Raw genomic sequence first — 54,796 nt, forward strand, 5'->3', positions numbered from 1 at the left:
CGAGCGGCCGCTCAACGTCTATGCCTGGTCGAAGAAGCTGTTCGACGACTATGTCCGCCGCAACGTGCTGGGTCGGGAAGCCTCGCAGGTCACCGGCCTGCGCTACTTCAACGTCTACGGCCCGCGCGAGGGCCACAAGGGAACCATGGCCTCCGTCGCCTTCCACCTGTTCAACCAGGTCTCGCGCGGCGAGAACCCGAAGCTGTTCGGCGCCTATGACGGCTTCGGTCCGGGCGAGCAGAGCCGCGATTTCATCCATGTCGGCGACGTGGCCGACGTCAATCTCTGGCTGTGGAAGACCGGCGCCAGCGGCATCTTCAATTGCGGCACCGGCCGCGCGCAGCCCTTCCGGGCGATTGCCGAGACCGTGATCGACCAGCTGCAAAAGGGCGAGATCGAGTTCATCGAGTTCCCGGATCACCTCAAGGGCAGCTATCAGAGCTACACCGAGGCTGATATGAGCCGCCTCAGGGCCGCCGGCTACAACGGCTCCTTCCGCAGCGTCGAAACGGGTGTCAAAGACTACATCGCATGGCTGAAAGCCCGTCCATCCTCGTGATCGGTCCCCGCTGGGTGGGCGACATGGTGATGGCGCAGTCCCTGTTTTCTGCGCTGCGCGAGCTTCATCCGGACGCCGCGATCGACGTGATCGCGCCCGCTTGGGCTGCCCCCCTGGTCGAGCGCATGCCGGAAATCCGCGCCCGCATCGACGCGCCCTTCTCGCGCAAAAGGCTGGAGCTCGGCGCCCGCTTCCGCCTCGGCCGCGCGCTGCGCGGCCGTTACGGTGAAGCCTATGTGATGCAGGGAAGCTGGAAGTCGGCGCTGGTGCCGTTCTTCGCCGGCATCCCCAAGCGCGTCGGCCATCGCCGCGAGATGCGCTACGGCCTGATCAACCGCATCATCCCCCTGCCTGCCGAGCTCAAGCGCAAGACGGCGCGCGCCTTCCACACGCTCGCCGGCGGCGGCGGCCAATTCCGCGCACCGAGGCTGACCGTCGACACAGCCAACCAGCGCGCGCTGCTCGAACGCCACGGCCTCCCCCGGGACGGCTTCGTCGCGCTGATGCCCGGCGCCGAGTTCGGCCCGGCCAAGCGCTGGCCGAGTGCCTCCTATGCCGGCCTCGCCCGTGCGCTGATGCAGCGCGGGCTCAAGGTGGTGCTGTTCGGCTCGAAGAACGACCAGCCGGTGACGGGCGAGATCGCAGCCCTCGCCCCTGGCGCGATCGACCTCGCCGGCCAGACGACGCTCACCGACGTCATCGACCTGATCGCCGCCGCGAAGGTCTCGGTCTCGAACGACAGCGGCCTGATGCACGTCGCCGCCGCCGTCGGCACGCCGATCGTCGGCGTCTACGGCTCGACCTCGCCGGAAAACACTCCGCCGCTGGCGGAGAACCGCGAACTCGTCTGGCTCGGCCTCGACTGCTCGCCCTGCCACCAGAAAGAATGCCCGCTCGGACACCTGAACTGCCTCAACACGCTGGACGTCGCCCGCGTTCTCGCCTCGGTCGAACGGCTCATCGCATGAGGGTGCTGATCGTCAAGACCTCGTCGATGGGCGACGTGATCCACACTTTCCCGGCGATGGAGGACGCGCTTGCCGCGCGGCCGGACATCGAGTTCGGCTGGTGCGTCGAGGAAGGTTTCGCCGGCATCGTCGCGCTCCACCCGAAGATCCGCGCAATCCACCGCATCGCGGCGCGGCGGTGGCGAAAAAGCCTCCTCTCGGCAGGCACTTGGCAAGAGATGCTCGCGTTCCGCGGGGAACTCCGGGCCGAGAGCTACGACCTCGTCCTGGATGCGCAAGGCCTGCTGAAATCGGCCATCGCGGCCCGCCAGGCCGCCGTACCCGTCTGGGGCCTCGACCGCGCCAGCGCCCGCGAACCGATCGCCGCCCGCTTCTATGCGAAGGGCTTCGCCGTCCCGAAAGGCCTGCACGCCATCGAGCGCACCCGGCGCCTGTTCGGCCAGGCCCTCGGCTACGCGCCGGACCTGTCCCGTCTCGGCTCGGGCATCGAGCCACCGCCGTCCGGCTATACGGCGCCAGCCGGCGCACGCACCGCCTTCCTGCTCCACGGCGCCAGCCGCGACGACAAGAAGTGGAGCATCGTCGAATGGCAGGCCGTCGCCCGCGCCTGCCTCGCGCGCGGGCTGACCCCGCTCGTCACCTGGTCGAACGAGGCGGAACGGCAGGTCGCCGAATCAATCGCGGCGGTTCCCGGCGTCGTCGTCATCCCGAAGTCGCCGCTGCCCGAGATCGCTGGCGCGCTCGGCCGCTCGCTTCTCGCCATCGGCGTCGACACCGGCCTCACCCACCTCGCCGCCGCCTTCGGCGTCCCGACGGTCGCGGTCTTCCTGTCGACGCATCCCGGCCTCACCGGCCCGCGCGGCGCCTGCGCGTCGTCGCTCGCCGCCGAACCGGGCAAGCCGGTTCGGTCGCGGGACGTGATGGATGAAGCGGAAAAGCTGATGGCCGCGCGCGAGCGCGGCCAGGAAAGCTGACGATCAGCCGAAACGCAGGTCGACGATCTCGTAGCCGCGCGCGCCGCCGGGCGCGTTGACCTCGATCGTGTCGCCGACTTCCTTGCCGATCAGCGCGCGCGCGATCGGCGAGGAGATGGAGATGCGGCCTGACTTCACGTCGGCTTCCATGTCGCCGACGATCTGGTAGGTCTTCTTCTCCTCGGTGTCCTCGTCGACCACGTCGACGGTGGCGCCGAACTTCACCTTGTCGCCCGACAGCTTCGACACGTCGATCACGTCGGCGCGCGCGATCAGGTCCTCGAGCTCGCTGATGCGGCCCTCGTTGAGGCTCTGCGATTCCTTCGCGGCGTGATACTCGGCATTCTCCGACAGGTCGCCATGCGAGCGCGCCTCGGCGATCGCCTCGATGATGCGCGGACGCTCCTCCTGTTGACGCCACCGCAGCTCTTCTTTGATCGCTGCGAAGCCGGAGCCGGTCATCGGGACCTTGATCATTTCCTGCCCTTCCTTTCACTCCCCGCACGGCGACGCTCAACGGCGCCCCGTCCCGCGCGGGCAAAAAGAAAACGGTCCGCGAGCCTTCGCCAACGGGACCGCCGAACCTGTCTGACGCTCAATATAGCTGCTTCGCGGCGATTTTCACGAAAAAAATACTGACGCAGCGGTGACTACCCTGCCCGAATCCGCGGAATTTCAGCGGATTCGGCCGGAATTTCGATGGAAGGCGCCGGCCTGCGCTGCTCCAGCCGGTCGAGGATCGCGGCGCGCGCCGCCTCCGCATCGGCGAGGTCGGAGACCGCAAACGGCGTCCCGCCCGCCAGGTCGACCACCAGCGTCGCGCTTTGCGCCAGCCTTCCGCCCAGCCCGCGCCGCACCCTTACCCCCCTGATCACCGAATAGGGGACGACATATTGCCCGGTGCGCGGAAAGCCCGGATGCAGGAGAAGCGTGTGCGGCATGACGTCGATCCGCGCCGTCGCGCGCCGCAGCACTGCATAGGCGATCAGGAAGGGCAGAGACAGGCTGAGTGCGAGGATGCAGAGCCGGGCCAGCGCGCCGTCGCCCCAGCCCGAGACCAGCAACGCCATCAGCGGCAGCCCATAGAGCGCAGTCACCACGAGGATCGGCAGGACGAGGCTGCGGGCAGACGCCGTGAACGGACCGCTGCCGGTATGCTCGGCATTGTCGTTGGCGCCCCTCATGATCCCCCGAATCACGATCACCCGCTTGTGACCGCAACTATAGGCGCTTTTTCGCATTGCCGAAGGGGAAGTGCTTGCGCGAACGCCGCAAGGCCCCATGTCAGGCCGACAAAGAACAGAAAAACGACAGGAGATGACCCGATGCGGCAGGTTTCCACGCTCTCCATCGCCCTTGCAGCCTCCACCACGCTCGCGGCATGGCCGGCACTCGCCCAGGAATATGCGACCGAGAAGGTCGGCGTCGTCGCCTCGGTGGTCGCCGACGGCCTCGATCATCCCTGGGGACTGGATTTCCTGCCCGACGACACGGTGATCGTCACCGAGCGTTCCGGCGCGATGCGGCTCGTGGGCGCCGACGGCCCGGTGTCCGACCCGATCGAGGGCGTTCCGGACGTGTCGGCAAACGGCCAGGGCGGGCTGCTCGACGTGGCAGCCGCCCGAGACTTCGCGCAGTCGAACCGGATCTTCTTCACCTTCTCAGAGCCCGGACGTGGCGGCGCAGGCACGGCGATCGCGAGCGCGACGCTTGTCCGCGACGGCGCTGCGGCGCGGCTGGAGGACGTGAAGGTGCTGTTCTCGATGGCGAAGAAGACCGGGCGCGGCCAGCATTTCGGCTCGCGCATCGTGCTGCATCCGGACGGCACGGTCTTCTTCACCACCGGCGACCGCGGCCAGGGCCCGCGCGCGCAGGACATGTCGGACGCGGCGGGCGCGGTGCTGCGCATCAATGCCGACGGCTCGGTGCCGGCCGACAATCCCTACGCCGACGGCAACGGCGCGCTGCCGCAGATCTGGTCCAAGGGCCATCGCAACCCGCAAGGTTTCACGATCGATCGCGACGGCCGGCTCTGGACCGTCGAGCACGGCGCGAAGGGCGGCGACGAGGTCAACACGCCGGAAGCCGGGAAGAACTATGGCTGGTCCGAGATCAGCTACGGCGTGAACTATGACGGCACGCCATTCCCGGCGTCGGAGGGCTCCGGCTTCGAGCAGCCAGCCCACTACTGGGACCCCTCGATCGCGCCATCGGGCCTCGTCGTCTATGACGGCGCAATGTTCCCGGAATGGCAGGGCGACCTGATCGCCGGCTCGCTGAAGTTCGGCCTCGTCTCCCGCCTCGACCGCGACGACAGCGGTGCCATCGCCGGCGAAGAGCGCCTGTTCGAAGGCGAATTCGGCCGCATCCGCGACATCAACCAGGCCCCCGACGGCTCGCTCTGGCTGCTGACGGACGAGGCGAACGGCAAGATCGTGCGGATCGGACGGGGCGAGTAGCGCGCGGTAGAGGGCTACCCCCACAACGCCGTCATCCTCGGGCTTGTCCCGAGGATCTACTGCCGTCACGAAGACCAATCTGCAACGACCAGACCACCAGCGTCGGCAGATCCTCGGGACAAGCCCGAGGATGACGGCGATAAAGGTGTACGCTGCCCGGCGCCCCGAAAGGCGGCGGCTATCGCCTTCAATTCAAACCTCACCCGCCAACAGCGGCGATCTGCTTCTCCAGCGCCGCATACTCCGCGCAGCCCTTGCCGCAGCGTTTCTCGATCTCGGAGAGCTGGTTCTTCGCCGAGGCGATGTCGCCCAGCGTCAGATAGGCCTCGCCCAGATATTCGCGCGCCAGGGTGAAGTCGGGATTGATGGTCAGCGCCTCCTGGTAGTAGCCGAGGCCGACATCGATGCGGCCGGACTTGCGGTGCGAGAAGCCGAGCATGTTGAGCACGCGCGGGTCGTTCTTGTCGGACACCAGCCCCAGCATCTGGATCGCCTCGCCATATTTCCCGGCATAAGCGAGCGCGCGGCCGGTCTCGAACAGGCTGTCGTCGTCGACCGCCCCCTGCTTGGCGGGCACGCACTTCTTCTCGGTCTTGTCGTAGACCTCGCCCGACTTGCAGGTCGGCGTCTGGTCGGAGGCGCCGCTGCCGCTGTCACCTCCGGCTGACAAGGCCGGCCAGGCGAGCGGCAGGGCGAGGGCGAGAACGGCTGCGGAAAGCTTCAGGCGGGTGGACATGGCTTCTCCTCCGGGAACGGGACATCGCATCCGAAACCATCAACGGCCGGCGGGCCGGGTTTCTTCCCGGCCAGAATAGCGCACCACCGATTTTCCGCCATCGCCGCCGCGATCAATTTCCGTTGCGTTACCTCACAGGTCGAGGATCATGCAGGTCTCGCTGCCATGCGCGATCAGGCGGCCCTTCTGGTCGAACAGCTTGCCCTCGCTGGTGGCAAGCCGCGCGCCCTGATGGGTGGTGGTCGCCTCGCATCGCACCTCGCCGGAGTCCGCCAGCAGCGGCCGGACATAGTTCACGGTCATCGACGTGGTGGTGTAGAGCTGGCCGGGCTTCAGCGACGAATGCACCGCACAGCCCATCGCGCTGTCGAGAATGGTCGCGATCCAGCCGCCATGCACCGTGCCCATCGGATTGAGGAAGGCGCGGTCCGGCGTGCCGGTGAAGACGATCCGGCCCGGCGCGACCTCCGCGAGGTCGATCTTCGTCGTCGGCGCGAATGGCGGCGCCGGCAGTTCGCCGGCCAGCATCTTCGCCAGCACCTCATGCCCTGCAAGCCCCGCCAGTCGCTCGCGCGGCAGCGGCTGCGGCATCTGAACGGCGGCCTGTGCGTTCATCGGATCATCCCTTTGTTGTATATACACATAAAAGATCGCGGACCGGCGTCACATTGCCCCGCTCTACGCCGCGGGCCTGACCGCGCGCGCCGCGCGGCGCAGGGAGCGGAAATCTTCGCGGATCATGTCGCTCTGTTCGCGCCGGAGTTCAGCCTGAAGCGCGTCCTGCGCCTGCTGCCACAGCGGAAGTGCTGCGGCAATCCGCTCCTCGCCCTCGGCCGTCAGGCTGTGGATCACGCGCCGCCCTTCCCCGGCCTCGGCGCGGACCAGGCCTGCGGCCGCGAGCCGGTCGATATTGCGCGCCAGCGTCGAGCGCTCGACGCCAACCATCTCGGCAAGCTCGGAGGCCGAGCCCGCCTGCGCGCTGGCGATGGTGCACAGGATGGAGAACTGGGTCACCTCTATACCCACCGGCGCCAGGAAGGCGTTGTAGGTGCGGGTCAAAAGGTTGGCGGTGCGGCGGACCGCGCGGCCGAAACACTGGCCGCCGATCTCCAGCAGCTTCTGACGGTCGACCCTTGCGCCTTCTCCGCTCATGAATGTGTATCTACAACATGAGCGCGGCCTTGCCAAGGCCGGCGGTGTATCAGGCCCGGAAGATGAACATCGCCCCCACCGCGATCAGCGCGAAGCCGATCGCATGGTTCCAGGTGATCGCCTCCTTCAGGTAGAGCACCGAGAAGCCGGCGAACACGATCAGCGTGATCACCTCCTGCATCGTCTTCAGCTCCGCCGCCGAATAGACCTGGTGGCCGATGCGGTTGGCCGGCACGGCGAGCCAGTATTCGAAGAAGGCGATGCCCCAGGACGCCATCACCGCCATCCATAGCGGCGAGCCGGTGAACTTGAGGTGCCCGTACCAGGCGAAGGTCATGAAGACGTTGGAGGCGACAAGCAGGAGAACGGGCAGGACGTAGGGCGAGACCAGCATCGACATTCGGGAGGACCTTGCGGGGAAGAAGGCGAGATGTCGTGCAGCGCGCTGCCTCTGTCAATCGCCGGGGTCTTGCATCCGCGCAAAATCGGCTATGGTCGCGCGAGGAGGCCTGCGATGCGGCGCATAAGCGACAAGGACTGGGACCTGACCCTCTCGCCGGAGACGATCCGCGAGCTGATCCTCAAGGCCCGCGCGGTCAGCGCCGGCATGAACGCCGACTACGAGGACGGCGCCGAGCACGAGGTCGAGCTCGACGACCGCGGCCACGACACCCACCACCACGACGGCCTCGCCGAGGAGGAGATCGAGGACCTGACCGCCCGCGAGCTGCGCGCCGCGATCCGCGAGCTGAACGAGGACGAGGCGGCCGAACTCGTCGCCCTGATGTGGATCGGCCGCGGCGACTTCGAGCCCGCCGAGTTCAGGCTGGCCGTCGAGGAAGCCAAGGGCCGCTCCGACATCAAACCCTGGCGCTACCTCCTCGACCGCCCGCTGCTCGGCGAATGGCTGGAGGACGGCTTGCAGGCGATCGGGGCGTAGGGCTCATTCGCCGGACCTCTTGTTCCTTCGCACCCCGTCGCTTTTCTCACACACCATGCCGGAACGCCCGCCTTCCCGGCGCGCCACCCGGCGCTAGTCTGCCTGGATTAAGGGGCGGCCATGCAGGTGTTCGACTTCATCATCGCCGGTTCGGGATCGGCAGGCTCGGTCGTCGCCGAGCGGCTGTCGGCGAGTGGCCGCTTCTCCGTACTGGTGCTGGAGGCCGGCGGCACCGACCGGCGATTCTACGTGCAGATGCCGCTCGGCTACGGCAAGACCTTCTTCGATCCCGCCGTGAACTGGAACTACAAAGCCGAGCCCGACCCGGGCCTCGCGGGCGCGGCCGACCACTGGCCGCGCGGAAAACTCCTCGGCGGGTCGAGTTCGATCAACGCCATGGTCTGGATCCGCGGTGCGCGGGAAGATTTCGACGACTGGCGCGACGCCGGCAATACCGGTTGGGGTTTTGATGACCTTCTGCCCGCCTTCAAGGCGATCGAGGACAATCAGGCCGGCGCCGACGCGTTTCGCGGAACGGGCGGCCCGGTGCACGTCACCGATATGTCCGCCGTCGTCCATCCCCTCACCCACCGCTACCTTGAAGCCGGGCGACAGGCCGGCCTGCCACTCAATCCCGACTTCAACGGTGCGGCCCAGGAAGGCGTCGGCATCTACCAGATCACCACCAGGGGTGGCCGGCGCATGTCCGCGGCCCGCGCCTTCCTGCGCCCGGCGATGAAGCGCAGCAATGTCCGCGTCGAAACCAACGCGCTCGCCACGCGCATCCTGTTCGAGGGCTCCCGCGCCGTCGACATCGAATACGAGCAGAACGGGCAAAAGCAGCAGGCACGCGCCAGCCGCGAAATCATCGTCTGCGCCGGCTCGGTCGCCTCGCCGCAGCTTCTCCAGCTCTCGGGCATCGGCCCCGGGCCTTTGCTCCAGTCGCTCGGCATCCCGGTAACGCAGACCAACGCCAATGTCGGCGCCAACCTGCAGGACCATGTCGGCATCAACTACACCTTCAGGGCCAAAGTGCCGACGCTGAACTCGGTCCTGCGCCCCTGGTGGGGCAAGGCTCTGGTCGGCGCGCGCTACCTGCTCTCCGGCACCGGCCCGCTGTCGCTGTCGATCAACAATGGCGGCGGCTTCTTCCGCACCGATCCGGCCCGCACGCGGCCGAACATGCAGCTCTACTTCCAGGCCTTCTCGACCGTCATCCCCCGCGCCGGCGAACGCCCCATCCTCGCCCCCGACCCATGGCCCGGCTTCTCCATCGGCCTCTCCAACGCGCGGCCCTCCTCGCGCGGCGAGATCATGATCCGCTCGGCCGACCCGCGCGACCATCCGAAGATCGTCGCCAACGCCTATTCGACCGAAGCCGACGTCGCCGAGATGCTGGCCGCCGTGAAGTTCGTGCGGAAAATCGCCGCGCAGCCGGCCATCGCCGAGGTGATCGCCGAGGAGGTCCTGCCCGGCCCCTCGGTGCAGTCCGACGCCGACCTCATCGACGATTTCCGCAAACGCTCCGGCACCGTCTACCACCCCTGCTCGACCTGCCGCATGGGGCCAGACCCGGCCACCTCGGTGGTCGACCCCCGCCTGCGCGTCCACGGCATTTCGGGCCTGCGCGTCATCGACGCGTCGATCTTCCCCGGCAACATCACCGGCAACACCAACGCGGCCTCGATCATGACGGGGTGGAAGGGGGCGGGGATGGTGCTGGAGGACCAGGGATAATTGTCGAGCAGCATGATGGAACCGCCCCCTCACCCGGCCTCCGCTCCGCTCGGCCACCCTCTCCCCAAGGGGAGAGGAGGTGATCCAACGCCTACCGCCAATCTCCACTCCAAATGGCGAAAAGGCCGGCGAACCTCCTCTCCCCTTGGGAAGAGGGTGGCCGAGCGGAGCGGAGGCCGGGTGAGGGGGAACGCCGCCAGAAGAGAGGAACAACCATGAAACTCACCGACGTCAAAACCTGGGTAGTCGGCAACCCTCCCCCCGGCATCGGCGGCAAGTATTTCATCTTCGTCCGCCTCACCACCGATTCCGGCGTCACCGGCTACGGCGAGGCCTACAACGCCACCTTTTCCGCCCATGTCACGGCCCGGATGATCGAGGACATGGCCGAACGCTATTTCATCGGCCAGGACCCGCACGACATCGAGCTATTCTTCCGCCGCTGCTATTCCTCCGGCTTCACCCAGCGGCCGGACGTCTCCGGCATGGGCTGCTTCTCCGCACTTGAAATGGCCTGCTGGGACATCATCGGCAAGGAGGCGGACAAGCCGGTCTACAAGCTGCTCGGCGGCCAGGTGCACGAGACGCTGCGCTCCTACACCTATCTCTACCCGCATTCCGGCAGCGTTCACTCCGAGGATGCCCCGGCTGGCAGGAACGTCTACAACGACCCCGACCTCGCCGCCGCCTGCGCAGCCGAATATGTCGAACAGGGCTTCAACGCGGTGAAATTCGATCCCGCCGGCCCCTACACCGCCTTCGACGGCCACCAGCCGCGCCTGGTCGACATCGACCTCTCCGCCCGCATGGTCAAGGCGGTGCGCGAGGCGGTCGGCACCCGCGCCGACATCCTGTTCGGCACCCACGGCCAGTTCACCGCCTCGGGCGCACTGCGCCTGGCGAAAGCGATCGAGCCCTACGACCCGCTCTGGTTCGAGGAACCGGTGCCGCCCGACATGCCGGAAGTGATGGCGCAGGTCGCCCGCGGCACATCGATCCCCATCGCCACCGGCGAGCGGCTGACCACGCGCTTCGAGTTCGCCCGCGTCATCGAGAACCGCGCCGCCACCATCCTCCAGCCCGACCTCGGCCGCTCCGGCGGCATCCTCGAGACCAAGAAGATCGCCGCCATGGCGGAGGCGTATCACATCCAGGTCGCGCCGCACTGCTATTGCGGCCCGATCGTCGGCGCGGCCAACATCCAGCTCGCCGTCACGCTGCCCAATTTCCTCATCCTCGAATCGCTGAAGCAGTGGGACGGCTTCCACGCGACGCTGCTCAAGAAGAAGATCGAATGGCAGGACGGCAACGTCATCCCCTCGAAGGAGGCGGGGCTGGGCGTCGAGCTGAACGAGGCCGTCTGCGAAGCGCACCCCTATGACGGCCCCCACCTCCACCTGCAGATGATGCAGACGCCGCTGATGCCGTGACGCGAGCAGCGCCCCCTACACCACGCTACGCGTGGTCCCCTTCCCCCGTGAACGGGGGAAGATCCGACGCAGCGGACGGCCGCGATCTCATATCCTCCCCCGTTCACGGGGGAGGGGGACCGCCGAAGGCGGTGGAGGGGGCTTAATGGCCGGAAAGACCATGATCCAGGTGAGCTCGATGAGATGAACCCCAACCATTCCTACGCCTTCGTCGGCCTCGGTCATCTCGGCGGCCACCTCGCCGCGAGCCTCCTGCGCAACGGCTTCGACGTAACGGTCTTCGACCGCGACCCGGAGGCGGTGGCGCGGCTCGTCGCCCTCGGCGCCAGGCCCGCCACAAGCCCCGCCGACGCGGCCCGCCAGGCCGGCAATGCCATCACCTGCCTGCCCTCGCCCAAGGTGAGCGAGGCGGTGCTTGCCGGGCGGAGCGGCCTGCTGGACGGCCTGCCCGAGGGCGGCACCTGGATCGAGATGTCGACCAACGGCCGCGACGAGATCCAGCGGCTGGCGACACTCGCCGCCGAAAGGGGCGTGCACACGCTGGAATGTCCGGTCACCGGCGGCGTCCACCTCGCCGCCGCCGGCAAGATCACTGCGCTGGTCGGAGGCGATGCCGGGCTCTACGAAGAGCACCGCGCGGCGATCGAGGCGATGTGCGCGAAATCCTTCCTGATGGGACCGGTCGGCTCCGCGGCCGTCATCAAGGTCATCACCAATATGCTGGCCTTCATCCATCTGGTCGCCGCCGGCGAGGCGCTGATGCTGGCAAAGCAGGGCGGGCTCGACCTCGCCCAGACCTATCATGCCATCTGCGCCTCCTCCGGCACCAGCTTCGTCCATGAAACCGAAAGCCAGTTGATCCTCAACGGCAGTTACGACATCGCCTTCACCATGGACCTCGCGCTCAAGGACCTCGGCTTCGCCACCGGCATGGGTCGCGAGTTCGGCGTCCCGCTGGAACTTGCCTCGAAGGTCGAGGATATTTTCCGCCACGGCAAAGCCGCCTACGGCGGCGACGCCTGGTCGACCAAGATCGTGAAGCTGCTTGAGGACGAGGTCGGCACGGACTTGCGCGCGCCGGGCTTTCCGGCGAAATTACTCTAGGTTTTCCAAACGATTAGCCCGTCCGGCTGAATCTCCTCATGGACCCGTTGAATCGTCACGCGAACCAACTTCCCGCCTCCGCTCTATCGCAGCGCACGAACCTCCGCAGGATAGGATGACCTTGCGCCCGCGGGCCCGGAATGGGATGGGCTGACCAGCGACGCCCTTTCCGGAGACAATCATGATCCATGACTTCTGCGTCATCGGCGGCGGGATCGTCGGCCTGGCGAGCGCCATGAAGCTGCTCGAGATGCGGCCGGGCGCAAGCCTCGTCCTCGTCGAGAAGGAGGACGGCCTCGGGCGGCACCAGACCGGCCACAACAGCGGTGTCATCCACTCCGGAATCTACTACCAGCCCGGCAGCCTCAAGGCAGATCTGTGCCGTCGCGGCGCGGCGGCGACCGTCGATTTCGCGCGAGAGCACGGCGTCAGATTCGAACTCTGCGGAAAGCACATCGTCGCGACCAGCGACCTCGAACTGACCCGCCTCGACGCCCTCATGGAGCGCGCCGCCCGCAACGGCATCGCCGCGGAGCGGATCGATGCGGCGGAACTGGTGAAACGCGAGCCGGCCATTACCGGCCTTGGCGCGATCTTCACGCCCTCCACCGGCATCATCGACTATCGGGGCATCTGCGAGGCGATGGCTGACGCCATCCGCAAGGCGGGCGGCGAGATCGTCACCGGGGCTGAGGTCGTCTCGATCTCGGAGGCCGCTGGCGTCGTCACGGTCTCCGCACGCGAGCGCTCGTGGTCAGCCCAGCGGCTGCTTGCCTGCGCGGGCCTGCAATCGGACCGCATCGCCCGGCTGGCCGGACTGCCGATCAACCATCGGATCGTTCCGTTTCGCGGCGAGTATTTCCAGCTCCCCTCGGGCCGCAACGACATTGTGTCGTCCTTGATCTACCCGGTGCCCGATCCGGACCTGCCATTCCTCGGCATCCACCTGACGCGCATGATCGACGGCAGCGTGACAGTCGGGCCCAATGCGGTGCTTGGGTTCGCGCGCGAGAAGTATCAGAGGTTCGGCTTCGATCCGCGCGACACCACCGACTGGGTCGCATTTCCGGGCCTTTGGCGAACCCTCGCCAGACATTGGCGCTCCGCGGCGGTCGAGATGCGCAATTCGCTCTGGCATGGCGGCTATCTGGCGGAGTGCCGCAAATACTGCCCCTCTTTGACAATTGCGGATCTCCAGCCCTATCCGGCCGGCATCCGCGCACAGGCTGTCATGGCCGACGGCGCGCTCGCCCACGATTTCCTCTTCGTCGAAAGCGATCGGCAACTGCATGTCTGCAATGCCCCCTCCCCCGCGGCGACCTCGGCGATACCGATCGGCGAAATGGTAGCGGAAAAGCTGTTGAAACGGCCCTAGAGAACCGAAGAATGCCCGGCTGTCGCAAACTCTTCGGCGTCGGCTTGGGACCCGCCTCAACGAGACCTTATCCGCTGATCTCGCCGGCAGGCGATAGTCCGCCAGCTGGGCAACAAGCCTTACGAAGCGATGGCGACGGCGCGCAGCATCGCTATTACGGCATGATCCAGTTTCTCGTTCACGGGAACCGGTTCGCACGACAGGCGGACAATGACCGTCTCCGTCGAGGGATCGATCCACAGCCACTGGCCGTGAATGCCAATGCCCGCGAGGCAGCCCCGGCCATCATGGTAGAAGCAGGAGCGATAGCTGCCGCCGTCGAAGAGCCATGCCTGGTCGCCCGCCGCCCAGATCGTGCTGTTGCCGCCACTCCATATATCGGCCATCTGCGCCTGTGCGATGATGCCGGCGCCGCGCAGCCGGATCATTTCGCCGACGCGGGCGAGGTCGCGCGCCGTGGTCGACATGCCACCGGCGGCGCGCGAGGCGCCTTCGCGATCGACCGTGATGAATGCGTCGGAATGCGCGCCGAGCGGCTTCCAGACAAGCTCGCTCATCAAATCGGCGAAACGTCGTCCAGTCGCGGCCTCCAGGAAAAGGCCGGCCATGTCGGTATTGATGGAGTGGTAGGCGTGCTGCGTGCCATGCGGGTGGGATGCCTTGGAGAGCGAGGCCAGGAACCCTCTCAGCGGCGGAGCATCCGCCCCGCCCTTTTCGGGATTCCATAGCATCGCGCGCCGATAGCGATCGAAGGCGCCTTGCGTGTCGAGATAATCGTCGACGAAATCGACGCTCACCTGCATGTCCAGCAGGTGTCGCAAGGTGGCGTCGGCGAAGGCCGAGCCCCGCATCTCCGGCAATACCTCGTCCGTCCGCGTTTCGTAGGCGACCATGCCTCGCTCGACGAGCGCCGCCGCGAGCAGTCCCGTCATCGACTTGGTGATCGAGAAGATCAGATGCGGCCGGGATGGATCGCAATGCGGAGAATACCACTCGGCAGCGAACTCTCCCCCTCGCATGACGACGAAGGCATCCGTCGAATGTCGCGCAAGGAACTGTTCAAGCGACGTGGCTCCAGACAGGTCATCGACCGGCAAGCTGGCGAGGCCGCCAAGCGCGCGGAGCGTCGTTTCAGGCTTCCGCCTGGAGGCGATGGTCGCAGACGGCACGATTTCGCCAGCATTCTGGAATGTCCATTGCGAATAGGGCTGAAGCCGCCAGTTCGCCAGATTGATCTGCTGGCGGCGGAAGGAATGGGTGGTCATCGATTATCCGTCGGAATGGATTGCGGGCGGCCGACAGGTGGCCGCCCCTGAAAGAAGGCTATTGCTTCGACACGCCCCAGCCGATCGAATTCTCCGCCGGCCAGGACACGTAACCGGACACATTCGCGCCGGTCACGGCGTTTACGGTGTTGTAGTAGAGGCTGATGATCGGGATATCCTTCTCCATCAGCTCATGCATCCTGGCGAAGATGTCGCCACGCTTGTTTGGGTCGGATTCCGCGAGCGAAGCCTGGTAGAGTTCATAGGCTTCCTTGTTGTCCCACTGGTTGGAAGGATCTTCCTTCTTGTCGCCGATGATCGAACCGTAGTTGAGCGACGGATCGAGGCGGGGTGACCAGATGAACGATTGGAGCTGGAATTTTCCGCTGCGGAACATGTCGAGCTGCGTGCCCCACTCAAGCGTTTCAAGCTGGGCATTGATGCCGATCTGCATGAGCATCGCCTGCACCATGATCGCGTTGTCGTACATGGCCTGATAGCGCGTGTTGGTCTGGATTTTCAGCAGTTCGCCCTTGTAACCCGCCTCCTTTAGCAAGGCGCGTGCCTTCTCCGGATCGTAGGCAGGCCACTGTTTCATGCTGTCGCGGAAATAGGGGCTTGCCTGCCCGACAGCGGACGGATTCGGCTCTGCCGTCCCTGCCGTCCTGATCGTTGCGATCTCGTCGTAGTCGATGGCGCGAGCCAGAGCCTCGCGCATCTTGGGGTTAGACAGGAGCGGATCGTTCGTCTGGAGGAGGATGGTCGTCCAACCGAGACCCGGAGAGGTCGAGCGCTTAAGGCCGAGCTCCTCCAGTTCTTGAGCTCGTTTCGGTCCGACGAAATTGACCACGTCGACGTCTCCGGCCTTGAGGGCGACTTCCTGCACGGTGGCGTCGGGTATGACGCGGAACGTGAGCTTGTCGATCAGAGCCGTGCGATCGCCGGAGTAGCCGCTCTTCGGCGCCGTGCTGGCGACATAGCCGTCAAATTTCGCGAGTGTCGTATGGTCGCCGGCGATGCGGCTCTCGAGCTTGAACGGTCCGGAGCCGATTGCCGAACCTTCCTTCCATGCGCCCTTGTCATCGACGTTCTTGGGGTTCGCGACCCAGAGATTGCACTGGATCTCCGCGAGACGAGTGAGAAAGAGCGGGCTCGGCTTCTCGATCTTGAACACGACTGTGTTGTCGTCCGGGGTGTCGAGCGACAGCACCTTGATCTGGCGCGAACCGTCGAAATTGGCCTTGCAGGAAATCTTGCGGTCCGGGTTCATGTGGAAGTCCCAGCTCCACTTGAAGTCCTGCGCCGTGACGGGATCGCCATTGTGGAACTTTGCGCCCTGGCGCAGATGGAACGTATAGACGGTCCCGTCCTGCGAAACGTCCCACGAGTCTGCCAAGGCCGGGCCGACCGTCATGTCGGCGCGAAATCCGACCAGCGTCTCATAGATGTGGTGAAGGACGGTGTCTGTGGCAGCGTCGCGGCCCGTCGCGTCGAGGCTGCGGATGTCGGTCGTTGTGGCGATGACGAGTTCGTCCTTAGAGGTCTTTGCCTCTCCCGGCGAGCTAAGCGCAATCAGCGCGAGGGCTGCGACCAGTCCCTTGCCGAGTTTCATGGCTGTTGGTTGGATCATTGCATATTCCCCTCATTGTTATCGTTGATTGAGACAGCGCGAGAAGAAAGCCTTCACGCGCCCGAGCATTGTCGAGTCTTCATGGGCCACGCCGGGGAACGTTTCGTATTCGACCTTCACACCGTGCGCTTCGAGACTGCGCCGCAGCGCTTGCTGCCGTTCGACGCGTGTCGCACCGGCATCGTTGGCGCCCTTCATCCAGAAGGCCTTGTCGGTCGGCTGGACGATCACCCATCGTGTCAGCAGGTCTTCCTCCCCGATCACCATCTGAACGGCGACCTTGCGTATCGCGGCGATGTCGATCGGCCGGCCAAAGAGCCTTTCGAAGCCGTTGGTGCCCACCCAGTAGTCCGAGGCATCATCGAGAAGCGTGACGGTGCCGGGAGCGCCGATGGAGACGCCGACAAGCCTGTCCGGATGGGCAAGGAGAAAGCGGTGGGCGAACTGGCCACCGCCAGAGAAACCGTAGAGCAGGAAGCGCTCGGCATCCACATTGTAGCGCTCGCCGAACTCGTCGATCATGTCGAGAAGGATTTCGTCGAAGTTCACGCCATGGCCGCGCAGCAGCTTGTAGCTGTGCAGGTCGCCCTGGTGCAGCGCGTTGACGGGAAAGAGCGGGCACAGAAGCATCACCTGCTCGGCCTCCGCATAGTCGGCGAATGCGTCGCGGTAGCGTTCCATGGAGCGCTCGGAACCGTGGACGATCACTGCCAGCGGGTATTTGCGGCCCTCCTCGTGCACGTAGGATTTCGGCACGTAGGTGCAGAACGAGAACCGGGCATCCTTGCGCGATGCAGTGACGGAGGAATTCCCCGTCTCGAACATCGATATCCGGCGCGGCTGTTCGACGCCGTGGTCGCCGCGTGGCAAATTCTCGAAAGCGTCCGACAGACCGCCCATTTCAATTGTCTCCACTCATCTTGGGGTCGACCAGATCCCGCACCGCATCGCCGAACTGGTTGATGCCGAGCAGCGTGATGGTGATGCAGAGGCCTGGCAGCAGGATCAGCAGCGGCGACTGCATGATGTAGGGCCGCGCGGTGGCGAGCATGTTGCCCCAGCTCGGATCCGGAGGCGGAACGCCGAGACCCAGGAAGCTCAGGGCCGCCTCGGAAAGGATGATGCTGCCGAACATCATCGATCCGAGCACCGTTATGGGTGGGATCGAGTTCGGCAGGACATGGCGGAACATCGTGGTGAAATGGGAATTGCCCATCACCACGGAGGCCTCGACGAATTCGAGCTGCCGGACCGAAAGGACGGTGCCGCGTACGACCCGCACGACGCCCGGCATGTAGGCGATGCCCAGCGCCACCACGATGCCGGAAGAGCTGGCGCCGAATATGGCCATGATGCCAAGCGCCAGCAGCAGGCCGGGAAAGGCGAGCAACGCGTCGTTGACCATCATGATGAAACGGTCGACGACGCCACCGAAATAGCCGGAGACCACGCCGACCGCCGTGCCCAGGGACAGCGCGAAAGCGAGCGTCGCAAAGGCGATCCAGGCGCTCGCCTGCGCGCCGTAGAGCAGCCGGCTCAGCGTGTCGCGGCCGAATTCGTCGGCGCCCAGCAGATGCTGCGCGCTCGGCCCCGTCAGCCGCGCGGGAAGGTCGAGGTCGAGCGGACCGTAAGGTGCGATGAACTGGCCGAACGCGGCGAGGACGAACAGCAAGCCGACAATCGTCGTCCCGAAGACCAGATTGAAGCGCGGACAGCGACCGGAGATACGAAGGGCCGTCATGCCGCCGCCCTCGGATCCAGCAACGGGTAGACGAGGTCGACGATCAGATTCACCATGACGTAGATGAAGGTGATGAGCAGCAGGCAGCCCTGCACGACCGGATAGTCGCGGCCATAGATGCTGTCGACCAGCAGGCGCCCGAGGCCGGGAATGGTGAACACCGTCTCGGTGATGGCGATGCCGCCGAGCAATCCGCCGAGGTTCAGCCCGATCAGCGTCCAGGTCGGCGCGAAGGAATTGTAGAAGACGTGCCGGCGCACGACCTGCGGCTCGCTCAGCCCCTTGGCGCGCGCGTGGGTGATATATTCCAACCGCGCAACGGAGATCGCGCTGGCCCGCATCATGCGGGCCACGGAGCCGATTTCCGTCAGCATCAGCGTGACGACGGGCATGATCATGTAGACCAGCGCGGCCGGAATGTTCGTGTTGAGCGAGACGAAGCCAACGACCGGAAGCCAGCCGAGCATCATTCCGAAGACCATCAGGATCATCAGGCCGAGCCAGAAGCCGGGCACGGACATCAGAAGAGAGGTGACCGAGACGACGATCAGGTCCGTGGCCTTGTTCTGTCGCCATGCCGCGAGAAGCCCGAGAGGAACCGCGACGATCGTGGCGAGCAGCAACGCCATGACAACGATAGGCGCCGAGACAAGGAAACGACCGACAATCAGCGGCAGCACCGGCTCGTTGATCGTGGTCGAGACGCCGAAATCGCCAACCAGAAGCTTGCCGAGCCACAGCGCATACTGAACGTAGATCGGCTGATCGAGACCCATCTTCTGCCGCAGGGCCTCCAGATCGGAAGGAAGCGCATCCTCATCGAGCATCAGCGCGGCCGGATCGCCGGGGATGAAACGGATGATGGCGAAGACCACCACCGAGACGATGAGCAATGTCGGGATGGCAGAGGCAATGCGGCCGAGCACAAACCTAAGCAAGGTCGTCCCTCCCTTCGCCAGCGGGTTTGCACGTCATCGCCTCCGACGGACGTGCTGTCGGGTTGCAACCGGCGCTACGCACAGGCCGCCACCGAAGGCTTGATGCCGGCGGAGACCGACATGTCCATGTCGAGCGCGTAGACCGACGCTTCGCTATTGATGGCGGGAAGCGGCGTGACCTCCATCAGGCCGGCCGCCGGCCGAAACAGAACCATCGCAACCGTTGCCGACAGATTGCCGGCAATGCCGGGGATCGGCGGCCGGCAGACCGAATATGGCGCGCCGAAGCGGTCCGAAAGCGCCTGCCTGATATCATCCATGCCGATGGCATTGCCGACATTACGGAGATGCCGCCGCACCATGAAGTCGCGATAGAGGCTGTCGGGCATGTTGCGGATGCCCATCTCCTTCAGTTTCGCCAGCGCGACGGGGCTCTGCCAGTGATTGGCGTGCACGATCAGGCCATCCTGCGGAAGGATCGTGAAAGCCTCGTCCGGGGCACATTCGAAATTTACCGCAAAGCCGTGGGCGGAACTGACGATCATGTTGTTCGATGTCGATTTCGGCGTGGTCGCCACCACCCTGAAAGCATCGGCCAGATGCCTCTGCTCCAGCGCTTTCCTGCGAATAAGGGTCAACGGAATTCCCGGCGTGCGGTAGTCGCGGTCTGATTCCAGATAGTTGGCGGTCACCGCGATGCCGGCGGAGTTGAAGCCGTTCCGGCTCAGGCCGCCGGCCTCCGTGAAGGTGAGTATGTCCGGCCCGTCCTGACGACGGATCTTCAGCACCACCGAGGTTTCTGCACATTCCGCCAGCCAGTCCCAGGTCTGGCCATGCAGAAGTTCGCCTGTATCGGTCTTCTCGGGCATCGCCACGACGCCCGTGCAACCGTCCGGCTGCAGCATCGCCGCCGCGGCGCGACGCCTGGCAAGCTGCACCAGCTCGGTCCGAGCGTTGACCAACACGATCTCGATGAAGGTCACGTCGGCGCCCTCGGCGACCGCCTCCATTTCGGTGATCATGTCCGGCGACCACTCCCTGATCCGGGAGATGAAATCGCCCGCGAGGTCTGCAAGCTGCGGAAGGCCGGCGCCGGCCGCCTCGATCTGTCCTTTGTAGAGATCGATGGAACGACGGATGCGCCCCTTCGCCGCCTCGCCATAGACGAGCCCGCGCTGGCGCGGGGAACCCGACAGCTCGATCAGCGGAAAAGGTTCGATTATGGGCATTGCGTCTATCCGGTGCGGTGAAATGATGACTCACAAATGCATTTTCATCATATAAAAAGCAGTTTGTCTATCTGTTGAAAAGCCCCGGACTGCCCAAATAATTATCGAACATGTGATATACGCTCGCCTGGTGGTCGTAGCCGCGGAATGCAATTATGACGAAGCAAAAAGCTGGGATGGCGATACCGTTGACGCCGCTGCAGCGCGACCTTGCGCGGCGAATCCTCGAGCATCTCAGGGATGCCTCCCTTCCGGCCGGAACGCGTGTGTCCGCACCGGAACTGGCGGCGCTGTTCAAGGTTTCCCGCTCGCCGATTGCCGGAGCGCTCAGCCTGCTCGTGGAAAGGGGGGTGCTGAGACCGACGCAAACGCGGCGCCTGGAAGTCGCATGTGACCTTGCGAATGCCAATCTCGACGCCATCATTCCCGTGTCGGAGGTCGAGGATCTCTACACGCGGATGATGCGGGACAGGTCGCGGGGCGAACTGCCCATGGAAGTATCCGAGAACGAGCTGATGCCGCGCTACGGCGTATCGCGTGGCGTCATCCGCAAGCTTTTGATGCGGTTCGCCGCCGAAGGCCTTGCGGAGCGCCTCCAGGGACATGGCTGGCGTTTCGTTGCCTCACTCGACAGTGCGGACACGCTGAAGGCGAGCTACGAGTTCCGGTTGATCGTCGAATGCTCGGCCTTCAGGGTAGCCGGATACCAGACCGACGCTCAAAAAATCGGCCAGCTGCGCTCCGCGCATCAGCGCGTGCTCGCCGTGGGCCGCGGTGTGATCACGGCGACCGAGTGGTTCCATGTCAATTCAAGCTTCCACGAAACCATGGCGAGCTTTTCGGGCAATCCCTTCCTGACCGCGGCGGTTCAGCACCAGAACAATCTCCGGCGCATGTGGGAGGCTGCGATCTACCAGCATCTCACTGTGGATCGCATCAGGGTATCCTGTGAGGAGCATCTGAGCATTCTCGATGCCGCGGAGTCCGGCAATCTCGAATGGGCCGAATCCCTGATGCGCGAACATCTCAAGAAGGCAGGCCGGCTCTGATTTGCAGGGCAGTTGGAGAGACTCATGACGCCGTCCGCGATCGGCGCTCTCCCAGGGTCGCGCACGTCATGCATGCAATGAAGGCAAATGGACCAATCTGAACGAGGTTGAGGAAGGCTTCGGCCGGCTTTTGTGCGGAAGCAGGATCGGCAAGCTCATCGGTAACAGTCGCCACATTGCGCGTGGTCCTCATCGATCGCGTGTGCAGGCGGCCCCGTTTCATCCACCGCTCCTTGCGACACAGCCACGTTACGCCGGCAGGTGAATCGTCTATCCTGCATCGATCGCAGGAGACCGCCCGCCCATGACCCTCATCCAGAAGCTCGGCATCGCCTATGCCGTGATGTTCTTCGCCGTCGTCGGCCTGAACTACCTGCCCTTCATCCACGACGAGAACGGCATGATGTTCGGCCTGTTCTCGCTGCAATGGTACGACGACCTGCTGCACGGCTTCTCCGGCCTGTGGGTGCTGATCGCCGCCATTGTCTCGCACCGCGCCACGGTGCTGTTCTTCAGGATCTTCGGCTCGATCTATCTGTTCGACGGCATTCTCGGCCTCGTCACCGGCTCGGGCTGCCTCGACGGCGGCATCTTCATCGACGGCTTCCGCTCCTTCTCCGACGTCGAGTTCCCCACCCGCTTCTTCGCCAACCTGCCGCATCTCCTGATCGGCGGCATAGCGGTCTATATCGGCTTCGTGCTTGCCAGCCGCGTGTCGCAGAAGCACGCGGCGGCCTGAGCGTCCATGCTGCGCATCCTCTGGCGCGTCGTCCGCTCGGTTCTCATCCTGCTTGCAGTGGTCGTGGCGATCCCCGTGCTCGGCCTCGCCTATGGCTGGCTCTCGACCGACGCGCCGCAGCGCGGCTCGATCGTCACCCGCTCGCCCGAGGTGGCGGCGGTGTCGCAGCGCCTCGCCACCGAGATCGCCGGCTACAAGCGGCCGGAGGAATCCACCTTCCTCACCTATCCGGAATGGTCGATCGTCTATTCGGCGCGCGAATATGCCGACTTCGTCCAGGACCATAATCCGGCGGACTTCCCCTACCTCGCCCATGTCGGCCGCTTCTGGAAGGACTACGCCGCGATGATCCGCGCCAGCGCGGACTATCCGTTCAACTTCCAGAACCATCTGATGCTGATGGTCATCGGCACCAGCCATACGATCGAGCACGTCATCCAGTTCGTCTACGAGAACACGGTCGGACGGCTGAGCTGGTCGTTCGGCCATGCGATCGGCGAGGACGCGGTGCTGGCCGGCATCGCGGCCGACTATGCCGATTTCCTCGACCAGACGCCGTGGTACCGCTTTCCCTATGCCGAACGCCGCCGCGAGCTCAACGCCCTCCCCGCGGCACCCGGCTGGGCCGCGGTGCGCTCGTGGGAGCGCAAGATCGGCTACGGCTTCGCACTCACGATCAAGCAGGCCTATGCCGACCTGATCGCATCGGGCCTCTCCGCCACGTCCGACCCCGCCTTCCTCGACATCCATGTCTGGGCGCAGGGACCGGTGGCCGAAGCGATCGAGGGCGAGCCGGACACGACGCTGGAGCACGATCTCGGCGCCGACGGGGCGGTGTTCGTGACCAGGCGCTACCAGGTCTTCACCGACATGATCCCCCGCCTGATCGAACGCGGCGTGAGCTTCGTCGAGATCGGCGGCAACGACGACATCCTGGTGACGGTCCTGTCCAACGAGGACATCGACGCGCCGGACGGGGCCTCGACGCTGTTCTCCTACCAGCTTCCGACCGACCCGACGACGATCCGCACCGGCCTGTCGGTGCCCGTCGGCGACCTGCATGAGACGATCCAGGACCTTGTCAACGCCGGCGCCCGGCTGGAGCATGTCTACGACTATTGAGACCCGGCTTTGAGCAACCTGCGCGACATGGTAATGTGAACACCATGAACAACCCCGAGCGAGATTTCCCGAAGGCGATCCTGACCGCCCCGATGACCGGCGAGGAAATCGACGCCATCCAGGCGGTCGAAGGCCTGCACCTTTCCCCTCGCATGAAGGCGCTCTTCGAACAGGCGGAGCGCGAAGGCTGGTCGTCCAAGAAGCGGCGTCAGCGCATTCTCGAAACACTCGGCGTCATATTGTCCTGACGTGCGCTACGGTTCGGGAACAGACCCCTACTGCTATCCCGGCACGACCGTCCTCAAGAACAGAGCTGGAATTCGCGACCGGGATGCCTTGTCCGAGTTCGAGACCACGATGGATCGCGACCGCATGGAGAGCGGACCTCCCCCGGCAAGCTCGACAAGGCCCACTACTACGCCCTCCACCGCCATTTCTTCCAGGACGTCTACGATTGGGCCGGCAAGCCGCGCACGATCCGCATCGGCAAAGGCGGCAACTGGTTCTGCTATCCCGCCTTCATCGAGGGCGAGCTGAACCGGCTGTTCGGCGACCTGCGGAAAAAGAAGCACCTCGTCGGCCTGCCGCTCGACGGCTTCGCCCGCGAGGCCGCCCATTTCATCGCCGAGGTCAACGCCATCCATCCCTTTCGGGAAGGCAACGGCCGCACCCAGCTTGCCTTCCTGCGCCTGCTTTGCCTCAATGCCGGCTGGCGCTTCGACGCGTCCGTCCTGGAGCGCGAGCGGGTGATATCCGCGATGATCGCAAGCTTCGACGGCATGCCCGAGGCGCTGACCGAACTCGTCCGCGACATCGCGTCGCCAAAACCATAAGCCCGGGAGGCACCATGTTCGAGACCACAATCGCCGGCAGCCTGCCGAAGCCGTCCTGGCTCGCCGAACCCGAGAAGCTGTGGGCGCCGTGGAAGCTCGAAGGTGCGGAGCTCGACCAGGGCAAGCGCGACGCCGCGCTCATCTGGCTGAAGGAGCAGGAGGATGCCGGCATCGACATCGTCACCGAGGGCGAACAGTTCCGTGTCCACTTCGTCCACGGCTTTGTCGAGCATGTCGCCGGCATAGACTGGCAGAAAAAGACCAAGATGGGCATCCGCAACAACCGCTACGTCGTCGACGTGCCGACCGTCACTGGCCCGCTGACGCGCAAGCGCCCGGTCCACAAGGCCGAAGCCGAGTTCGCCCGCGCGCATACGAAGCACAAGCTGAAGTTCACCTTGCCCGGTCCGATGACCATCTGCGACACGGTGGCGGACGACCACTACGGCCGCCGCGCCGACATGGCGATGGCCTTTGCCGATCTGCTCAACGCTGAAGCGAAGGAACTGGAGGCGGCGGGCTGCGACGTGATCCAGTTCGACGAGCCGGCCTTCAACGCCTTTACGGAGGAGGCCGTCGAATGGGGCATCGCAGCCTTGGAGCGGGCCGCGGCGGGGCTCAAATGCAAGACCGCCGTCCACATCTGCTACGGCTACGGCATCAAGGCCAACATCGACTGGAAGGCGACGCTGGGCGGAGAGTGGCGACAGTACGAGGCCTTCTTCCCCTCGCTCAACGCCAGCCGCATCGACCAGGTCTCGCTCGAATGCGCCAATTCCCGCGTCCCGCCGGACCTGATGACGCTGTTGAAGGACAAGACCATCCTCGTCGGCGTCATCGACGTGGCCACGAACGAGGTCGAGACGCCGGAACAGGTCGCCGCGACCATCGCGACCGCGCTGAAATTCGTCGACGCCGAACGCCTGCAGCCCTGCACCAACTGCGGCCTGGCCCCCCTGCCCCGCAACGTCGCCGCCGAAAAACTCCAGGCGCTCGGCGCCGGCGCGGAACTGGCGCGGAAGCGGCTTTAGCTACCCACCAAACAGCCTTCGGTCCCAATAGACTGGCTGGTGGAGACTGACAGATATCGTCGGAAACTCGGGATGTGCCGGATTGATCAGGACGTTTCGGTCGAGGCGCGCCACGACCGACGGCACCAGCAGGATCAGGCTGCGGCGCTCCGCGCACCAGTCCGCGCCAAAGGTTCGGCTGACCGTAGCCGGCATCGCATCCCATCCCGGCAGCGACGGCTCGGAGAAGACCTCGTAGGTCGAACCTCTCGGTATGGTGATTTCGACATGGTGCTGGTTGGGCGGAAGACGTCCGCTGCCGTGCACGAGCTTTTCGAGCAGCGCCGTCGAGAAATGCTCGCTGGCATAGATGACCGGGCTGCCGCGCGTGTTCCAGCGGCCGGGCGCGATGGTCGACCCCGTGGCGTCGAAGATCGGATAGGTTCCGGCCGGATCCCCGATCCGGAACGCGGTCAGCGTCCGGTCGAGGCGCTGTGCCGTCACGCGGCGCTGCCGTATTTCAGGCTCCCGAGGACGTCGAACACGAGCTCGGCACCAATCTCGCTCTGGATCACCAGATCGATCGGCCGCCTGTCATCCAGCATCGCATGCGGCCTGAACAGGAATTCGCGGGCATCCTCGTCGCCCTGCCAGACATCCAGCGCAAGGCTCCAGACACGTGCGACGCGGGCCAGTCTGGTCCCTTCATCCGACGACAGGCGATGCGAGGTCTTGCGCCGGTCGTAGGTCGCCTTTGGAATGAGACGGTATTTGAACTGCGTGTCGTGCGGTGCAAGCAGGCGCGCCACCCGCTCGACCGCATTCACCGGCAGGCCGTCCTCGATTCGCGAGATCAGCGCGTAAGGCGACGAAGCCGCCTTGTCGCGAAGCCCCAGGATGCCGATGACGTTTTCGACCGCGAGCATGGCAATAACCTCAGTGAAGGCAAAATATAGCCTCAAATGAGGTTGCCATCAAGGGTCAGTCGGCGAGCATCCCTTCCCTCAGCGCGATCGACACCGCGTCGGTGCGGTTGCGGGCCTTGAGCTTGGCGCAGACCGAGGCGACGTGGAACTTGGCCGTGTGCACCGAGATGTCGAGCCTGCGCGCGATCACCTTGTTCGAGGCGCCTTCGGCCAGGAGTTCCAGCACCTCGCGCTCGCGCTGGCTGATCGGTGCCTGCGGCTCGAAGGCCGGCGGCGTGTCGGCGCGCCGCTCTGATCCGTCGGCCTTCCTGATCGTGTAGCCGGCCGCCGCCAGCCGCGTTGCAGCTGCCACGAGATCGGCCGAGGCGTCGTTGGCGAGCACGGCGCGGGCGCTGGAGCCGGCGTCACGCGCGGGGTCCTCGCTGAGCATCACCAGCGCCAGGCCGGTCTGCGAGCGGCGCACGATCCGGCCGGGCGCCGGTGCGCGGAAATAACGGGAGCCGTCGACCGCGGTGACGGTGTCTTCGGCGAGATCTGGAGGCGCGTAGTCGAGAAGCATGGGATGTCCTTCTTCGCGGAGGGCGACCGCAGCAGCGGACGCGAGAGGATCGTAGGCTCCAATGTAGGTCGGATAGCCGGTTATGTAAGGGTGAGGAAGAGGCGGCGCGACGGGCGGAGGAGCGAAGCACCAGTCTTGCGCAGCCGGAACGGATGCGAAACTGCCCGATCGGGCAGGTCGCCCGGGCCTAGAGCATCGCCCGCACGGTGTGCTCCAGCAGCTCCGTCCCGCCCGGCCGCCAGCCGAGCGAACGCAGCAGGGCGCAGTCCATCGCGTTGACCGGCTCGCCGGAGCGCGGCGGCAGCGGATGCGGCGAGCCGGTCGCGGCCTGCACGATCGCCAGGAGGTCGTGCCGGTCGAGCACTATGTCCGAGACGTTCAGCACCGGCGGCGGCTCCGGTGCGTCGAGTGCGGCGAGCACCGCGGCCGCCGCATCGTCGCCATGCACTTCCGTTGCGCGCCGCGGCGCGACCGGCCGGCCGGCGAGATAGTCGTCGAAGAGATCGGACCATTTGTGCGGCCGCCTCGGCGCCGGCGGGCCGTACACGCCGGTGACGCGCAGGCTGATGCCGCGAAAGCCGTCGTCCGACATCGCCGTGAGCGCACGTTCCGCCGCGAGCTTCACCTCGCCGTAAAGCGTGTCCGGATGCGGCTCCATGTGCTCGGCGAGGTCCGCGCCCGGCAGTTGCACGCCGTATACCGCGCGGCTCGACAGGAACACCGTTCGCCCCGCGCCCGCCCGTTTCGCCGCCTCGAACAGCGCCACGGAGCCATCGAGATTGCGGCGGCGGAAGGTCTTCGGGTCGTCGCCCTCCCCACCCCGGTAGCGGCCCGGCACATGGTCGAAGGCCGCATGGACGAGATGCGTCACGCCGTCGAAGGCGGACGACAGGTCGCGGTCCGGATCGAGGCTGCCCTGCACGAACCCGACCGGGCCGGAGAAAAGGCCGCCGGGCGGCGCCGTCCGCCCCATCACGCGCACCGCCCGCCCCTGCCGCAGCAGCGCCTCGACGACAAACCGCCCGACGAAGCCCGTACCGCCGGTGACGAGGACTGTCATGCGGGTCGGGATACGGTCGGACCCGGCAGGCTGGCCAGGTCCGGCACCTCCCGCCCCTCGAAATAGGTCCGCCACAGCTCGATCAGCGGCTTGAGCTTTTCCGCCTTGTCGTGGTCTTCCCACGGCTTCTCGTACTGGTAGTGCACCACCCGCACCGAGTTCCAGTCCCACAGCGCCGGCAGGTTGAACCACACATATTGCAGCATGTTGAACGTCACCGGCAGGCCGTGCCAGTCGGGGAAGAAGGTTTCCAGAAACGTCTGGTCGGTGCGCCGCCAGAACGCCTCCGGCGCGTCGAGCCGTCCAAGCATGGCCTCGAACGTCGCCCGCGACGGCCTGGCCACGAACACGCCCGAATTCAGCCGGTGGAAATCGGCAAGGCTCTCATAGACGTTCGGCGCGGCCGAGAATTCGGGATAACCGAACAGCTTGTCGATCGACCGCACGACCAGCGTGTCGGCATCGAGGAAGACGATCCGCTCGTACTCCTCCATCTGCCACAGCCTCAGCTTGGCAAAATTGTCGAGCGGCGTGTGGAAGGCGGGCTTCGTTCCCTTGGTGAAGGGTGCCGCCCCATGCAGCTTCGCCCGCTGATGCCGCTCGTTGAACGCATCGGAGGTCGCCAGCAGCTCGACCGGCACCAGCCGCGCGCCGAGCTCCGCCACCGGCACCAGCGCCTCGGCCGCCACACCGCCCGTATGCAGCACGAGAATGTCGGCCTCGGTGCCCGTGAGCCTCAGCGAGCGCACGAGCGCGGTCGCGCCCATCGCATAGTCGGCATTGGTCACGAGGGTGGCATAGGCGTAGCGGGTCATCGACCCCCCTCTGGCCTGCCGGCCATCTCCCCCTCAAGGGGGGAGATCGGCAGTTGAGGTGATTTCGCCCATTTCCTGCATATGCGATTGGACGCGGAAGCAGAAGCTGCCGATCTCCGAGGGGGAGATGGCCGGTAGGCCAGAGGGGGGTATGAAGCGCTCAAGCGCTCCTCACCCCACGCTCCTCAGCCTCTTCCCTTCCGGATCCCGCTCCAGCGTCGGCGCGATGTCCTTCGTCCAGGCCGACACCGCCGGAATCCGTGACCGGTCGACCCGGTAGGCGAACTTCTTCGCCACGTCGACCACTTCGCTCAGCAGCCCCTCTTCCAGGGTGATCGGATCGAGCCCCAGCGCCAGGAACTGCTCGTTCTTCACCACCAGGTCGTTCTCCGCCGCCTCCTTGCGCGGATTGGGCAGATAGGCGACGCGGCCGCCGCCGATCCGCGCCACCATCTCGGCGAGGTCGCGCACCCGGTGCGTCTCGGTCATCTGGTTGAAGATCTTCACCCGCTCGCCGCGCTTCGGCGCGTTGTTCAGCGCCAGCTCGATGCAGCGGACGGAGTCCTGAATATGGATGAACGCCCGCGTCTGCCCGCCCGTGCCGTGCACGGTCAGCGGATAGCCGATCGCCGCCTGGATCAGGAACCGGTTCAGCACCGTGCCGTAGTCGCCGTCATAGTCGAACCGGTTGACGAGCTGCGCGTGCCTGCGCGTCTGGTCGGTATGCGTGCCCCAGACGATGCCCTGGTGCAGGTCGGTGATCCGCACCCCGTCGTTCTTGGCGTAGAACTGGAACAGGAGCTGATCCAGGCACTTGGTCATGTGGTAGATCGAGCCCGGATTGGCCGGGTAGAGGATGTCCTGCTTCACCGTCTCGCCGGCCATCGTGTCGATGCCGACCGGCAGGTAGCCTTCCGGAATCGCCGCGCCCACCGTCGAATAGCCGTAGACGCCCATGGTGCCCAGATGCACCAGATGCGCGTCGAGCCCGGTCTCCACCAGCGCGTTGAGCAGGTTGTGCGTGGCGTTGACGTTGTTGTTGACCGTGTAGTTCTTGTGCCGGTCACTCTTCATCGAATAGGGCGCGGCGCGCTGCTCGGCGAAATGGATCACCGCGTCCGGCCGGTTCTCGGCGAGCCACTGCTTCAGGATCTCGTAGTCGCCCGCGAGGTCGATCAGGTGGAAATGGATGCGCCGGCCCGTTTCCTGGTGCCAGATGCGCGTCCGCTCCTGGATCGAATCCATCGGCGTCAGCGACTGCACGCCGAGCTCGGTGTCGATCCAGCGCCGGGACAGATTGTCGAGGATGTGGATCTCGTGCCCGGCAGCGGACAAATGAAGCGAGGTGGGCCAGCCGACGAAACCGTCGCCGCCGAGGACCGCAATTTTCATCGAATCGTCCCTCTCTAGCAATTCATGTCGGTTAGCAGCGGAATGTGACAAAAAGTATGTCACAGTCCGACAACGGAAAGGCTCAGCCGATCCGCAGCGCCACCACGCCGGCGACGATCAGCAGCGCGGCGACGACGCGCCAGCCGGTGATCGCCTCGCGCAGCACGGCGACCGAGATCAGCATGGCGAAGAGGATCGAGGATTCGCGCAGTGCCGCCACCGCCGCGATCGGCGCCTGGGTGAAGGCCCAGGCCGCGACCCAGTACGAGCCGGCGGCGAGCCCCCCTGCCAGCGCGCCCGTCCGCCACTCCGGCGCCATCACCGTCAGGATGCGCCTGCCGCGCAGCATCAGCGCCAGCGTCAGGCACCACAGCCCGTCGAGCACGTAGAGCCAGGCGATGTAGCTCGTGGCGGATGCCGCGCTGCGCGCCCCGGCCCCGTCCGACAGCGTGTAGGAGGCGACGAACAGCGAGGTGACCAGCGCGTAGGTCACCGTGCGGCGGCCGAAGCCGGCCGTGGGGTCTCCGCCCTTGAACGACATCGCCAGCGTGCCGAGCGACAACAGCCCGATGCCGAGCATCGCCACTGCCCCCGGCAGTTCCGCCAGCAGCAGCGCCGCCCCCAGCGTGGTGATCAGCGGCGCGGTGCCGCGCGCCAGCGGATAGGCCTGCGCCAGATCGCCGGTCTCGTAGGCTTTCACCAGGAACCAGCGATAGCCGGTGTGAAAAGCCATCGAGGCGAGGATGTAGAGCCAGGTCACGCCCTGCGGCACGGGAACGAGGAACAGCACCGGCAGCGCGAACACGCCCATGCCGATGAACATCAGCGTCATCGAGGCGAAGCGATCGAGCCTCACCTTCACCATCGCATTCCACGACGCATGCGCGGCGGCGGCGGCGAGAACGGCAAGGAAGACGGTGAGGGACATGCGTTGATCCGGCCATGCCGCGAACGCGGCGCGCGCGCTGTTTAGCAGCCGGCTACGCAATTGGGTATGCGCCAGAGGGCGTGGCGATGGGGGCAGCGCGGCCGCGTGTTTCCCTTGCGGCACTGCGGCAGGTGAGCTACGCCTTGACCCCCGCCTGAAACGAGGACTGCATCTGGGAGAGGCCTGTGAAAGCGCTTGTCGTGGTTGGCCATCCGGCTGCCGACAGTTTCAATCACGCGCTGGCGGAAGCGGTGTGGGCGGCTTGGACATCCGCTGGGTGCGATGTCGTCTTTCATGATCTGTACGCGGAGGGTTTTGATCCGCTTCTGTCCGCGTCGGAAGCCAGGGGCGGGTCGACCGCAGACGAGACGGTCGCAGCGCATATTGCCGAGCTTCGCGCCTGCGATCTGCTCGCCGTCGTTCATCCCAATTGCTGGGGCGCGCCACCGGCAATGGTGAAGGGCTGGATCGATCGCGTCTTCGCCCCGGAGGCCGCTTACACATTCGCCAAAGGTGACAGCGGGGAGGCGATCGGCCTGTTGCGGGCGCGCGCGGCTTTGATCCTGAACACGGGCAACACTGAAGCCGACCGTGAGGAAAATCATTTCGGCGACCCGCTCGATCAGATCTGGCGGCGATGCATTCTAGACTTTTGCGGCGTCAAGCATGTGAGCCGCGCACTGTTTGGTGTCGTCGCCACAAGTTCCCCCGACGACCGGCGAGCGTGGTTGGAACAGGCTGGAAAGATGGCGCGGGACATGTGGGAGCAAGCGCGCTCGTAGTCGTGGGTCAGGGTGCCGGCGTGGCGCTTCGTCCGTCAGCGGCGGAACACTGGAGTTCCATCTCCACCCGCACCGGAAAGTGGTCCGACGCGCGGTTCTGCACATCCACCGACACCGCCCTCACCCTCCCGGCCAGCCCCGGTGTGACGAAGCAATAGTCCAGCCGGCGGAATTGCATCGCCCCCTCGAACATCCGCTCATGCGTATGGAACGCATCCGGCGCATGGCCGGCGGCGACTGCCGCATCGACAAACCCCGCCTCGACCACCCGCCGATACTCCGCGCTGCCCGGCAGCATGTTGAAATCGCCCATCCAGATCGCGTCGGCCGGCGCGTCCGGCTCGCTCTCGCCGTTCGACCACGCCCGCTCCGGCTCGTCGTCGCGTCCGCTCCACGGCCCGCCCTCCTCCGGCACGCGGGCGTGGCGGGCGACCAGCCAGTCGATCTGCTCCAGCCGTTCGTCGGCGGAAATGTGCGCCAGATGCAGCGAAAACACCCGCAGCGGCCCGGCGGGCGTGCGGATCAGCCCCTCCAGCGCCGGGTTCTGCGTGTTGAGCCGCTGCGTCATCCGCCGCATCGGCAGGAGGTGCAGCCGCGACCACACGATCGGCCAGCGCGAGACCAGCATCGTGCCGAACTGCCGGCGGCGGTTGACGACGCGCCCGTCCTCGACCGTGCTCGCATCCATGTCGAACGCCGGCCCGTAGACCCAGTAACGGTCGGGCAACAGCCGCGAGATCAGCTCCGGCTGGTCGTCCTGGCCCGTGCGCGGCCAGTTCCGCTCCACCTCCTGCAACGCGATGATGTCGCCGTCCGCCACGCCGGGCACCGCGCGCGACAGGTCATAGCGGCCGTCGAGGCCGAAGCCATATTGGATGTTGTAGGAAACGAGCCTCAAGACGACCGCCTGCACCGCCGGACCACGATCACTATCCCGCTGCGATCTGGTCGCACAAGGGCGGCGGATCCGTCTTGAGGAGGAGAAAGAAGCAATGCGGCTCCGGAGCCGGTATAATGTTTCGCATGGTCCTTGCCGGGGCGAGCCGCCTGTCTCGCCCGCCCTGTGCGACGCCTCTCCTGCGCGAGCGTCTCCAACGCGATCGTCATCCCGGCGACCGGAGGTCAGCCGGGATCCATTCTTCTCTCCGGTTACGCGCTGAAAACACCCAACGGTCGCAAGAAAAGGATCAGCGCCAACCCGCCAGGGTCAATCGATCGCGGCTGACCTCCGGTCGCCGGGATGACGTCGCGCGAGGGGCGAGCGTTGTCTTGAGAGAGGCCCCGGCGGTCAGTTCAGGGACATCCATCCGATGGATCGATTTCCGCCTGTTTCCTACTAACCCCTTGTTCCTGTTGGCCCACGAAATATTTCCATCCCCACCCTGGCCAGCATGCCCGACACTATGGCCGGTCAAACGGGAGCCGGCGATGGGCTGGAGGGCGAAGGCGGGGAGGGAACAGGCGTTAAAGGCGAGGATCGTCATGCGCCTGTTGTCAATCGCCGACATGGCCGAACAGGCCGCCGGCCGCTCGTTCTGGGTCCGCTGGTGCGTGCTGTGGGCCGCCTGGCAGGCGAATGCGCTGCTGAGCGCCTATGTCGAAGGCACGCTCCGCAGCTTCGCCCGCAGACCCTGGACGCCCGTCCCGATGCCGGCCGGCTTCGGCAGCAATCCCTTCGATGCGGAGGACCTTGCCGATTCGCTCAGGGCCTTCGGGCTCTACATGCAGGCCATAGCGGCGCATCTGCGCCGTCTGTCGTTCCTTCACCGGGGGCAGGCGTCGGACGAGGCCGGCAATGAGGGTGGCGTGCACTGCGCCGGCCTTCAGCACCTGGCTTATGCGATCGTCTCGGCGGTCGAACTGCGTGATACGTCCTGACAACACCTGTCCCGCACTCATGCGGGACAGGTGAATGCTCCAGTCCGATCCTGCTTTCGTCTGCGAAAAAATGCGCTGCGGTCGGCGATCCCGCATGTCCGCGCCCATGCGATTTGACCTCCGGCACTTGCCCCTTTATACGCCCCCGACCCGTGCGCCTTGAGAGGCGCCAATCGAAAGCCTCGACATGACTGCCTCCCTCGACATCGCTCCGGCGCTGGGCGCCGCCCTTTCGGCGCGCGGCTACGACACCCTCACCCCGGTCCAGGCCGCGATGCTTGAGCTCCGCGCCAGAGGCCGCGACCTGCTGGTGTCCGCCCAGACCGGATCCGGCAAGACCGTCGCCTTCGGCATCGCCATGGCGGCGGAACTGCTCGGCGAGGCGGAGCGCTTCGGCGACGCCGGCACGCCCCTCGGCCTCGTCATCGCGCCGACGCGCGAGCTCGCCATGCAGGTGCGCCGCGAGCTCGAATGGCTCTACGCCGAGGCCGGCGCCAGGATCGCCTCCTGTGTCGGCGGCATGGACATGCGCACCGAGCGCCGGGCGCTGGAACAGGGCGCGCACATCGTCGTCGGCACGCCCGGCCGCCTGCGCGACCACATCACCCGCGGCGCGCTCGACCTGTCGTCGCTGCGCGCCGTTGTGCTGGACGAGGCCGACGAGATGCTCGACCTCGGGTTCAAGGAAGACCTCGAATTCATTCTGTCGGAATCGCCGGACGATCGCCGCACATTGCTGTTCTCCGCCACCGTCCCGGCCCCCATCGAGGCGCTCGCGCGAAAATTCCAGAAACGCGCCGAACGACTCGAAATCGCTTCGGAAGGCGACCAGCACGAGGACATCGAATACCGCACCATCCTGGTCGCCCCCTCGGAGCGCGACGCGGCCGTGGTCAACACGCTGCTCCATTTCGACGCCGCCAATGCACTGGTGTTCTGCTCGACCCGCGAGGCGGTGAAACGGCTTGCCGCCCGTCTCGGCAATCGCGGCTTCCGCGTCGTCTCGCTTTCGGGCGAGCTGTCGCAGGCCGAGCGCTCCAACGCGCTGCAATGGATGCGCGACGGCCGGGCGCGCGTCTGCGTCGCCACCGACGTCGCCGCCCGCGGCATCGACCTGCCGAACCTCGACCTCGTCATCCACGCCGACCTGCCGTCCAATCCCGAAACCCTGCTGCACCGCTCCGGCCGCACCGGCCGCGCCGGGCGGAAAGGCGTGTGCGCGCTGATCGTGCCGCATCACCGCCGCGGCAGCGCGAACCGGCTGCTCAGGACGGCGGGCCTCAAGGCCGAGCCGATGCAGGCGCCGGGCGCCGCCGACATCGACGTCTTGATCCGCCAGCGGGTTCTCGACAACCCCGCGCTCGGTGACGAGGCGACGCCGGAAGAACTCGCGCTCGGCGCCGATCTCGTTGCGCGCTACGGCGCGGAGAGGATCGCGGCATCACTCGTGAAGCAGCTGGTCGCGCAATACCCCTCGCCGGAGGAACTGTCCGACGGCGCACCCGCCCCCTACGATCCGAAAACCGGCGAACGGCCGCAGACGCGCTTCGAGAGCGGCACATGGTTCGTTGTCTCGGTCGGCCGAAAGAAACGCGCCGAGCCGCGCTGGCTGCTGCCTCTGATCTGCAAGGCCGGCAACGTCACCAAGGCCGCCATCGGCTCGATCCGCATCCTCGAGGACGAGACCCGCTTCGAGGTCGCGCCCGACAAGGCGGAGGCCTATGCCGCGGCGATCGCCCGGCCGGGCGCCGTCGAGAAGGGCGTGACGATCTCGCCGCTGTCGGACGACGCGCCCCCTGCCCCGCCGCGCGAGCAGCGCCCCTCCTTCCGCGACAAGCCGCGCCCGAAGAAGCACTTCGACAAGAAGCCTCCGGCCTCCGCCCCGGGAGCCGCCCGCGCCGAGAAGCGCAAGCTCAAGAAGGCGCGCAAGAAGCTCAAGGCCGAATAGCGACGTTGCCTTCGGGCCACAGCAACATTGCTTTACGCGCCGCCGCGAACTCGCCGCGATTGCATCGAAATCCCGCCGCCATCCTTGGTCATCCCTTCCTTGAGAGAGAAGGGACCGAGGCCATGATCAAGGAAGGTCTGGTCGCAATGGCGCTGATCGGCTGCGATTGCGACGCCAAGATGTGCGAATACATCCGCACCACGGACCAGCAGTGGACGAGCGTCGCGGATTGCGAGGCCGACATCCAGAAGCGCGTCGTGCGCCAGCAGGACAATTATCCGTTGGTGGTCGCGGTTTGCCGCGACACGTCCGAGACGCCTGTGATGGCCTCCGCCCAACCCTCGCCCACCGAGCAGGTCCAGCTCGCGGCAGGTTCGATCGTGGCCGAGGGCCGGCAAGGCGACGTCTCGACCGACAGCCTCGGCCGCATCACCACCGTGTTCAGGACGCTCAACGGCTACGTCTCCGTGCGCGACACGGTCGGCAGCACCTGGTCCAGCGCCTCGCAGCACGCGCTCGACACGATGTCCTGGCTCAAGGCGTCCGTGACGCCGGACTGGTTCTGACCACGCATCAGCGCGTGAAGCGCCCGGCGCCGTCCGGCACGACCGATCCGCAGAGCAGGCTCGGATCGACCATCGGCCCGCAGGCCTCGACCATCCGCCGCGACGCCTCGTTGGTCGCCGAGACGAGTTCATAGACCCGCTCGGCACCGAACTCCTCCACCATCCGGCGGATCGCCAGCGCATTGACGATCTTGCCGAGTCCGAGCCCCCGCGCCTTCGGATCGACCGAGACCAGCCCGACCCACGCGCTCCGGTGGTGCGGGCTGAAGCGATTATGCGGGAAGCAGCCATGAGCGAAGGCGACCGGGGAGCCGTCACGGTCCGCGATGATGACGCTCGCCTGCCCCGGCCCCTCGACCAGCAGTGCCCCCGGAAAGGGAACGATCCCGGCGTCCGAAACGAACTGCTGGACACGCCGGGTTGTAGGACCTTCGGGCTCCGTGAGCGCCGGCCCCAGCACGAGGCCGGCCGGCAGCCCGTCCGCCAGGATCGCCGCGATCCTCGGGCGTATCGTCGCCGCATCCGCGATCATCGTGTCCCAGGTGTCGAAGCGATATCCTCGCTCGGCGAGCCCGCTCGCATAGGCGCTGCGCTGCGCCGGCGAGACCATCCTGAGCCCGAGCATCCCCTGCTCGCCCAGGATCGCGTCGATGCCGGCCCATCCGATGCGGTCGGGGTCGTCCGTGCCATAGAAACGGCCCGCATTGTAAAGGCCGGGCGTCTCGTCGATCACCGCGCGCTTCTCCAGCGTCAGGCGCTGGAGCGCGATCTGCGCATCCGTTCCGAAAAAGCCCGACATCCGGGCACCTCGCTGGGTTGAGGCGACGACTATGCCATACCGGCGGCGGCCTTCAATCCCCGATAAAAGGTAGACGTGAACAGCTCCCGCGGGTCGTATTGCCGCTTCTTCGCCAGGAAGGCAGGCAGTTCCGGATAGGCCGCCATCACCTGCGCGCGGGTGTAGTGCAGTTGGTAGGGCAGGAAGAAGCGGCCACGGTGCTTGAGCGTCAGGTCGACCAGCTCGCGGGTCAGCGCCCGCATCTTCGCATTGCCGTCCTCGTCCGTCCTCTGGTTGACGTAGAGCACGAGCGAAAAGGCGTCCTCCTTCGCATAGGTCAGCGCCGTGTCCTCGGCATGCACGACGCGGATCGAGGCGTTGAGCAGCGGCAGCTCGCTCTTGCGCAGGATCTCGCGGGCGCCGGCGATGAAGGCGTTGTACTCGCTACGCGGGAAGAAATATTCGTGCAGGATGTCGGTCTCTTCCGGCAGGTCGTTGAAGAGATAGGGCACGGAATCGTGCATCGGGTTGTTGCGCGAGACCAGGCACGCCTCGCCCTCCGCCATCGCCGCCGTGCGCGGCACGGTGCAGCTCTCGAACTCGGGCTCGAGTTCCTTTTCCATATACCACTTGAACGACTGGAAGACTTCGCCGCGCTTGGCGAGGTTCATGATCAGCCGCTTGACACCGACCATGCCCGGCTCGCCGAGCGGTCCCATGTCGGGGGGCGCTGTATCAGCCACCTTGTCGTAGCGATAGACGATCATGTCCTCGAGGAAGTTCGACCGCGCCGTCGACAGGTGCCCGTAGAACAGGCCGAGGCCAGGATCGCCGACCATCTCGGTCTCGAACAGTTTCGGAAAATCCTCTGAGCGGATCACCGCACGCGAGGTCTGGTAGACCGCGTTCGGCACGATCTCCAGCACCGCCTTCAGCACGACGCCGAACAGGCCGTAGCCGCCGACGACATGGCGGAACAGGTCGGCGTTCTGGTCGCGCGAGCAGGTCGTCTTGTTCCCGTCCGCCAGCATCACCTCCAACGCCTTCACCGAGCCGACGATCGAGCCGGCCTGGTGGTCCATGCCGTGCGCGTTCACTGAGATCGAGCCGCCGACCGAGAAGATATCGGTCGACTGCATCGCCTTCACCGCGAAGCGCGGATGCAGCACGTTCTGGATATCGTGCCATGTGGCGCCCGGGCCGACCGTTACGGTCATCGCGGCCTCGTCGACCTCGATCGAGTTCAACCCCATCATGTCGAGCACGATCGCATGGTCGTCGAACGCCTGTCCGCCCATCGAATGGCGCACGGCGGCAAGCGAGACGGAGAGATTGTTGCCGCGGGCGAAGGCCAACGCATCGGCGACATGCTTCTCCTCGGCGACCTTCACCACACCGTAGACAGGCGTGCGCGACAGGGCGCTGACGTCGTTGATCGTACCGCCCTCGGAGGCCCAAGGCAGCGATGCGTCGTAGTAGGGATTGTCGAAGTCCGGCTCCTGCGGCAGCGGCACGCCGTCGAGATCGGCGATGCGCCCCGCATCCTTCGCACCGGACGGCGCCCGCATCAGCCGCGCCGCCGTCGCGCCCGCCCACACGGCGCCGCCGCCGACGATCGCAAGACCGAGAAGCGCGCGCCTGGACAACCGGAAACGTCTCGCTTGTTCCGCCATGAATTCTCCCCGCAGATCGGTCGAGCCGATGTCGCAGCGCGATGTAACCGGGAAATGGCGGCACGCAAAGCCGCCGCAACCGCCGATCCGTTCGCGGCATGTTGCGCGAGGCGAGCCTGATGGAATAGGCATGGGGCCTAGAGTTCACGGAGGAGAATACGGAATGAACCCATCAGGACAGGTCGCGATCGTTACCGGCGGCGGCTCCGGTCTCGGCGAGGCGACGGCGCGCGCGCTTGCCGCCAAGGGCGCGAAGATCGCGATCTTCGACGTCGGCATGGAGCGCGCCGAGAAGGTCGCGAAAGAGATCGGCGGCATCGCGGTGAAATGCGACGTCTCCAGCGCCGAAGGGGGCGAGAAGGCCTTCGCCGAAGTGAAGGAGAAGCTCGGGGCGCCGCGCATCCTCGTCAACTGCGCCGGCATCGGCATCGCCGCCAAGACCACTTCGAAGGACGGCGCCCACTCGCTCGACCTCTACCGCAAGGTGATCGAGGTCAACCTGATCGGCACCTTCAACATGATCCGCCTGCTCGCGGTCGGCGCCGAGACGCTCGACCCGCTGGACGGCGGCGAGCGCGGGGTGATCATCAACACCGCCTCGGTCGCCGCCTATGACGGCCAGATCGGCCAGGCGGCCTATTCGTCGTCCAAGGGCGGCGTGGTCGGCATGACGCTGCCGGTGGCGCGTGACCTTTCCCGCGCCGGCATCCGCGTGATGACGATCGCTCCGGGCATCTTCAAGACGCCGATGCTCGCCGGCCTGCCGCAGGACGCGCAGGATTCGCTCGGCAAGCAGGTGCCCTTCCCGCCCCGCCTCGGCGAACCGGCGGAATACGGCGCGCTCGCGGTCCACATCGTCGAGAACCAGATGCTCAACGGCGAGGTGATCCGCCTCGACGGCGCGATCCGCATGGCACCGAAATAGCATGTCTTGCAGGCCGGCCTGGTTCTGAAATAAGAGGAGCGCATCAGTCAGGATTTCTTGCGAGGCGACATGGACGACAAGCCGAAGGACGTGATCCGGGAAACGGACGCCGACGCCATCCGCCTCGCCAAGACCCTGCTGCGCGCTTCGCGTTACGGCGCTCTTGCCGCCATCGACCCTAAGGACGGCGCGCCGCTGGCGAGCCGCGTCGGCGTGGCGACGGACACGGACGGCAGCCCGCTGATCCTCGTCTCGGGCCTGTCGGCCCACACCGCCGCGATCGTGGCGGACCCGCGCTGCTCGCTCCTGCTCGGCGAGACCGGCAAGGGCGATCCGCTGGCGCATCCGCGCATCTCCATCTCCTGCCGTGCCCGCCGCTTCGAGCGCGACACGCCGGAATGGGCGCAGGCCGAGCGGCGCTATCTCAACAAGAACCCGAAGGCGAAGCTCTATGTCGGCCTTGGCGACTTCGCCTTCTTCCGGCTCGAGATCGATAAGGCGAGCCTCAACGGCGGCTTCGGCAAGGCCTATCTCCTGACGCGCGACGACCTTCTATCCTCCGGCCCGATCGAGGATTTCTCGAAGTCGGAGCAGTCGGCCGTCAACCACATGAACGAGGACCATGCGGACGCCATCGCCAACTATGCGATGCACTATGCCCGCGAGGAGAACGGCGACTGGCGCATGACCGGATACGATCCGGACGGCTTCGACCTCACGCTGGGCGACAAGGTTTTGAGGATTTTCTTCCCGCAACCCTTGTCGGTGCCCCGCGACGCCCACATGAAGCTGGTGGAGATGGCTAAGGAGGCCCGCATGGCTCTGGGCGAAAAAGCGGCAAAAACGCAGCACGCGCATTCGCACTCTTGACCTTCCATCTACTGGAAGCCCTATCTCCTGACCAACAGGAGAAAAGACCATGCAATTCACGTTGAAGATCGAAGGCATGACCTGCGGCGGCTGCGTCCGTTCGGTCGAGAAGGCTTTGGGCAGCGTTGGCGGCCTGACGGCGGCCAAGGTCGATCTCGCCAAGGGCGAAGCGGTGGTGGAGACGGAGAACGGCGCCGATCCGGCGCGCTTCGTCGCGGCCGTCGAGGACGCCGGCTACGACGCCCGGCTGGCAGGCTGAACCGGCGCCTGAGAGAAATGCCATGACCAAGGTAGCGCTCGACATCACGGGCATGACCTGCGCCGCTTGCGCGGCCCGGGTCGAGAAGGTGCTTTCGCGCGTCGACGGCGTCAGCCGCGCCGACGTCAACCTGCCGCTCGAACGCGCCAGCCTCGAGATCGACGGCGAGATCGACGCGGCGAAGCTGATCGCGGCGGTCGAGCGCGCCGGCTACGGCGCGACGCTGCGCCCGGACGACCGGGCCGCGCAGCGCAAGGCCGACGAGGCGCGCGAGGCGGCGCACCGGGCGGACGAGCGACTGACGCTGATCCGCTTCGCGGTCTCCGCCCTGCTCTCCATCCCGCTCGTGATCGGCATGCTGCCGATGATGCTGGGAACCGGCCATGCCTGGCTCGGCCCGTGGACGCAGGCGGCCCTCGCCACCGGCGTGATGCTGATCTCGGGCACCCGGTTTTATCGCGAGGCCTGGTCGGCGCTGCGCGGCGGCGGCGCGAACATGGCGGTGCTCGTCTCGCTCGGCACTTCGGCCGCCTATTTCTATTCGCTCTGGATGGTCTGGTCCGGCAACGCCCACGGCCACCTCTACTTCGAGGCGGCGGCGGTGGTGCTGACGCTGATCATGCTCGGCAAATATCTGGAAGCCCGCGCCAAGCAGGGCGCGTCGGCCGCCCTTGCCGCCTTGGGCAAGCTGCAGCCGCAGCAGGCGGAGCGCAAGACCGCCTCGGGGACGGAGATCGTCGCAACGGCGAGCCTGTCCCCCGGCGACGTGGTGATCGTGCGGCCGGGCACCCGCGTGCCGGCCGACGGGCTGATCGTGGCCGGCGCCTCCAGCCTCGACGAGTCGCTGGTCACCGGGGAGAGCCTTCCGGTCGAGAAGAGCGAGGGCGCCGCCGTCGTCACCGGCACCGTCAATGGCGACGGCGTGCTGGAAGTTCGTGTCTCGGCGGTCGGCGCCGACACGCGGCTGGCGCGCATGGCACAGCTGGTCGAGGACGCGCAGCTCTCTGAAGCGCCCGTGCAGCGTCTGGTCGACCGCATCTCGGCGGTGTTTGTTCCCGTCATCATCGCGGTCGCCATATTGACCTTCCTCGGCTGGTGGATCGCCGGCGACATGGCCGCCGGCTTCGACGCGGCGATCGCCGTGCTCGTCATCGCCTGCCCCTGCGCGCTTGGCCTCGCCACGCCGACGGCGCTCGTCGCCGGAACGGGTGCGGCGGCAAAGGCCGGCATCCTGATCCGCGACATCGGCACGCTGGAGAAGGCCGAGTCGATTAAAGTCGTCGCCTTCGACAAGACCGGCACGCTGACGCTCGGCCACCCCGAAGTGGTCGAGGTAATCGCCACCGACGACGACACCGCCAACCTGCTGCGCAAGGCGGCGGCCATCGAGACCCGCAGCGAGCACCCCCTCGCCCGCGCACTCATGACGCGGGCGGCGTCGGAAGCCGGTGAACCGCTCACCGCCACCGGGGTATCCGCCACGCGCGGCAAGGGCATGAGCGGCACGGTTGCCGGCGCGTCGATCGCCGTCGGCAATGCAAGGATGATGACCGAGCTCGGCATCGCGCAGGATCGAATCGATGCGCTCAAGGCGCGGTTCGCGAAGACGGGTACGCTGTCCTTCGTTGCGGTGGACGGCGAACTCACGGGCGGCGTCCTGTTCGCGGACCGGCCGCGCCCGGAGGCAGCGATAGCGCTGCGCGCGCTGGCCGAGGAGGATGTCCGCACCGTGATGCTCACCGGCGACAACGAGGAGGCCGCGCGCGCCATCGCCGCCGACATAGGGCTCACCGATTTCCGCGCCTCGCTGCTGCCGGAGGACAAGACCGAGGCGCTGCGCGGCCTGACCGAGGACCCAAAGTCGATCGCCTTCGTCGGCGACGGCCTGAATGACGCGCCAGCCTTGGCGGCCGCCGGGCTCGGCATCGCGATGTCATCCGGCACCGACGTCGCGCGCGAGGCGGCCGCCATCACGTTGATGCGGCCCGACCTCAGGCTGGTGCCGGCCTCGCTCGACATCGCGCGGCGCACGCGCCGCACGATCATGCACAACCTCGCCTGGGCCTTCCTCTATAACGTGATCGGCATACCTCTGGCGGCGCTCGGCATGCTGTCGCCGATCCTCGCGGGCGCGGCGATGGCGTTCTCCTCGGTCTCCGTGGTAACGAACTCCGCGCTCCTCGCGCGCTGGAAGCCTCGCCACCTCGACTGAACCGCAGTGCAACGCCTGATCCGCATTTCCGACCCGGACGACCCGCGCATCGCTGCCTTCCGCGACATCCGCGAGCGCGACCTCGTCGGCCGCGAGGGCCGCTTCGTGGCGGAAGGGCGCGTCGTGCTGAACGTGCTGCTCTCGGCCGCACGCTACGAAACGGAAGCGGTTCTCCTGCTGGAGAACAGGGTGGGCGGGCTGGACGAATTGCTGCCGATGATCCCGGATCATGTTCCGGTCTACGTCGCCGACGCAGCGACTATGGACGGCATCGCCGGTTTCCACATCCATCGCGGCATCCTGGCAATCGGCCGGCGTCCGGCACAGCAGCCGGTTGCCGACCTCCTGTCGAGCCTACCGGAAAATGCGCTGGTGGTGGCGCTCGCCGGCATCTCGAACCACGACAATATGGGGGCGATCTTCCGCAACGCCGCAGCCTTCGGCGCGGATGCGGTGGTGCTGGACCCGACCTCGTGCGATCCGTTCTATCGCAAGGCGATCCGCGTCTCGGTGGGCGCGATCCTCAAGACGCCGTTCGCGACGGCCACGAGCCTGGACGACATGATCGGCGGGTTGAGCGCGGCGGGCTTCCAGATCCTGGCGCTGTCGCCGCGCGGTGAGATGGAGATCGGCGAGGCGCCCGCGTCGGCACGCACGGCGCTGCTGCTCGGCAGCGAGGGCCACGGCCTGCCCGCCGACCTGATGTCGCGCCTGACAACGGTGCGCATCCCGATTGCGGAAGACTTCGACAGCCTGAACGTGGCCGCCGCGTCAGCGGTTGCCCTGCACCGTCTCTGGCGCGGCTGAACCGGCGGCGGAAGCCGCCTTCTGCAATGCCTTGACGCGATCCGCCAGGCTGACGATCCGCGATGCGCCGCCATCCTGTCCCGCGTCGGCCGTGTCGAGAATCCGTGCGATCGGGGAGCCGGGGCCGTCGAGCATCGCGGTCAGGTGCACCACCTCGGCCGCGAGGTCGTTGATCTGCTCGCGCAGCAGCGCACTGTCGCGCTTTTCGTCGTCCCAGTCCTGCACCTTCGACCGTTCGAACGCCTCGACTTCGGAGCGCAGCCTCTTGTTCTCGCGCGTCAGCACGCCAAGCCTGTCGGCCTGGCGGTCGCGCTCCCGCTGCAGGCTACCGATCGCCTTGTCGATGTCGCTGCCCGTGGCACCGGACAGGAGCGTCGAGAGCTGGAGTTGCAGTTCGGCGACTTCCGCCTCCAGCTTCACGCGGTCGGCCTGCGCCTGGGTCAGCTTCGAATCCAGGTCGCTGCCCCCCTGCGAGGCGGTCTTGATCTCGTCGCGCAGGCGCGCCAGCTCCTTCTCGCGGCGGGCGAGCTTCTCCTCGCGGTCGGACACGGTGGACATCAGCCGCTCCAGCTTGCGGTCGAGCTCGGCCGAGCGCTTGCGCTCGTCCTTCAAGGCTTCCTGCGCCGCCTTGCTCTCGGCGGCGATCTCGCGCAGCCGCTTCTCGGCATCCTTGCGCTCGCTCTGCAGCAGGCCGACATTGCCGGCCAGCCGGTCGAATTCGGTCTCTCGGGCGACCAGTTCGACCTGGCGGTTGCTGGCCGTCAGCGTCGCCTCGTCATAGAGCTGCCCGAGCCTGTCGATCTCTCGCGCCCGGTCCTCCAGCATATCCTCGGCCTCTGCAAGCCGTGCAGTCAGGCGTTGGAGCTGTTCCTCGCGGTTGCGCAGTTCCGCGCGAAGTTCCCCTGCCCGCGCATCGAGCTCGGTGATCGTCCGGTCGCGATCCGTGCGCTCCTCGGCGAGCCGCCTCAGCTCGTCGCGGTTGCGGTTGATCTCGATGATCTGCGCCGAAGCCTTGTCGCGGAAGTTCTTGATGCTCATCTCGAGCCGGCGCGTCGACATCGCAAACTCCGCGCGCATGCGGTCCTTGTCGGCCTGGATCTCGTTGACGGTCAGCGGCAGCGATGCCTCGAGCCGCCTGCGGGTGAGGCTGACGGCCCGCCGCCAGATCGCCGGCGCGACCATCAGGGCGAGAAATCCCGCCGTCAGAAAGCCCAGCGAAAAGAACAGGATGGACTGGATCAAAAGGTTCGTTCCGGGCGGTTCGGCCGTGTCCCCAGGCGCCCGACCTTCAGGACGACGCGCCTCTCCGCTCCCTTCGGACCGGCAGCGTAGATGTGCCACATCGGGACCGGACGAATCCAGCCCCGATGAGATTTACTTTCGCTTAACCCTAATGCGGCGGATCAGAAGGGATTCCAGGTCGGCCGATCGGTGACCTTGAGATAGCCGACATTGACGCCGAGCCGGGCGCCGACGCCAGTGCGCACAGGCACGAGCAGCACGCGGCCGTTTTTCATCACGTTGAAGCCGAGGCCGGCGACCATGTAGGCCGAACCCGCCACGCCGCCGAAGCGGCCGTAGACCGCATCGATCGAGTCGAGATTGTAGACGAGGATCATCGTGCGCGAGCCCTGCCCGCCGAAGTCCCAGCCCACCGACGGCCCCTGCCAGAATACGCGGTGGTCGCCAGCGTTTTTTGTATAGAGCGTGCCTTCACCATAGGTCAGGCCGCCGACCAGTGCGCCAGACCCTTCCTCGCCGAGCACATAGCCGTTCGGCAGCCCGTAGGAGGCGAAGATCTTTTCGACGACGGTGGCGAGGCCGCCCGACGTCGCGCCGAAGAACTTGTGTCCGGAATCGACGATCTCCTGGGCCGTGTATTCATTGGCGCGCGCACTCGCGGCAAAGGCCACGGCAAGCACCGCGAACGCAGCGACGATGGACAGGGCGCGCATGCCGCGCGCGAGGATCTTAACAAGCATTACAACCATTCTCCCTTCCTGGGAGCACCCTGTTCCGACGCCTGGCCGCCGCGGCTCTTCCGGCCGCATGGCAACGATCCGGCAACCCTAGGCGCTAATTCTTTTTCAACCATTAATCCGTCAAATGATGATGTTTCTTTCATGACCTCGACGGCGGCGCACGCAGCCGTTTGTTGCCGAGTTTCGGGTCGCCGTATATCCGGAACATGCGGGTTTCATTGTTGATTCGCGGTCCGTGGCGGGCGTGGACACCGCTCGTTTCGCACGTTGGCGCATCAGGGGATTTTTCGAGAATGGCGGACCTTTTCACCCTTTCGGCTCCGGAACTCGCCGCACTTCTGTGCAGCCGGGTGTGCCACGACATCATCTCGCCGGTCGGCGCGATCAACAACGGCCTTGAACTGCTGGACGAAGGGGGAGCGGACGAGGATGCGATGAGCCTCATCCGCACGAGCGCCCGCAACGCCTCGGCGCGTCTGCAGTTCGCCCGCATCGCCTTCGGCGCCGCCGGTTCGGCCGGCATGCAGATCGACACCGGCGATGCTGAGGCTGTCGCCCTCGCCTACGTCAAGAACGAGAAGCCCGATCTCGAATGGGTCGGCAAGCGGGCGCTGCTGCCGAAGAACAAGGTCAAGCTGATCCTCAACCTGATCCTGGTCTCGATCGGTGCAATTCCGCGCGGCGGCAAGATCCGCGTCAACCTGGACGACCTCGACACCGCGCCCGTATTCACCATCACGGCGGCGGGGCCGATGGTGCGGGTGCCGCCGAAGTTTCTCGAACTGCATTCGGGCGCCAAGCCGTCCGAGCCGATCGACGCGCATTCGGTGCAGCCGTACTACACACTGCTGCTCGCCCGCGAGGCCGGAATGGAGATTTCGATCCGCGCCGGCGCAGAAGAAATCGTCTTCACCGCCCGCTGAGGCCCGGCACGGAGAGTATTTCTTCGCCAGACGAGTATATTTTTAAGCATCGTATTTGACGGTTTTTTACCGTCGGTCGTCTAACATGCCTGTGGATCATCCCGGAACGGCGCCGTCCCGGGGACGCCAAGCCAAGGACAGACCGATGAAGCGCTGCATGATCGTCGACGACTCCAGTGTGATCCGCAAGGTCGCCAAGCGCATTCTGACGGGACCGGAAATGGTCGTCGTAGAGGCGGGCACCGGCGCCCAGGGCCTCGACATGTGCGCGGCACAGATGCCCGACATCATCGTCGTCGACGGCGGCCTGCCGGACATGCCGACGGTGGAGTTCATCCGCTCGGCCATGGCGATCCCGTCGGCCGTGCGGCCGCGCATCATGATCTGCATCCCGCAGTTCGACCTCGGCGCGATCATGCGCGCAAAGAGGGCCGGAGCCGCCGGCTATCTGATGAAGCCGTTCAACCGCTCGCAGCTCCTCGAACGTTTCCGCCAGGTCCAGCAGGCGGCGTGAGCGAATAAGCGAAAACAAGCGGCCGGCCGCGTCAACCGCAACCGGCACATGGGGAATTGTCTCCCCTATTCTCTTATTGGCTGTTCGCCGGTTTATGCGGTAGCGCGCAGTTCTTCAGGCTCGCGCAGAACATAGCCGCGGCCCCAGACAGTCTCGATGAAGTTCTGTCCGCCCGAAGCCGCGTCGAGCTTCTTGCGAAGCTTGCAGATGAACACGTCGATGATCTTGAGTTCGGGCTCATCCATCCCGCCATAGAGATGATTGAGGAACATTTCCTTGGTGAGCGTGGTGCCCTTGCGGAGCGAGAGAAGCTCCAGCATCTGGTATTCCTTGCCCGTCAGGTGAACGCGCTGGCCACCCACTTCGACGGTCTTGGCGTCGAGATTGACGATCAGGTCGCCGGTGGCAATGACCGACTGTGCATGTCCCTTCGAGCGGCGGACGATGGCATGGATGCGCGCCACGAGCTCGTCCTTGTGGAAGGGTTTGGTCATGTAGTCGTCGGCGCCGAAGCCGAGCCCGCGCACCTTGTCCTCGATGCCGGCCATGCCGGACAGGATCAGGATCGGGGTCTTCACCTTGGAGAGGCGCAGCGTCCGGAGCACCTCGTAGCCCGACATATCCGGGAGATTCAGGTCCAGGAGGATAATATCGTAGTCGTAGAGTTTGCCGAGATCGACGCCCTCTTCGCCAAGATCCGTCGTGTAGACATTGAAGCTCTCCGACTTGAGCATCAGCTCGATGCTCTGGGCCGTTGCACTGTCATCTTCAATCAGCAGGACGCGCATTTCATTCCCCTTCTCCGCCGCCGTGCCGGAGCACCAACCGGCCCAGGACAGTGATTGCCTGATTCAGAGGCTGCCATTGAATGGTTAACAAAATCTGATTCCATTATGCAAGTGCAATCAGGCTTTGGGAACTCTTCGCAGCACGCTTTTGAATCCAATCGTGAATCACCAACCGAACTTGTTAAACCGACACATTAGGAAATCGACCGAACCTGGTGTTTCGGATTCGCTGTTGCGAATATCGGTCCCCACCGATCGATTTTTACCGGCCCTTAAGCCATGGACCGTATGATTAACAATGCGCGTAAACGAAAGGTTACCAGGATCGTCCTGCCTTAAGATTTTGTTTGGCACGATGGTTCAACCTGTCGGATGAAGCGCCCGGGGCGCCCGTCAGGGCGGTTTTGGGCAAGTGGTTGAGTTGAGTATGTGTTTCTGGAGTTCACCATGATTAAGTCACGCGAGAATCTCGTCCGACTGAAGAAATTCCAGGCCAGCGAGAAACGCCGCCAGCTTCTTCAGATCGAGATGATGGTGGCCGACTTCGAGCGGATGGCAAACGAGCTCGAGGCACAAATCGCCTCCGAAGAGCGCAAGGCTGGCATCACCGACGTCAATCACTTCGCTTACCCCACCTTCGCGAAGGCGGCGCGCCTGCGCCGCGACAATCTCAAGACGTCGCAGCACGATCTCCTGCAGCAGAAGGCCGGTGCCGAAGCCGCCCTTGCCGAGGCCGAGGCCGAACTCGCCAAGGCCGAGATGCTGGAGAACCGCGATACGCGCCAGCGCGAACTCGAGGCCGATGCGCGCCGCGCCGTCGGCTGAATTGCCCTTGGGTTGATCTATCGCGCGAGCCGCTTGCGCGAACCTTACGCCCGGGGCTTCGTTCCGCTATAGGGACCGGATGCGGTTCCTGCTCCCGGCCGTCCTGTGCGGCGCAACCTTTTCCTTCGCGCTGGGCATCACCCTGCCGCTGATCCGGGTCGACCGCTTCCTGATCCTCTCCGACGAACCGTCCCTCGTCGCCATGGTTGCGAGCCTCTGGAACGCGGGCGAATGGGCGATTGCCGGCCTGATCCTCGTCTTCTCGATCGTTTTCCCGGCTATGAAACTCTATCTGCTGCACACGGCAGCGTTCTCGGCGGCGGACGACGGTCATCGCCTGCCCGGATGGTTCCGCAGCCTGTCGAACTGGTCGATGCTGGATGTCGTGCTGGTGGCGCTGGTGATCTTCGCGGCAAAGACGAGCGGACTCGCGACCGCGATCACGCAGCCTGGCCTGTGGTTCTTCGCCGGATCAGTAGTGCTGACAGTCCTGGCCGCGGCGCTGGTGAAGTCCCGAGCCGCGGCGAAGTGAGCCTGAAGATCAGTGCCTGTATTGCTGGATGCGGGTGGTGCGCAGCCCCGCGAGGCCGTATTCGTCGATCGAGGCCTGCCAGGACAGGAATTCCTCGGTGGTGAGTTTGTAACGCTGGCACGCCTCTTCGAGGCTGAGGAGACCGCCGCGAACGGCGGCCACGACTTCGGCCTTGCGGCGGATGACCCAGCGACGCGTGTTCGACGGAGGCAGGTCGGCAATGGTGAGGGGACTGCCGTCCGGCCCGATGACATACTTGACGCGCGGTCTGATCAGATCGGTCATCATACTCTCTAAACAACGCACTTACACTCGATCCCGAACACAATACCGCCACAGGTTTAAAATTTGCCTAAGCGGAAAGATCGAATTCGATCGCTTCCAACATACTGTTTTTATTGAATTTTCGAATTTAGCGACGCCTTGGGGCGACAGTCGCGTGGCACATTGCGGGGGCTTGACCTATATTGTCGCGAGCGCCAAACCGGCGTCTCCATGGCCATGCAGCGATGACACAGAACAGCCTCGACCTTCCCGGACGTCCCGAAGACACGCGCGTCGTCGTCGCGATGTCGGGCGGCGTGGATTCCTCCGTCGTCGCAGGACTGCTCAAGCACCAAGGCTACGACGTCGTCGGCGTCACGCTGCAGCTCTACGACCATGGCGCGGCGACCCACCGGCCCGGCTCGTGCTGCGCCGGGCGCGACATCGATGATGCGCGCCGCGTCTCCGAGACGCTCGGCATTCCGCATTACGTGCTGAACTACGAGCAGCGCTTCCGCGAGGCGGTGATCGACCCGTTCACGGCGAGCTACGCCGCCGGCGAGACGCCGATCCCCTGCGTCGCCTGCAACCAGACGGTCAAGTTCGCAGATCTCTTGGCGACGGCGCGCGACCTCGGCGCGGATGCGCTCGCTACCGGCCACTACATCCGCTCGCGGGCGAACGGTGCTCACCGCGCGCTCTACCGGCCGGTCGACGCCGACCGCGACCAGAGCTATTTCCTTTTCGCCACGACGCAGGAGCAGATCGATTTCCTGCGCTTTCCCCTCGGCGACCTGTCGAAGCCGCAGGTGCGCGAGCTCGCCGCCGAGATGGGCCTGTCGGTGGCCCAGAAGCAGGACAGCCAGGACATCTGCTTCGTGCCGCAGGGCAAGTATTCCGACATCATCGCCAAGCTCAGGCCTGAGGCGGCTTCACCGGGCGAGATCGTCCATCTCGACGGGCGCGTGCTCGGCCGCCACGAAGGCATACTGCACTATACGATCGGCCAGCGGCGCGGCATCGGCGTGGCGACCGGCGACCCGCTCTATGTCGTGCATATCGACGCGGCGCATGCGCGTGTCGTTGTCGGCCCGCGCGAGGCGCTGGAGACGCGCAAGGTGATCCTGCGCGACATGAACTGGCTGGGCGACGCGCCGCTTGAGGACCTGCCCGCCGAGGGTATGGAACTCTTCGCCAGGGTGCGCTCGACGCGACGCCCCGCGCCCGCGATTCTGCGCTGGTCGGAGGGACGGGCGGAGGTAGAGCTTTCGGCTGGCGAGCAGGGCGTGGCCGCGGGCCAAGCCTGCGTGCTCTACGACGGCAAGGGAGACGGCGCCCGCGTGTTCGGCGGCGGCTTCATTGCCCGCTCGCAGCGCGCGCCCGAGGCCGAGGCCATGCTGCGCAGGATGGACGTGGAAGGCTCGCGCCTGCCCGCCTGAGGCTACTCCGCCGCGATCGCAGCGTTATGCCCGACAAAGCCGGCGATCTCCTCGCAGATGCGGTCCTGGTCGGCTTCCGAGAGATAGGGGTGCATCGGCAGGCACAAGATGCGCTGCGGCAGCGCCTCCGACACCGGCAGCCCGCCAGGCGTGCGCGGGAACTTCTCATACGCCACCTGCAGGTGCAGCGGCTTGACGTAGTAGATGACCGACGGAATGCCCTGCGACTGCAGATGCGCCTTCAGCCCGTCGCGCACCGGGGTCTCGATCGCATACTGCGCCCAGGCCGAGCGATTGTCCGCCGGCATGCGCGCCGGCTTGACGATGCCTGAAAGCCGCTCGGCATAGCGCTTCGCGACGGCCTCGCGCGCGACCATCTCTTCTTCCAGAATGGCGAGCTTCTCAATCAGAATCGCGGCCTGGATCGTGTCGAGGCGGGAATTGAGGCCGACATGCACGTTGTCGTACTGCGTCTCGCCCTTGCCGTGAAAAGCGAAGGAGCGCAGCCGTTCGGCCAGCGCGTCGTCATTGGTGAACATCGCGCCGCCGTCGCCGTAGCAGCCCAGCGGCTTGGCCGGATAGAAGCTGGTGGAGGCCACGTCGCCGAAGGCGCCGCACTTCACGCCCTTGCGCACGCCGCCGATGGCCTGCGCGGCGTCCTCGATGACCATCAGGCCCTCGCGCGCGGCGATCGCGCCGATTGCATCGTAGTCAGCGGCAAGCCCGAACAGGTCGACCGGGATGATCGCACGCGGCTTCAAGCGCCCCTCCGCTTTGACCATGGCGATCGCCGCCTCGAGGCTTTCGACGTCCATGTTGTAAGTGTCGGGATCGATATCGACGAAAACCGGTTCGGCCTTGGCCAGCGCCACCACCTCGGCCGTCGCCGCGAAGGTGAAGCTCGGCACGAAGACGGCGTCGCCAGGGCCGATTCCGCTGGCATAGAGCGGCAGGAGCAGCGCATCCGTGCCGTTGGCGCAGGCGATGACGTTCTTCACCCCGACATAGTCGGCGAGCTGTTTCTCGAAAGCGGCAACCTCCGGCCCGAAGATGTATTTGCCTTCGTTCACCACCTTGTCGATCGCGGCCTTGAGACGGTCGTTGATGCGTGCGCGCTGGGCCGCGAGATCGATGAACTGCATGGGTCGCCTTTGTCGGGTCGTGTAGCGGGGCGGCCGAAGGCCGCCGGCGAAGATGCCGTCATAGTTGGATCCGCCGCCCTGCGCCAGTGGGGCGGTTTCACACACGTCCCTGCCCTGTAAGGCTGGGTGATCGCGTCAGTCGTGCGTCACGGTGCCCGCGGTGAGGATCCTCAGCACGCCGATCGCCTCCTCGCCGCTGGTGCGCGGCTCCGCGCGGGTCTCGATGCAGGAGAGGAAATGCTGCAGTTCGCGCGTCAGCGGCATGCCCTCGCCCACCGGCACGTAGGTCGGCTCGTTGGCGGTGAAGGCCCAGTGGCCGCTGTCCTGCCAGACCGCGTGGCGGTAGACGGCGAGCTTGCGCTCCCACGGCTCGACGTCGTCGAACACCGCCATCGACTTGGTGCCGACCACCGTCAGCCGGCGCTCGCGATAGGGGTTGAGCCGCGAGGTGAAGAGATGGCTCCTCAGCCCATTGGGAAAACGCATGTGCAGATGCGCGAAGTCGGAGAGATGGTCGAGCAGCGCCGCCCCCTCCCCGCGCACCTCGACCGGTGCCGCTCCGGTGATGGCGAGGATCATCGAGAGGTCGTGCGGCGCGAGGTCCCACAGCGCGTCGTTCTCGGTGTGGAACTTGCCAAGGCCGAGGCGGTGCGAGTGGATGTATTTGATTTCGCCAAGGTCGCCGCGGTCGATCAGGTCCTTCAGCGTCTCGAAGGCGGGGTGGAAGCGCAGCACGTGGCCGGTCATGAAGATGCGCCCTGCCGCTTTCGCGGCGGCGACGGAGCGCTCCGCATCGGGCACGGTGAGCGCGATCGGCTTCTCGACCAGAACGTCCTTGCCCGCTTCGACAGCACGGATCGCCATCTCGGCGTGAAACTGCGGCGGCAGCGCCATCACGATGGCGTCGATGTCGTCGCGGGCGAACAGGTCTTCCGGCGCTATCGCCAGCACCTCCTGCTCGACGGCAAACCCCTCGGCGCGGGCGGGATTGGCATCGGAGACGGCATGGAGGGCACCCAGCGACTTCAGGGTGCGGATATGGTTGCTGCCCCAATATCCGCAGCCAAGGACTGCTATGCGCGGCGCCATGCGTGTCGTTCCTGGAAAATGCCGCAGACACATAGCCAGCGAATGGGGCGAACTCAACCCCGCGCCCGATAAGACGTTGCGTCAGCGGCTGTGCGCCGCACGAGCACGACGGCCGGCGCAGGCCTGCGGCAACGCGTATCCCAAGACTTCGAGCGCCAGTCAGGCAGTGACGCGATCAGGGCATGTGATTGGCAGGAGCCGCGCGCCGCGGAATGCTTGACATCCCGTTCCGGCCCACACTATATCCCGCGCGTCCCAGCAAGGCCTCGCGCCCTGCCGCATGCGACCTGGGGCGGAGTAGCTCAGTTGGTTAGAGCAGAGGAATCATAATCCTTGTGTCGGGGGTTCAAATCCCTCCTCCGCTACCATCGTTTTTATAACGAGTGAACGAATAGCATTGATCGCTTCTCTGCGATCTTTGTCGTTGGAGTCCAGCGCCTGCTGCGGTCCCTTGACCAGTTCGTCCCATTCTCCTGGGTGTCGCATTACCCGTCGCTGACCGATCGACAGCGATCGGCGCTGGTGGAACTGCACTTACCAAAACGGCATGCGGTCGGCGTCGAGCTTCAATTCGATCAAGAGGGGTCGATCGCGGTGCTCGATCGCCTCGCGAACCGTGTCGAGATCGGCAGCGCTTCTGACGATAACACCCTGCCCTCCCAGCGCGTCGGCGATGGGCGCGAAGTCCGGCCAATCAAAACGACTGATGGAAGGATCCATCTGCTTGTCGCGCAACTGGGCGTACTCGGCGCCGTAGCAATTGTCGTTGCAAAGGATGACGATCAGATCCGTCCGGTGGCGAACCGCCGTGTTGAACTCGCCAAGGCCTCCGAGCATGAAGCCGCCGTCTCCTATCGTCAGCACTACCGGTCGGCGGGGTTCGGCGACGGCGGCGCCGATCGCCTGCGGCAGACCAAGCCCGATCGAGCCGAAACTCGCAGTCTGGACGTAGAGTCTGGGGGACTCGACGTCGAGATACTGCATTGCCCTGATCATATGGCGACCCGCGTCTGTTACCAGAACCCTGTCTGCCGGAAGGATCGCATCGAGCCGGGGAAGCATGTCGACATAGTCGAGGGGACCGCCCTCGCCCTCCGCGGGCGTTGTTGGCGGATAGGCCGCAAGCCCCGTCGCGGGCAGTTCTCCACGGAAACCGGACGGCGCAATTTCTGCCTCGTCGAGCCAGCGGATGATTCCGTCCACTGCCTCCGCGACGCTTCCGACCAGCCCGACGTCCGGCGCGTGGCCCCGACCAATGCCGGCAGCATCGGCGGCGACCTGCACGATCCGCTTGCCCTTGACGAAACCGCCATCCGACGTGGTGTGAAAATTCAGGCCAGCGCCGAAGGCCAGGATGCAATCGCTCGCCATGATGGCATCGACCGCCTTGGGCGTGCTCAGCGTGCCCATGATGCCGAGATTGTGGTCGGCGTCCCGGAAGAGGCTTCTCGCTCGGAGCGTCGTCGCGACGGGGGCGTCGATCCGCTCCGCCAATCGCAACATGGCAACCCGCGACGCATCGTCGATAGCGTCCCGTCCCGCTAGCACAATGGGGCGCCTCGCCGTCGCGATGATCCCGACGGCGTTTTCGAGATCCTCGACGGACGGCACGACGACCGGCTTCGCCATCGATGCCAGCATCGGCGGAAGGTCGGCTTCCACCGGCCGCCACATGAGATCGGCAGGACAGTTGAAAGCAACGGGTCGACGCTCGGCCTGGGCGCGGCGGATGGCGCGGGCAAGGTCATCAACGGCGGTTTCCGGCCTATGCAATTGCTCAAAGCCCGCGCCCGTGGCGACGATCAGGTCGCGCTGGGCAATGTTCTGCAGATTCTGGCGATCGCCGTATATGGTGTCGCCGCAGATCAGGACCATCGGCGTGCCGGCCTTCACGCCCTCGGCGAGGGCGGTCAGCGTGTTGGTCACGGCC

At 65.8% G+C, this 54,796-nt stretch carries 58 protein-coding genes and 1 tRNA gene (2 of these 59 running past the window's edge); 30 read left to right on the top strand and 29 right to left on the bottom strand.

The genetic code is table 11. The features are described 5' to 3' along the window. The 3 genes in view from rfaD to waaC are tightly spaced (each overlapping or abutting the next) and all read left to right on the top strand, a layout consistent with a single transcriptional unit that may run on beyond the window. Positions 1-559 carry the 3' portion of an ADP-glyceromanno-heptose 6-epimerase gene (rfaD, locus tag B9Z03_RS21730; protein WP_085466123.1) on the top strand. The gene continues 392 nt to the left of window position 1, outside the view, so the window shows 559 of its 951 coding nt (coding positions 393-951); the start codon falls outside the window, past its left edge; the stop codon is at positions 557-559. After that, on the top strand, positions 532-1,527 hold the full coding sequence (waaF, locus tag B9Z03_RS21735; protein ID WP_085466124.1) for a lipopolysaccharide heptosyltransferase II: 996 nt from the start codon (positions 532-534) through the stop codon (positions 1,525-1,527). Before rfaD ends, waaF begins: the two co-directional genes overlap by 28 nt. After that, positions 1,524-2,501, top strand: a complete 978-nt coding sequence (gene waaC / locus B9Z03_RS21740) for a lipopolysaccharide heptosyltransferase I (RefSeq protein WP_085466125.1) — start codon at positions 1,524-1,526, stop codon at positions 2,499-2,501. The genes waaF and waaC overlap by 4 nt, the downstream gene beginning before the upstream one ends. Positions 2,502-2,504: 3 nt before the next feature. Here the strand turns inward: waaC and greA are convergent, their stop codons facing one another. Both greA and B9Z03_RS21750 read right to left on the bottom strand, forming a co-directional pair. Further along, positions 2,505-2,978, bottom strand: coding sequence for a transcription elongation factor GreA (greA, locus tag B9Z03_RS21745; protein ID WP_085466126.1), 474 nt, complete (start codon positions 2,976-2,978; stop codon positions 2,505-2,507). A gap of 173 nt (positions 2,979-3,151) precedes the next feature. Continuing rightward, positions 3,152-3,685, bottom strand: a complete 534-nt coding sequence (locus B9Z03_RS21750; RefSeq protein ID WP_176247592.1) for a PH domain-containing protein — start codon at positions 3,683-3,685, stop codon at positions 3,152-3,154. 141 nt (positions 3,686-3,826) lie between these two features. Here B9Z03_RS21750 and B9Z03_RS21755 point away from each other — a divergent pair, with 141 nt between their 5' ends. Next, the gene (locus B9Z03_RS21755) at positions 3,827-4,960 is read left to right on the top strand and encodes a PQQ-dependent sugar dehydrogenase (protein WP_085466128.1); all 1,134 of its coding nucleotides are present in this window, start codon (positions 3,827-3,829) and stop codon (positions 4,958-4,960) included. 199 nt (positions 4,961-5,159) lie between these two features. Here the strand turns inward: B9Z03_RS21755 and B9Z03_RS21760 are convergent, their stop codons facing one another. From B9Z03_RS21760 to B9Z03_RS21775, 4 genes are all read right to left on the bottom strand, one after another. Continuing rightward, complete coding sequence (locus B9Z03_RS21760; RefSeq protein ID WP_085466129.1) at positions 5,160-5,696, bottom strand: tetratricopeptide repeat protein; 537 nt, start codon at positions 5,694-5,696, stop codon at positions 5,160-5,162. A gap of 132 nt (positions 5,697-5,828) precedes the next feature. Continuing rightward, positions 5,829-6,311 carry a PaaI family thioesterase gene (locus B9Z03_RS21765; protein ID WP_085466130.1) on the bottom strand — a complete coding sequence of 161 codons (483 nt, stop codon included), beginning with the start codon at positions 6,309-6,311 and terminating at the stop codon, positions 5,829-5,831. Positions 6,312-6,374: 63 nt separating this feature from the next. After that, a complete protein-coding gene (locus B9Z03_RS21770; RefSeq protein WP_085466131.1) occupies positions 6,375-6,848 on the bottom strand; it encodes a MarR family winged helix-turn-helix transcriptional regulator in 474 nt (157 codons plus the stop codon). Between the two features lie 49 nt (positions 6,849-6,897). Then, complete coding sequence (locus tag B9Z03_RS21775) at positions 6,898-7,248, bottom strand: DMT family protein (RefSeq protein ID WP_176247593.1); 351 nt, start codon at positions 7,246-7,248, stop codon at positions 6,898-6,900. Between the two features lie 114 nt (positions 7,249-7,362). On the opposite strand from B9Z03_RS21775, the gene B9Z03_RS21780 reads away from it, so the two are divergent. From B9Z03_RS21780 to lhgO, 5 genes are all read left to right on the top strand, one after another. Next, positions 7,363-7,788, top strand: coding sequence for a DUF3775 domain-containing protein (locus B9Z03_RS21780; RefSeq protein ID WP_085467806.1), 426 nt, complete (start codon positions 7,363-7,365; stop codon positions 7,786-7,788). A gap of 120 nt (positions 7,789-7,908) precedes the next feature. Next, positions 7,909-9,525 carry a GMC family oxidoreductase gene (locus B9Z03_RS21785; protein WP_085466132.1) on the top strand — a complete coding sequence of 539 codons (1,617 nt, stop codon included), beginning with the start codon at positions 7,909-7,911 and terminating at the stop codon, positions 9,523-9,525. A gap of 215 nt (positions 9,526-9,740) precedes the next feature. After that, the gene (locus B9Z03_RS21790; protein WP_085466133.1) at positions 9,741-10,955 is read left to right on the top strand and encodes a mandelate racemase/muconate lactonizing enzyme family protein; all 1,215 of its coding nucleotides are present in this window, start codon (positions 9,741-9,743) and stop codon (positions 10,953-10,955) included. A 183-nt stretch (positions 10,956-11,138) separates the two neighbouring features. Beyond that, positions 11,139-12,059 carry an NAD(P)-dependent oxidoreductase gene (locus B9Z03_RS21795; protein WP_085466134.1) on the top strand — a complete coding sequence of 307 codons (921 nt, stop codon included), beginning with the start codon at positions 11,139-11,141 and terminating at the stop codon, positions 12,057-12,059. A 181-nt stretch (positions 12,060-12,240) separates the two neighbouring features. After that, on the top strand, positions 12,241-13,434 hold the full coding sequence (lhgO, locus tag B9Z03_RS21800) for an L-2-hydroxyglutarate oxidase (protein ID WP_085466135.1): 1,194 nt from the start codon (positions 12,241-12,243) through the stop codon (positions 13,432-13,434). 119 nt (positions 13,435-13,553) lie between these two features. Here the strand turns inward: lhgO and B9Z03_RS21805 are convergent, their stop codons facing one another. The 6 genes from B9Z03_RS21805 to B9Z03_RS21830 form a co-directional block, all read right to left on the bottom strand. Continuing rightward, the gene (locus B9Z03_RS21805) at positions 13,554-14,699 is read right to left on the bottom strand and encodes a serine hydrolase domain-containing protein (RefSeq protein WP_085466136.1); all 1,146 of its coding nucleotides are present in this window, start codon (positions 14,697-14,699) and stop codon (positions 13,554-13,556) included. Positions 14,700-14,757: 58 nt separating this feature from the next. Further along, positions 14,758-16,329, bottom strand: coding sequence for an ABC transporter substrate-binding protein (locus tag B9Z03_RS21810; protein WP_244561811.1), 1,572 nt, complete (start codon positions 16,327-16,329; stop codon positions 14,758-14,760). An 18-nt stretch (positions 16,330-16,347) separates the two neighbouring features. Next, the gene (locus tag B9Z03_RS21815; RefSeq protein ID WP_139832362.1) at positions 16,348-17,229 is read right to left on the bottom strand and encodes an alpha/beta hydrolase; all 882 of its coding nucleotides are present in this window, start codon (positions 17,227-17,229) and stop codon (positions 16,348-16,350) included. A 1-nt stretch (position 17,230) separates the two neighbouring features. Continuing rightward, positions 17,231-18,070, bottom strand: a complete 840-nt coding sequence (locus B9Z03_RS21820) for an ABC transporter permease (RefSeq protein WP_085466138.1) — start codon at positions 18,068-18,070, stop codon at positions 17,231-17,233. After that, a complete protein-coding gene (locus tag B9Z03_RS21825; protein WP_085466139.1) occupies positions 18,067-19,008 on the bottom strand; it encodes an ABC transporter permease in 942 nt (313 codons plus the stop codon). The genes B9Z03_RS21820 and B9Z03_RS21825 overlap by 4 nt, the downstream gene beginning before the upstream one ends. A gap of 74 nt (positions 19,009-19,082) precedes the next feature. After that, on the bottom strand, positions 19,083-20,237 hold the full coding sequence (locus B9Z03_RS21830; RefSeq protein WP_085466140.1) for a C45 family autoproteolytic acyltransferase/hydolase: 1,155 nt from the start codon (positions 20,235-20,237) through the stop codon (positions 19,083-19,085). Between the two features lie 155 nt (positions 20,238-20,392). Here B9Z03_RS21830 and B9Z03_RS21835 point away from each other — a divergent pair, with 155 nt between their 5' ends. The 6 genes from B9Z03_RS21835 (at position 20,393) to B9Z03_RS21860 (ending at position 25,011) form a co-directional block, all read left to right on the top strand. Continuing rightward, entirely contained in the window at positions 20,393-21,286 is an 894-nt protein-coding gene (locus B9Z03_RS21835) for a GntR family transcriptional regulator (protein WP_085466141.1), read from the top strand. Positions 21,287-21,590: 304 nt separating this feature from the next. Continuing rightward, positions 21,591-22,025 carry a hypothetical protein gene (locus B9Z03_RS21840; protein WP_085466142.1) on the top strand — a complete coding sequence of 145 codons (435 nt, stop codon included), beginning with the start codon at positions 21,591-21,593 and terminating at the stop codon, positions 22,023-22,025. 6 nt (positions 22,026-22,031) lie between these two features. Further along, positions 22,032-23,147: a hypothetical protein gene (locus B9Z03_RS21845; protein ID WP_085466143.1), complete on the top strand. Its 1,116-nt coding sequence runs from the start codon at positions 22,032-22,034 to the stop codon at positions 23,145-23,147. 44 nt (positions 23,148-23,191) lie between these two features. Next, positions 23,192-23,395, top strand: coding sequence for a hypothetical protein (locus B9Z03_RS21850; protein ID WP_085466144.1), 204 nt, complete (start codon positions 23,192-23,194; stop codon positions 23,393-23,395). 30 nt (positions 23,396-23,425) lie between these two features. Next, positions 23,426-23,980 (top strand): Fic/DOC family protein, encoded by a 555-nt coding sequence (locus B9Z03_RS21855; RefSeq protein ID WP_348529080.1) that lies wholly within the window; start codon positions 23,426-23,428, stop codon positions 23,978-23,980. A 14-nt stretch (positions 23,981-23,994) separates the two neighbouring features. After that, a complete protein-coding gene (locus B9Z03_RS21860) occupies positions 23,995-25,011 on the top strand; it encodes a methionine synthase (RefSeq protein ID WP_085466145.1) in 1,017 nt (338 codons plus the stop codon). On the opposite strand, the gene B9Z03_RS21865 is transcribed toward B9Z03_RS21860, so the two are convergent. The 7 genes from B9Z03_RS21865 to B9Z03_RS21895 all read right to left on the bottom strand — a co-directional run bounded on the left by B9Z03_RS21865 (position 25,012) and on the right by B9Z03_RS21895 (position 30,670). Then, positions 25,012-25,494: an RES family NAD+ phosphorylase gene (locus B9Z03_RS21865; RefSeq protein ID WP_085466146.1), complete on the bottom strand. Its 483-nt coding sequence runs from the start codon at positions 25,492-25,494 to the stop codon at positions 25,012-25,014. It abuts the gene before it with no gap. Beyond that, positions 25,491-25,916 (bottom strand): antitoxin Xre-like helix-turn-helix domain-containing protein, encoded by a 426-nt coding sequence (locus B9Z03_RS21870; RefSeq protein WP_085466147.1) that lies wholly within the window; start codon positions 25,914-25,916, stop codon positions 25,491-25,493. Before B9Z03_RS21870 ends, B9Z03_RS21865 begins: the two co-directional genes overlap by 4 nt. 55 nt (positions 25,917-25,971) lie before the next feature. Continuing rightward, positions 25,972-26,475, bottom strand: a complete 504-nt coding sequence (locus B9Z03_RS21875) for a helix-turn-helix transcriptional regulator (protein WP_085466148.1) — start codon at positions 26,473-26,475, stop codon at positions 25,972-25,974. Between the two features lie 187 nt (positions 26,476-26,662). Further along, positions 26,663-27,535 (bottom strand): NAD-dependent epimerase/dehydratase family protein, encoded by an 873-nt coding sequence (locus tag B9Z03_RS21880; RefSeq protein ID WP_085466149.1) that lies wholly within the window; start codon positions 27,533-27,535, stop codon positions 26,663-26,665. Next, on the bottom strand, positions 27,532-28,350 hold the full coding sequence (locus B9Z03_RS21885) for a glycosyltransferase (protein WP_085466150.1): 819 nt from the start codon (positions 28,348-28,350) through the stop codon (positions 27,532-27,534). The genes B9Z03_RS21880 and B9Z03_RS21885 overlap by 4 nt, the downstream gene beginning before the upstream one ends. Before the next feature lie 171 nt (positions 28,351-28,521). Next, the gene (locus B9Z03_RS21890; protein ID WP_085466151.1) at positions 28,522-29,742 is read right to left on the bottom strand and encodes an NAD-dependent epimerase/dehydratase family protein; all 1,221 of its coding nucleotides are present in this window, start codon (positions 29,740-29,742) and stop codon (positions 28,522-28,524) included. A gap of 82 nt (positions 29,743-29,824) precedes the next feature. Then, positions 29,825-30,670 (bottom strand): DMT family transporter, encoded by an 846-nt coding sequence (locus tag B9Z03_RS21895; protein ID WP_085466152.1) that lies wholly within the window; start codon positions 30,668-30,670, stop codon positions 29,825-29,827. Between the two features lie 185 nt (positions 30,671-30,855). On the opposite strand from B9Z03_RS21895, the gene B9Z03_RS21900 reads away from it, so the two are divergent. Beyond that, positions 30,856-31,452 (top strand): NAD(P)H-dependent oxidoreductase, encoded by a 597-nt coding sequence (locus B9Z03_RS21900; protein ID WP_085466153.1) that lies wholly within the window; start codon positions 30,856-30,858, stop codon positions 31,450-31,452. 7 nt (positions 31,453-31,459) lie between these two features. Here B9Z03_RS21900 and B9Z03_RS21905 read toward each other — a convergent pair whose 3' ends face one another. Further along, a complete protein-coding gene (locus B9Z03_RS21905) occupies positions 31,460-32,350 on the bottom strand; it encodes an endonuclease/exonuclease/phosphatase family protein (RefSeq protein ID WP_085467808.1) in 891 nt (296 codons plus the stop codon). Positions 32,351-32,880: 530 nt separating this feature from the next. Here B9Z03_RS21905 and B9Z03_RS21910 point away from each other — a divergent pair. The 3 genes from B9Z03_RS21910 (at position 32,881) to B9Z03_RS21920 (ending at position 35,844) form a co-directional block, all read left to right on the top strand. Continuing rightward, a complete protein-coding gene (locus tag B9Z03_RS21910) occupies positions 32,881-33,330 on the top strand; it encodes a hypothetical protein (protein ID WP_139832363.1) in 450 nt (149 codons plus the stop codon). A 187-nt stretch (positions 33,331-33,517) separates the two neighbouring features. Beyond that, positions 33,518-35,278: a DEAD/DEAH box helicase gene (locus B9Z03_RS21915; protein WP_085466155.1), complete on the top strand. Its 1,761-nt coding sequence runs from the start codon at positions 33,518-33,520 to the stop codon at positions 35,276-35,278. 122 nt (positions 35,279-35,400) lie between these two features. Continuing rightward, positions 35,401-35,844, top strand: coding sequence for a hypothetical protein (locus tag B9Z03_RS21920; protein ID WP_085466156.1), 444 nt, complete (start codon positions 35,401-35,403; stop codon positions 35,842-35,844). 7 nt (positions 35,845-35,851) lie between these two features. On the opposite strand, the gene B9Z03_RS21925 is transcribed toward B9Z03_RS21920, so the two are convergent. Then, entirely contained in the window at positions 35,852-36,643 is a 792-nt protein-coding gene (locus B9Z03_RS21925; protein ID WP_085466157.1) for a GNAT family N-acetyltransferase, read from the bottom strand. 29 nt (positions 36,644-36,672) lie between these two features. Beyond that, positions 36,673-38,295 (bottom strand): FAD-binding oxidoreductase, encoded by a 1,623-nt coding sequence (locus tag B9Z03_RS21930; RefSeq protein ID WP_085466158.1) that lies wholly within the window; start codon positions 38,293-38,295, stop codon positions 36,673-36,675. A gap of 163 nt (positions 38,296-38,458) precedes the next feature. On the opposite strand from B9Z03_RS21930, the gene B9Z03_RS21935 reads away from it, so the two are divergent. The 5 genes from B9Z03_RS21935 to B9Z03_RS21955 all read left to right on the top strand — a co-directional run bounded on the left by B9Z03_RS21935 (position 38,459) and on the right by B9Z03_RS21955 (position 43,368). Next, positions 38,459-39,220: a 3-hydroxyacyl-CoA dehydrogenase gene (locus B9Z03_RS21935; RefSeq protein ID WP_085466159.1), complete on the top strand. Its 762-nt coding sequence runs from the start codon at positions 38,459-38,461 to the stop codon at positions 39,218-39,220. Positions 39,221-39,289: 69 nt separating this feature from the next. Next, positions 39,290-40,090: a HugZ family pyridoxamine 5'-phosphate oxidase gene (locus B9Z03_RS21940; RefSeq protein WP_085466160.1), complete on the top strand. Its 801-nt coding sequence runs from the start codon at positions 39,290-39,292 to the stop codon at positions 40,088-40,090. Between the two features lie 49 nt (positions 40,091-40,139). After that, a complete protein-coding gene (locus B9Z03_RS21945) occupies positions 40,140-40,349 on the top strand; it encodes a heavy-metal-associated domain-containing protein (protein ID WP_085466161.1) in 210 nt (69 codons plus the stop codon). A gap of 22 nt (positions 40,350-40,371) precedes the next feature. Then, positions 40,372-42,561: a heavy metal translocating P-type ATPase gene (locus tag B9Z03_RS21950; RefSeq protein WP_085466162.1), complete on the top strand. Its 2,190-nt coding sequence runs from the start codon at positions 40,372-40,374 to the stop codon at positions 42,559-42,561. 6 nt (positions 42,562-42,567) lie between these two features. After that, the gene (locus B9Z03_RS21955; RefSeq protein ID WP_085466163.1) at positions 42,568-43,368 is read left to right on the top strand and encodes a TrmH family RNA methyltransferase; all 801 of its coding nucleotides are present in this window, start codon (positions 42,568-42,570) and stop codon (positions 43,366-43,368) included. Here B9Z03_RS21955 and B9Z03_RS21960 read toward each other — a convergent pair. Next, on the bottom strand, positions 43,333-44,610 hold the full coding sequence (locus B9Z03_RS21960) for a coiled-coil domain-containing protein (RefSeq protein ID WP_085466164.1): 1,278 nt from the start codon (positions 44,608-44,610) through the stop codon (positions 43,333-43,335). The two genes, B9Z03_RS21955 and B9Z03_RS21960, sit on opposite strands and share 36 nt — an antisense overlap. 161 nt (positions 44,611-44,771) lie before the next feature. Further along, entirely contained in the window at positions 44,772-45,350 is a 579-nt protein-coding gene (locus B9Z03_RS21965; RefSeq protein ID WP_085466165.1) for a DUF1134 domain-containing protein, read from the bottom strand. Between the two features lie 293 nt (positions 45,351-45,643). Between B9Z03_RS21965 and chpT the strand changes: the two genes are divergently transcribed. Together chpT and B9Z03_RS21975 are read left to right on the top strand one after the other, a co-directional pair. Continuing rightward, positions 45,644-46,273: a histidine phosphotransferase ChpT gene (gene chpT / locus B9Z03_RS21970; protein ID WP_085466166.1), complete on the top strand. Its 630-nt coding sequence runs from the start codon at positions 45,644-45,646 to the stop codon at positions 46,271-46,273. 145 nt (positions 46,274-46,418) lie between these two features. Beyond that, complete coding sequence (locus B9Z03_RS21975; RefSeq protein WP_085466167.1) at positions 46,419-46,787, top strand: response regulator; 369 nt, start codon at positions 46,419-46,421, stop codon at positions 46,785-46,787. Positions 46,788-46,879: 92 nt separating this feature from the next. Here the strand turns inward: B9Z03_RS21975 and ctrA are convergent, their stop codons facing one another. Beyond that, positions 46,880-47,575 (bottom strand): response regulator transcription factor CtrA, encoded by a 696-nt coding sequence (gene ctrA / locus B9Z03_RS21980; protein ID WP_085466168.1) that lies wholly within the window; start codon positions 47,573-47,575, stop codon positions 46,880-46,882. A gap of 450 nt (positions 47,576-48,025) precedes the next feature. Here ctrA and B9Z03_RS21985 point away from each other — a divergent pair, with 450 nt between their 5' ends. Continuing rightward, positions 48,026-48,400: a flagellar export protein FliJ gene (locus B9Z03_RS21985; RefSeq protein WP_085467809.1), complete on the top strand. Its 375-nt coding sequence runs from the start codon at positions 48,026-48,028 to the stop codon at positions 48,398-48,400. Positions 48,401-48,479: 79 nt separating this feature from the next. Beyond that, positions 48,480-48,932, top strand: a complete 453-nt coding sequence (locus B9Z03_RS21990; protein ID WP_085466169.1) for a paraquat-inducible protein A — start codon at positions 48,480-48,482, stop codon at positions 48,930-48,932. 9 nt (positions 48,933-48,941) lie between these two features. On the opposite strand, the gene B9Z03_RS21995 is transcribed toward B9Z03_RS21990, so the two are convergent. Then, positions 48,942-49,217, bottom strand: coding sequence for a CtrA inhibitor SciP (locus B9Z03_RS21995; RefSeq protein ID WP_080920703.1), 276 nt, complete (start codon positions 49,215-49,217; stop codon positions 48,942-48,944). A 224-nt stretch (positions 49,218-49,441) separates the two neighbouring features. Between B9Z03_RS21995 and mnmA the strand changes: the two genes are divergently transcribed. Then, positions 49,442-50,635 carry a tRNA 2-thiouridine(34) synthase MnmA gene (gene mnmA / locus B9Z03_RS22000; RefSeq protein WP_085466170.1) on the top strand — a complete coding sequence of 398 codons (1,194 nt, stop codon included), beginning with the start codon at positions 49,442-49,444 and terminating at the stop codon, positions 50,633-50,635. A gap of 2 nt (positions 50,636-50,637) precedes the next feature. Here mnmA and B9Z03_RS22005 read toward each other — a convergent pair whose 3' ends face one another. Both B9Z03_RS22005 and B9Z03_RS22010 read right to left on the bottom strand, forming a co-directional pair. Continuing rightward, complete coding sequence (locus B9Z03_RS22005) at positions 50,638-51,777, bottom strand: DegT/DnrJ/EryC1/StrS family aminotransferase (RefSeq protein ID WP_085466171.1); 1,140 nt, start codon at positions 51,775-51,777, stop codon at positions 50,638-50,640. Positions 51,778-51,912: 135 nt separating this feature from the next. Then, positions 51,913-52,866 (bottom strand): Gfo/Idh/MocA family protein, encoded by a 954-nt coding sequence (locus B9Z03_RS22010; RefSeq protein WP_085466172.1) that lies wholly within the window; start codon positions 52,864-52,866, stop codon positions 51,913-51,915. A gap of 291 nt (positions 52,867-53,157) precedes the next feature. Between B9Z03_RS22010 and B9Z03_RS22015 the strand changes: the two genes are divergently transcribed. Then, a tRNA-Met gene (locus B9Z03_RS22015) sits at positions 53,158-53,234 on the top strand. A 166-nt stretch (positions 53,235-53,400) separates the two neighbouring features. Here B9Z03_RS22015 and B9Z03_RS22020 read toward each other — a convergent pair. Next, positions 53,401-54,796 carry the 3' portion of a thiamine pyrophosphate-binding protein gene (locus B9Z03_RS22020; RefSeq protein WP_085466173.1) on the bottom strand. The gene runs 233 nt beyond the window's last position, so only the last 1,396 of its 1,629 coding nucleotides appear in the window; the start codon falls outside the window, past its right edge; it ends in the stop codon at positions 53,401-53,403.

Origin of the sequence: Mesorhizobium australicum, from assembly GCF_900177325.1 — a bacterium.
Taxonomy (GTDB): Bacteria; Pseudomonadota; Alphaproteobacteria; order Rhizobiales; family Rhizobiaceae; genus Mesorhizobium_A; species Mesorhizobium_A australicum_A.

Excerpts from the sequence above, each read along its gene's own strand:
- waaF (WP_085466124.1), top strand. The coding sequence starts at position 532 with ATGGCTGAAAGCCCGTCCATCCTCGTGATCGGTCCCCGCTGGGTGGGC.
- waaC (WP_085466125.1), top strand. The coding sequence starts at position 1,524 with ATGAGGGTGCTGATCGTCAAGACCTCGTCGATGGGCGACGTGATCCAC.
- greA (WP_085466126.1), bottom strand. The coding sequence starts at position 2,978 with ATGATCAAGGTCCCGATGACCGGCTCCGGCTTCGCAGCGATCAAAGAA.
- B9Z03_RS21750 (WP_176247592.1), bottom strand. The coding sequence starts at position 3,685 with ATGAGGGGCGCCAACGACAATGCCGAGCATACCGGCAGCGGTCCGTTC.
- B9Z03_RS21755 (WP_085466128.1), top strand. The coding sequence starts at position 3,827 with ATGCGGCAGGTTTCCACGCTCTCCATCGCCCTTGCAGCCTCCACCACG.
- B9Z03_RS21760 (WP_085466129.1), bottom strand. The coding sequence starts at position 5,696 with ATGTCCACCCGCCTGAAGCTTTCCGCAGCCGTTCTCGCCCTCGCCCTG.
- B9Z03_RS21765 (WP_085466130.1), bottom strand. The coding sequence starts at position 6,311 with ATGAACGCACAGGCCGCCGTTCAGATGCCGCAGCCGCTGCCGCGCGAG.
- B9Z03_RS21770 (WP_085466131.1), bottom strand. The coding sequence starts at position 6,848 with ATGAGCGGAGAAGGCGCAAGGGTCGACCGTCAGAAGCTGCTGGAGATC.
- B9Z03_RS21775 (WP_176247593.1), bottom strand. The coding sequence starts at position 7,248 with ATGTCGATGCTGGTCTCGCCCTACGTCCTGCCCGTTCTCCTGCTTGTC.
- B9Z03_RS21780 (WP_085467806.1), top strand. The coding sequence starts at position 7,363 with ATGCGGCGCATAAGCGACAAGGACTGGGACCTGACCCTCTCGCCGGAG.
- B9Z03_RS21785 (WP_085466132.1), top strand. The coding sequence starts at position 7,909 with ATGCAGGTGTTCGACTTCATCATCGCCGGTTCGGGATCGGCAGGCTCG.
- B9Z03_RS21790 (WP_085466133.1), top strand. The coding sequence starts at position 9,741 with ATGAAACTCACCGACGTCAAAACCTGGGTAGTCGGCAACCCTCCCCCC.
- B9Z03_RS21795 (WP_085466134.1), top strand. The coding sequence starts at position 11,139 with ATGAACCCCAACCATTCCTACGCCTTCGTCGGCCTCGGTCATCTCGGC.
- lhgO (WP_085466135.1), top strand. The coding sequence starts at position 12,241 with ATGATCCATGACTTCTGCGTCATCGGCGGCGGGATCGTCGGCCTGGCG.
- B9Z03_RS21805 (WP_085466136.1), bottom strand. The coding sequence starts at position 14,699 with ATGACCACCCATTCCTTCCGCCGCCAGCAGATCAATCTGGCGAACTGG.
- B9Z03_RS21810 (WP_244561811.1), bottom strand. The coding sequence starts at position 16,329 with ATGATCCAACCAACAGCCATGAAACTCGGCAAGGGACTGGTCGCAGCC.
- B9Z03_RS21815 (WP_139832362.1), bottom strand. The coding sequence starts at position 17,229 with ATGGGCGGTCTGTCGGACGCTTTCGAGAATTTGCCACGCGGCGACCAC.
- B9Z03_RS21820 (WP_085466138.1), bottom strand. The coding sequence starts at position 18,070 with ATGACGGCCCTTCGTATCTCCGGTCGCTGTCCGCGCTTCAATCTGGTC.
- B9Z03_RS21830 (WP_085466140.1), bottom strand. The coding sequence starts at position 20,237 with ATGCCCATAATCGAACCTTTTCCGCTGATCGAGCTGTCGGGTTCCCCG.
- B9Z03_RS21835 (WP_085466141.1), top strand. The coding sequence starts at position 20,393 with ATGACGAAGCAAAAAGCTGGGATGGCGATACCGTTGACGCCGCTGCAG.
- B9Z03_RS21840 (WP_085466142.1), top strand. The coding sequence starts at position 21,591 with ATGACCCTCATCCAGAAGCTCGGCATCGCCTATGCCGTGATGTTCTTC.
- B9Z03_RS21845 (WP_085466143.1), top strand. The coding sequence starts at position 22,032 with ATGCTGCGCATCCTCTGGCGCGTCGTCCGCTCGGTTCTCATCCTGCTT.
- B9Z03_RS21850 (WP_085466144.1), top strand. The coding sequence starts at position 23,192 with ATGAACAACCCCGAGCGAGATTTCCCGAAGGCGATCCTGACCGCCCCG.
- B9Z03_RS21860 (WP_085466145.1), top strand. The coding sequence starts at position 23,995 with ATGTTCGAGACCACAATCGCCGGCAGCCTGCCGAAGCCGTCCTGGCTC.
- B9Z03_RS21870 (WP_085466147.1), bottom strand. The coding sequence starts at position 25,916 with ATGCTCGCGGTCGAAAACGTCATCGGCATCCTGGGGCTTCGCGACAAG.
- B9Z03_RS21875 (WP_085466148.1), bottom strand. The coding sequence starts at position 26,475 with ATGCTTCTCGACTACGCGCCTCCAGATCTCGCCGAAGACACCGTCACC.
- B9Z03_RS21880 (WP_085466149.1), bottom strand. The coding sequence starts at position 27,535 with ATGACAGTCCTCGTCACCGGCGGTACGGGCTTCGTCGGGCGGTTTGTC.
- B9Z03_RS21885 (WP_085466150.1), bottom strand. The coding sequence starts at position 28,350 with ATGACCCGCTACGCCTATGCCACCCTCGTGACCAATGCCGACTATGCG.
- B9Z03_RS21890 (WP_085466151.1), bottom strand. The coding sequence starts at position 29,742 with ATGAAAATTGCGGTCCTCGGCGGCGACGGTTTCGTCGGCTGGCCCACC.
- B9Z03_RS21895 (WP_085466152.1), bottom strand. The coding sequence starts at position 30,670 with ATGTCCCTCACCGTCTTCCTTGCCGTTCTCGCCGCCGCCGCCGCGCAT.
- B9Z03_RS21910 (WP_139832363.1), top strand. The coding sequence starts at position 32,881 with ATGGGCTGGAGGGCGAAGGCGGGGAGGGAACAGGCGTTAAAGGCGAGG.
- B9Z03_RS21915 (WP_085466155.1), top strand. The coding sequence starts at position 33,518 with ATGACTGCCTCCCTCGACATCGCTCCGGCGCTGGGCGCCGCCCTTTCG.
- B9Z03_RS21920 (WP_085466156.1), top strand. The coding sequence starts at position 35,401 with ATGATCAAGGAAGGTCTGGTCGCAATGGCGCTGATCGGCTGCGATTGC.
- B9Z03_RS21925 (WP_085466157.1), bottom strand. The coding sequence starts at position 36,643 with ATGTCGGGCTTTTTCGGAACGGATGCGCAGATCGCGCTCCAGCGCCTG.
- B9Z03_RS21930 (WP_085466158.1), bottom strand. The coding sequence starts at position 38,295 with ATGGCGGAACAAGCGAGACGTTTCCGGTTGTCCAGGCGCGCGCTTCTC.
- B9Z03_RS21935 (WP_085466159.1), top strand. The coding sequence starts at position 38,459 with ATGAACCCATCAGGACAGGTCGCGATCGTTACCGGCGGCGGCTCCGGT.
- B9Z03_RS21940 (WP_085466160.1), top strand. The coding sequence starts at position 39,290 with ATGGACGACAAGCCGAAGGACGTGATCCGGGAAACGGACGCCGACGCC.
- B9Z03_RS21945 (WP_085466161.1), top strand. The coding sequence starts at position 40,140 with ATGCAATTCACGTTGAAGATCGAAGGCATGACCTGCGGCGGCTGCGTC.
- B9Z03_RS21950 (WP_085466162.1), top strand. The coding sequence starts at position 40,372 with ATGACCAAGGTAGCGCTCGACATCACGGGCATGACCTGCGCCGCTTGC.
- B9Z03_RS21965 (WP_085466165.1), bottom strand. The coding sequence starts at position 45,350 with ATGCTTGTTAAGATCCTCGCGCGCGGCATGCGCGCCCTGTCCATCGTC.
- chpT (WP_085466166.1), top strand. The coding sequence starts at position 45,644 with ATGGCGGACCTTTTCACCCTTTCGGCTCCGGAACTCGCCGCACTTCTG.
- B9Z03_RS21975 (WP_085466167.1), top strand. The coding sequence starts at position 46,419 with ATGAAGCGCTGCATGATCGTCGACGACTCCAGTGTGATCCGCAAGGTC.
- ctrA (WP_085466168.1), bottom strand. The coding sequence starts at position 47,575 with ATGCGCGTCCTGCTGATTGAAGATGACAGTGCAACGGCCCAGAGCATC.
- B9Z03_RS21990 (WP_085466169.1), top strand. The coding sequence starts at position 48,480 with ATGCGGTTCCTGCTCCCGGCCGTCCTGTGCGGCGCAACCTTTTCCTTC.
- B9Z03_RS21995 (WP_080920703.1), bottom strand. The coding sequence starts at position 49,217 with ATGACCGATCTGATCAGACCGCGCGTCAAGTATGTCATCGGGCCGGAC.
- mnmA (WP_085466170.1), top strand. The coding sequence starts at position 49,442 with ATGACACAGAACAGCCTCGACCTTCCCGGACGTCCCGAAGACACGCGC.
- B9Z03_RS22005 (WP_085466171.1), bottom strand. The coding sequence starts at position 51,777 with ATGCAGTTCATCGATCTCGCGGCCCAGCGCGCACGCATCAACGACCGT.
- B9Z03_RS22010 (WP_085466172.1), bottom strand. The coding sequence starts at position 52,866 with ATGGCGCCGCGCATAGCAGTCCTTGGCTGCGGATATTGGGGCAGCAAC.